Source organism: Pumilibacter intestinalis (assembly GCF_943193005.1).
In the GTDB taxonomy this organism is placed as follows: Bacteria; Bacillota; Clostridia; order Christensenellales; family Pumilibacteraceae; genus Pumilibacter; species Pumilibacter intestinalis.
Genome location: NZ_CALPCH010000004.1, coordinates 114,381 through 161,184 on the forward strand (window position 1 = coordinate 114,381; position 46,804 = coordinate 161,184).

Below are 46,804 nucleotides of genomic sequence, written 5' to 3' on the forward strand. Positions count from 1 at the left end.
CCGCGGTTTACCGGTCCGGGGTGCATGAGTATGGCGTCGCCGTCCGCTTTGTCGAGCCGCGCCGCGTTCAATCCGTAATAGGCGTTGTATTCCGCCGCGCTCGGGAAAAGCCCCGCCTGCTGGCGTTCGAGCTGAAGCCTTAATCCCATTACCACGTTTGCGCCCGCTATGCAGTCGTCCAAGTCGGTGCTCACGCTCACGTCGGTTTCTTCTATTCCCGCGGGAAGCAAGGTTTTGGGGGCGCACACCGTAACTTCCGCGCCCAACTTGCGCAGACCCCATATGTTGCTGCGAGCAACTCTCGAATGCTTTACGTCGCCCGCTATAACCACCTTAAGCCCCTTGATATCGCCGAACTTTTCCTTCATGGTGTAGATATCCAAAAGCGCCTGCGTGGGGTGCTCGTTCATGCCGTCGCCCGCGTTTATCACGCTCGCTTTCACGTTTTTGGCAAGCAGATGCGGCGCACCCGACATGGAATGCCGCATTATTATAACGTCGGTAAGAAGAGCGTCGAGGTTTTTGCCCGTGTCTATAAGCGTTTCGCCCTTTGTCACGCTCGAGGTCTGCGCCGATATAGAGGTTGTGTTCGCCCCCATTATCTTCGCCGCGGTTTCGAACGAGGTGCGCGTGCGAGTGCTGTTCTCGTAAAACAAAGTGGTAACGCTCTTGCCCTGAAGGTGCGGGGTCTTTTTCACGTTTTGGTCAAGTATCTTTCTCATCTGCACCGCGGTGGAAAGTATTTCTTCCATTTCCTCGGCGGTTATATCTTTAAGCCCGAGCAAATCTTTTCTTTTTAGCATTTCAGATTACGTTCCTTTTTAGTCCACGCTGTAAATATCTACGCCGTTTTTGCCGTCGGTTTCCGCAACGCTCACCGATACGAGCTCGCTTCGCGACGTGGGAAGAGTTTTGCCCACGTAGTTCGCGCCTATGGGCAGTTCTCTGCCGCCCCTGTCTACGAGCACCGCAAGCTGTATGCTCTTGGGTCTGCCCATTTCGGATATGGCGTCCATAGCCGCCCGTACCGTTCTGCCCGTATACAGCACGTCGTCTACGAGCACCACGTTAACTCCCGTTATGGAGAACGGCAAATCGGTGCCGTTAATTTGCGGGTGGTCGCTTATGAGCGAAAAATCGTCGCGGTAAAGCGTGATATCGAGGCTGCCGCAAGGCACTTCTACGTTTTCCACGTCTTTCACTATCTTGCATATTTCGCGCGAAAGCGGCACGCCACGCGTTTGTATGCCCACGAACACAAGGTTTTCCACTCCGCGGTTTCGCTCGATGATTTCGTGCGAAATGCGAATGAGCGCACGACGCATTTCTTCTTCGTTCATTACCGATGCCTTAAATCTCATATATCAACCCTCCCGGTTTGTTAACTTTTGAATAATTCTTTGGAAATAATCGGGTATCGGCGCGGAAAAGGTCAGTTCTTCGCCCGTTGCGGGGTGCTTGAACGTGATTTGCCGCGCGTGCAACAACTGCCCTTGCAAATCGTATTTTTGTTTGGCGTAACCGTAAGTTTTGTCGCCCACTACCGGATGCCCGAGATACTGCGCGTGCACGCGTATCTGATGAGTTCTGCCCGTTTTTATATCGAATTCCGCAAGGCAGTTTTCGCGGAAACGCTCCGTTACTCTGTAAAAAGTAACGGCCTCTTTGCCGTGCGGCAACACCGCCATTTTTTTGCGGTCGCGCGGACTGCGGCCTATGTAGGTGCGAACCTCTCCCGAGTCGAGTTTGAGATTGCCTTCGAGCAAAGCTACGTACAGCTTTTTCATCTCTCTGCGGCTCAGTTGGTTTGATAGCGACAAGTGCGCTTTGTCGTTTTTGGCAACGAGCAACACTCCCGAGGTGTCTTTGTCAAGCCTGTGCACAATGCCGGGGCGCACTTCGCCGCCCGCGCCCGAAAGCGTTCCGAACCTGTATAAGAGAGCGTTTACGAGCGTGCCCGATTTTATTCCCGCGCCGGGGTGCACGCTCATGCCCTGCGCTTTGTTTATTACCGCTATGTCGGAGTCTTCGTAAATCACGTCGAGCGGAAGCTCCTGCGGCTCGGCGAATATTTGCGCGTCCTCTTCGATAACGAGCAGTTCGTCGCCCGCCTTGAGAATTTTTCCGCTCTTTTCGCGCTTGCCGTTGCAAAGAATATTGCCGCCGTCGTTCAGTCGGTTTATGTGCGAACGGGTTTTATCCGTTGCCGCCGCGAGATAAACGTCCAAACGCTCGCCGCCCTCCGCAACCGTGTACGCCGACTTTGCGCTCATTTCCCGCCTTCCTCGTCGGGATTTTCCGCCGATACCGCCGCCACAGCGGTTTGTTCCGCGTTATCTATAGGCTCGGGCGTTTCCCGCTCGCCGCGTTCGTCACTCTCTTCTATGGCGGAGGTATCAAGCTCCGTTACCGTTTCGGTAGGCTTTGCGGTTTTGGGCTCTTTGTAAATGGCAATGAAATAAACGAGGAACAGCACTACTCCCACCGTAAGTCCCATATCCGCCACGTTGAACACGGGAAACGCCGTACCGAGCAACGGCAAGTCGCACCCCAAGAACTCGAACGCTATAAAATCGCGCACGTAATGATAAACCAATCGGTCGAAAAAGTTTCCGAGCGCACCCGCTATGATGAGAGCGATTGCAACACGCATGAGTATGTGTCTGCGGCGGCAACGGTACAATAGATAGGCGAACACGCTCACCGCAAGCACGGTGATTACCAAGAAGATTATGCGTATCGCGTCGAGGCTTAGCACCTTTTCAAGTCCGAACGCACTGCCGAACGCCGCTTTCGTGTTGCGCACGTATCTTATATACAGCAGGTTGGGAATTAACTGTATCGACTCGCCGAGATACATGTTATTTCCCACTATGGCTTTCGTTATGAGGTCCAAAGCAAAAAGAGCAACCAAAACTATCAGTTCTATTTTGGCGTGCTTTATATAAGCCCAAGCCGCTTTGAAAAACTTTATTATTGAGTTATCGGCGTTATCTTGCTTCATAAGGTACGGTAATTCCCACTCCTTCGGGCGACAACAGGAAAATGTTGCCCGCAATTCTGTGCACGCTTCCGCTCAGCGCGTAAGTCGCGCCGCTCACGAAATCGAGTATGCGCTGTGCGGCGATAGGCTCTACGTTGTCCAAATTAACCACCGCGGGTTCGTGCTGTTTTAGGTAGTCTATGAGCAGTTGCACGTCTTCGGGCGTGCGCGGCTCGTAAACGACCACGTTTTGAAAATACGGCGTAGACATGAACTTTTGAGTAAACGAAGCCGTTTGTTTCATTGTGGGCGTTTGAGAGTATTCGGGCATCGCGCTCCCGAAATTGCCGCCGCGGTGCGAGTCCTCGAAATATTCCATTTTATCGTCGCCGCCGTAATTTCGGGCGTTTCTCGCCCAATCTTCGTATTTCATATCTTTGCTCCTCCGCAGTGTTTCTCGTTTATACGCGCTCGCCGAACAGCACTCTGCCCGGTCGAACCATGGTTGCCCCGCATTTTACCGCAAGCTCGAAATCGCCCGACATACCCATGGAAAGCGTATCCATGCCTTTATATTTGTTTTTCAAATCGCAAAACAGTTTATACATATCTTCGTAAAGTTTTGCCGCCGCGCCCACGGGCGGAACGCTCATAAGCCCTCTTATTCTTATGCCGGGCAGGCTCGATATGTTTGCAAGCAGTTCTTCCGCTTGCTCCGGCGGCACTCCGCTCTTGTTTTGCTCCGCGCCGATATTCACCTCTTGCAATATATCGGTTACCACTCCCTTTTTCACCGACAGCCGCGATATCTCCCGAGCGAGCGACTCTCGGTCTACCGACTGTATCATACGCGCTTTGCCCACAACGTATTTAACCTTGTTGGTCTGAAGCGCACCTATAATATGCCAGTTAAGTCCCGAATTTTCGCGGTACTTTCGAGTAAACTCCTGCACTCGGTTTTCACCCGCCTCGGTAAAACCGAATTTCGGCAAATTCAGCACCGTTTCTGTCGAAACGCACTTTGTTGCGGGCACAACGGTAATATCCTCTTCGCACCGTCCGCACTCAAGGCACGCCTTTAATAAACGCTCGCGGAACTTTTTTACGTTATCGGCAATTTCCATATACCGCCTCCGCAATGTAATCGACAAACGCGGGCGCGAGTTTTATGCCCAAGCGTTCCGCGCTCTGCATGTACACCGAACCGTTGGCTTCTATGAATACGGGCTTGCCGTCTTCGCAAATAAAATCCGCCGAGCCGTATTCGAGGTTAAGCGCGTTAGCCGCGATTTCCGCAATTTGCTTAAGTTGCGGCGTAAGTTCGGCTATGCGCATTTCGCCGCCCATAAACACGTTGGAACGAAAGTCGGTGGTGTTCAAGCGTTCTACGGCGGCAACCGCCCGCCGCCCCACCACATACACTCTAATATCCGACCCGGCGCGTTCGCCACGCACAAATCTTTGTATCAAGTGCGGCTTGCGCATAAGTTCGGCGTGCAATTTTTCGAGCTCGGAGCGGTTGTTCGCAAGATACACCTGCCGCCCCTGACTGCCCGAGTTTTCTTTTACGACTGCGGGATACCCCACCGCGTTTTGAACGAAATCCAAAAACTGCCCGTCGTCGCCGCTCGACACGTCGTACACGAGCGGAGCGCAAACGGTTTGCACGAGTTCGATTTTGCCGCAAAGAGCCTCGAAAGTCTTGCGCTTGTCGTCGCACAGCTCAACAGTGCGCGCACTGTTGAAAAGCCGCAATCCGCCGTATTCGAGCCGCTCGGCAAGGGCAACGTCTTTGTCCCAATACACGCCGAAATCGTAACTTAAGGTTTTTTGAGGATAGCTCGCATAAATATTGCCTGAAAGCTCGAGCGTTATACCGCGACTGCGAAATTCTTCCGCAAGCCGCTTATAAACGTACTCCATGCCCGAGTCGGTGTAATATTTGTTTTTTACAAAAACGGCGCGTTTTCCCATAAACTATCCTTAAAGAATATTATACAACACGCCGAGGAATTTTGCAAGCTATTTTTTAAGCGCATTTGCAAATAAGTCAAGCGTTTTCAAACTAAAAAAAGAGGAAAAGCACAAACTGCCTTTCCTCTTAATTACGCGCTATAATTTACGCGTTGTACGGTATTATGAATTTTCCTTCGCCCGCCTCGAGCGAGAACTTGTATACGCCGCTCGGAATTTCCACGGTTTTGCATTCGCCGCCTTCGTAAACGAGCGCGTGACTCGCGTTGAAAGTCATGCTTAGCGTGCCCGTGAGTCCGTCCATAGGGTCGCTAACTCTCGTTACCATGTAGCCTTTGTAGCCGTTTTGGTCGTGGAACTGCCCCACAAGCGCGTCTAAGTTGGAGGTAACCTCGAAATCCTCGGACTCGGTCATGCAATCGGAAAGCAGGTCAAACCCCGTTGCCGATATATCGTTTATCACAGTGCCGTATACGGGCATTACGTTGTCCCAAGTAAATTGAAGATACGCATGCGCAAACGACTGGATTTGTTCGTTAGCCTCTTTTACGTAATAGTAGTTGGCGGTCTTGTTCAGTTCCCTGTCAAGCATGGCGGGTCCGAACTGCTCTTTGCCGTCGGGCGGCGTGGTAAGGCTGAAATACTGCAAGCCGCGCGCGCCGTAGCACATGTTCACATAGTTTTGAAAAGTGATATCCGCAACGCTCTGCGGCGCACGGTTGGTGTTGTTGAAATCCATGCACTGAATAAACACCCAAAAATCTTTGCCCGCGGATTTCGCCGCGCCCGACATCGCTTCGAGCGAAGCAAGCCAGTTTCCGTTCAGACCGTGCGACAACACCGTGCCGTTGTCGGTCTGCCCCGCAAGCGGATAAAAGTCGTAAGAAAGCATATCCACCGAGGAAACCGTTTGCGCGAAACCGTTCACGTAACCTTTGTAAGTACCGTCTTTTCCCACTCCGAGCTGTCCGTTTGTGGCGTAGTTGGGCAAAAGATTTACGTACCCCGTTTTATCGGGATAATCTTTTGCATACGCCGCCGCCGATACCTCGAGCGACTCGAACCTATCAACGCTCGGTTCGTCCCAAAAGTTGAAGCCCAAAAAGAAATCCTTTTCCATATACGGCAACAGCTCGCTATAGACGAGTTCGGTGTTTTTCACGTCCGTATAGCTAAGCCCCGAAAGATTAACGAACGTTTTCATGCCCGATTTTTCTATAGCGTCCATTGCCGCAACGAGAGCTTTTCGCCCCGAGCTTGTGTCGGTGTAACGCGATATGCGCACGTCGCACAAAAATTGTATGCCCGCCTCCGACGCCGCAGAAAGCTCTTTTTCCGTATACACGTAGTTAATGCTCGGCGAAGAATTCCATGCGCCTATTGGCATAAGCTCGCCATCGTGTTCCGAATAATCGGGCGCACCCTTAACCGAGGCGGTAAGATGCGCCCCCGCGTGCACGGGCGGATTAGTATCGGGGCCGGGCAGTTTGCCGCCGCCCGACTCCTTATCGCAACCCGCAAGAGCAAAAGCCATAACAATCGACATAAGGATTGCGAAAAATTTGTTTTTAGTCATTGTGTTTGCTCCGACTTACTTGTTTGCCGCGTTCTTCTTGCGAGCAAAGAGCACTACTGCCGCACCGAGCATAAGCACGCTTGCGGCGATAGCCGACGTTCCGAGCACATTAGAGCCGCAACCGCCCTCATCTTTCGTTTCGTCGCCTTTGTTGTCGGTGTTATCGTCGGGACCGGGCGTGGGCGTAGGGGGATTTTCTTCTTCAGCCTGCAATACGTTTACGGTAACCTCCGCGGTTTTTCCGTCGGCTGCCGTAGCCGTAACTTTGGTGCTGCCCTCCGCTACTGCGGTAACTTTGCCGTTCTCGTCAACCGTGGCAACGGCGGGATTAGCCGAAGTCCAAGTAACCGCCTGAGACGCCTGACTGCCGCCCTCTATGGTTGCCACAAGCGTGTAGGTGTTGTTCTCGTCGCCCGTGTAAAGCGTTATATTGCGCTTATCGAGAGTTATGCTCTTTATTTCGTCGTTGCGCACAACGGTTACTTCTGCGGTTGCATACGTGCCGTCGGCAAGCTCCGCTTTTATAGTGGCAGTGCCCGCCGCAACGCCCGTAACAACGCCGCCCGCAACGGTTGCAACGGCTTCGTCATCCGAACTCCACACGGGAGTGCTCGCCTCGCCCGAAACGAATTTGCCCTTTTCTACGTTTGCCGTAATGGTATCGTTTGCGCCAACCTCTATCATGGCTTCTTTTTTATCGAGCGATATAGCCGTACTGAACTGGTCTATAGACCACTTTTCGCCGTCGAACGTGAAGAACTGGTCGCGATTTATATAGTTATCCGCTCCTCCCTCGTAAGCGGTAGCCCAGTTTGAGTTACCGTCCTTACCAAGCAAGTAAAGTCCTTCTTTCAAATAGAACGTATCGCCTGCAACAAAATCGACGTATTTACCCTCTTCGTCTTCGGCACTCTCTCTAACTCCCTTAAAAATTTCGATATGGTCAGGTCTTACTTCCGTTTGGAACAAAAAACCATCCGTCTTTTTGTTTTCACCCGACATTAAATCATACAAACTTTTGCCGGCAAGTTCCGTAGCCGTAGGCGCAGCGGTTGCACTCTCAAGGTCAAAATTTTCCAAGAAGAAAATATCCTTAAAAAAGAAATTAGTATTGCCGCCGCTATCCTGATTGTCTATAAAGCGTTCGGCACGAGTCCACTCCGCATCCGCCGTAGCAACTCCGCAAACTTCATTTGCGTTAAATTTAAGCCACATTCCTTGTTTGGGATTGTTCTCGTCTTTCATTGCACCCGTGAAAGTAAATTTGTTATCGTCCACGTGAACAACTCTATACAAAACACTTAAACTTTTTCCTGTTAAAATTTCACCGTTTCCGGCTCCGTCCACATGGCAAGTACAAGGGTCTTTGGTATGCGTTTCACATTTAGAGCTCAAAGAACTGCTCGTTTTGAATTTTGCGGTAATAACAGTCTCGCCCGTCTTAAATCTTCCGGTAGAGTCTCCTTCCGCTTTGTCTCCCTGTTCTACATAAAGTCCGCTGTAGCCGCTTGTGTTATTGGTTTTGAATACGCCAATCGTTGTGTCTGTAGAAGTTAATGATAACCCTTTTGAATACTTAAAATTACCGCCGTTAACATTCTTGCCGGATTGAGTCGTAATATTCCAAACAATTTCATCGGTATTATTGAAAAACAAGTTACTGCTTTGACCTTTCTTTACCATCCACCAACCTTTGGTATTATCAACTACAGTCATAACATAATCATAAGGGGTTCCATCGAGCACGCCGCTTTGTTTTTCGATTTTGTAACCAAGTGTGTTGAATTCGTCCACCTCTTCCAAAATTAGCTTGTTGGGGTCGGTTTCCGTTTCCCCCTCTGCTTTTGCGCCCACGACTCCCGCCGCGGTAAACGCAACCGTTGCCATGCACAGGCACATTATTGCGCCGATAAGCATAGCAAGTAGTTTAGGCATATAGCCTTTCTTTGTCATTTTTCTACCCTCCAAAAGTTTTTTTATTTGCAATCGGCTTTGCGCCGTTATTGCCGGTTTTTATTTTTCCGTTGCTTTGCTGTACTTTCCTCATGTGTGGGATTGCTTCGTCGGGCTTCGCCCTCCTCGCAATGACAGTGGAAATGTACTTTCCTCATGTGTGGGATTGCTTCGTCGGGCTTCGCCCTCCTCGCAATGACAGTGGAAATGTATCATGTCATTGCGAGCGAACGCAGTGAGCGCGGCAATCTCCTGCATGGAGCACGTACAGTTGCTGTACTTTCCTCATGTTTGGGATTGCTTCGTCGGGCTTTGCCCTCCTCGCAATGACAGTGGAAATGTACTTTCCTCCTCGCAATGACAGTGGAAATGTACTTTCCTCATGTAATTACAATGTTGCGTACCCGTCAGAGTTCTTCGCGTATTTCCACTTTTACGTTTTCGAACGGAACTATCACTTTCAAAATTCCGTCTTTGCGCGAGTATGCCGACGTTTTCACTCCGTTTACGTACACGCCGTACTTGAATTCGGGCACGCGGAACGAAACGCTGAGTTGCGCTTCCTCGGCTGAGTTAGCACCGTATTGAGCTATTCCCGAAATTTGCACGAAATACTTGCTTGCCGTCACGTCGTAATAACAACCCGAATACACGAGATTTTCGAGCCGCCACCAATCGAGCGCGGAAGGCATATCGGGCTTAAAGCAAAGAGTGCCGTTCGCCTCGGTGCTCATTCCGAAAAACGCGTCGGGCACGCCTCTGAACAAAAGAGCCGCTTCCAAAAACTCGCAGTCAACGCCCACAAGTCCGTTTATATCTTTGCCGTTGTAGTTGCCCTGAAGCGGTATATCGGTGTTGTTGTAATACGCGCGGTAAAACTCTTTGCCCTTTCCGCCCGCCGCCTTTATCTTTTCAAACCAAGCCTGCAACGCCGTAATACGTTCGTATCCTTTTTGCACGTTTCCGATACTTTGCGAAAGCACGTCGTAATACGCAAGGTGGAGCGCAGTGCCGCCGTTTTGTACGTTGCCGTCCCAACCGCAACTGTATTTCCACACAAAGTCGGGGTCTATGTTTTGAGTGTTGAAACGCGGCGCAAGTTCGTAGTAGTATATATCTTCGCCCGTGCTGTCGTCGCCGCTTACCGTGCGCTCGCCGTTAATCCACTTGAGTATGGACTCGCTCTGCTCTTTCGTGGCTATACCGCTCGTAATCATTTGCTGATTAAACATAACGTAGCCGTGGTCTTGCACCTCGTCGCTCCCGTCGTATTTGCCAACGTGGAAACGCCCCGTTTCTTCGTTCCAAAACTCGGTTTGCATGCGGCGTTTACATTCTTGTATATAATAGCCGAGGTTGTCTTTAATCGCAGTGCCGTAAGTATCGAAACCGTTCATTTGCGCGTTCGCGGTTCGAACCTCTTCAAAGGCTATGCCGTAACAGTCCGCCATATCTTCGAGATATTTCATGGCTACGAGCGCGTTGTAAAACGATATGTTGCAATAAAGGTTAAGCGTGGGAAAGGCGTCAACGTCCCAATATCCGTTGCCTATGCCCGTGCCGAACTCGTGCAAGCCCTCGTTGAAATGCCCCACGAGATACTCGGTGCTTATAAGTCCGTCTTTTCCGCCCAAAGTATAGAGTAAAAAGTTCATTGCCTTGCGTGCGTTGGGGAGCACCGTTTTAAGCAGTTCTTCGTTACGCGAAAACTCGAGATTGTTTTTTGCCGCAAGTATGTAATTGCAATTGTTGAGCGGCTGTCGGTCGTCGAAATCGGAAGCAACAAAGTCCAAGCTCAAAGTGCCGCGAAACGCCTTTTTACCCTTGAGCGTGATGCGCAAACCCGTTATCTTGCGCGACGAGCCGAATTCCGCGCCCCACTTATCGCACAAATACATGGGAAACGCGTAATCTTTAAGTTCCACGCTTGCGCTCGGCTTAAATCCGCGCACGCAAAAGTCGGAGAATTTCACGCATTTGTCCGCGCTGTACTGCGGCGAATCGGAGGTGGTCCACTCCACATACAAATCGTCGAGTTCCACTCCCGCAACGGTGCTCGAAAAGGAAAATCCTATTCTGAGAAATGGCGCGTATGCGGGAGTTACGTTGAACTTATCGGTTTCCAAACTGATTTGATTTACGGCGTTTACCGTTGTTATCTGCAATTTGCTCGCCGCAATTTTCGCTTCAACGTCGTTGCCGCCCGCAACCGTCCAGTCCGCAAGCTCCTTCGAACCGGTAAAATCCCACGCCTTGCCGCCGTCTTTGTGGTCGGGGAACGCCCAACCCATGCCCCAGCTGTTGGCAAAGTTTGTGGACGCCTCGCCCCAAATATATCCTTGATTGTCTGCAATCGAACGCGCCGCGGGGAAATTAACGCCCACGGAGTCGTCAAGCTCCAACCACTTGTTCACGGCGTCGTTGGTTGCGAAATTCTCGGTCATAGTTCCGTTTTGCGAGGACGCGTCCCACCAGCCGCCTATCATGCTGTCCCACTCGCGCCAAGCGGCTCGCGTGGAATTACCCACCGACGCCGTACCCACGCGGGTGTCGGGATTGTCGCGCATGTGCCGCTCGGCGTACTCGTTCAAAAAGGAATCGAGTCCCGAAGACGGACTCGCAAAGTTCACAAAGCGAGTTTTCGAGCTGTGCTCTGGCGTGTAGTCCACGTACTTGTATTCTTCCGCAGGCGCGGGCGGCGGGTTTATTGTGCCGCCGTTGTTATCGTTATCGCCCTTTTTGAAATCGCACCCTATAAGCGCGGCGCAAGCCATAAACGCACTGAGCGCAATGCAAATAAATTTTCTCTTTTTCATCTCTTATCCTCCGATACGCTTGTTTCAGCCTTTAAGACCGGTTACGGCAACGCCCTCTATGAGATACTTTTGGAAAAACACGAACAACGCCACGCAAGGTATAGTCATTACCACGCCCGCCGCCATTGCGGAATTTGCGTACGACGTGTCGTTCACCGGTCCGTAGTCGTTATACATGCCGAGCGCGAGCGTGGAAAATTTCGAACCCGCGTCTATGTAGGTCATAGGTCCTATAAAGTTGTTCCACGCGCCCACGAACGACATATACCCCACGTAGAGCATAATGGGAACGCACAGCGGCAGTGCGATAGTGAAATACACTCTGAATATGTGAGCTCCGTCTATCTTTGCCGCGTCGAGCAGGTCGTTGGGTATGCCGCGCATGAACTGCCGCATCAAAAATATGTTGGTTGCGCCGCCGCCGAACAGGCTCGGAAGCCACAGCGGAGTGAGCGTGTTGAGCCAACCGAATTTGGCGTATATCGCATAAAGCGGTATAAGCGTGATAACGCCGGGTATCATGAGCGTTGCAAGCACTATGGCGTACACCGCGTCTCTGCCGTGAAATTTGAGTTTTGCAAACCCGAACGCGCAGAGCGACGAAACGAACGGCACGCCCACGGCGAGAATTACGGCGACTATAAGCGTGTTGCCCAAGTATCCGAGATATTTAGACCCGCTTGTGAATATAGACAGGTAATTGCCTATTTCTATAGTGCCGCTCGGCGAAAACACGACTTGCTGGAACACGTCGGCGTCGGTAAGCAGACTTAAGCACACCATGATGAAAAACGGAAACAGGAAGAAGCAAGCAAGCGCGAGAAGCACAACGTATACGCCCGTTTTCTTGGCGGCTCGCGCCGCGATTTCTTTGGGTTGCCGCTTCTTTTGCCCGCGACTCGGCATAGTAATCTGTGCCTGCATGCCTCAGCCCTCCTCTCCGTAGTAGGCGTTCTTCGAAAAGCGCATAACAACCAAACTGAGCGCGGCGGTTATGAAGAACAAAATGAAACTCAACGCGCAACTGTATCCGAACTGCCCCACGCGGTACTGATAAATATTAACCACGTAAAACAGCATCGAGTTTTGCACGCCGCCCATGTTCACGAGCGTTGCCACCAAGTCGTAAGTTTGCAGAGTGGCTATTATGCTCATTACAAGGTTGTAGATTATCATGGGGGCGCACATAGGCACTGTTATTTTCACAACCTGAACGAACTTGTTCGCGCCGTCTATACGCGCGCTTTCATACAGCGATTTGGGTATGTTTTTGAGCTGCGCGAGCCAAAGTATCATACTGCCGCCGAGGTTGAACAGTCCTATAAATATGAGCGACGGCATACTCGACGAGGCTTCGTTGAACCAGCCCCAGCCCTCTATTCCTATCGCCGTGAGTATGCTGTTCATTACGCCGTAGTTAACGTCGGTAAGTTGGTTCCACAGTATGCCGCTGCACACGGGCGGAATTAGCACGGGCAAATAAAACAAAGCGCGAATGAATTTCATTCCCCGCATTTCGCGGTTTAGGAGCAACGCGAGCAAGAACGACAGCGCGAGTTGCAAAGGCACGTTGATTACGGCGTACACCGCAGTTACTTTAAGCGACTGCCAAAAGCGCGACGAATACGCGTACGTGGTAAAGTTACGGTAATAGTTTTTGAGTCCTACGAACGTGCCCCACTCGGTAAAAGAAAACTCGCGGAGCGGCGTTTCGAAAAAGCTCTCTATAAAGGCGTAAACGAGGGGCGTGGCGGTGAATATCAGCACGCCCAACACTACGGGCAGAATGAACAACCACCCCACAACCTCGTCTTTCCATTTGATTTTCTTTACGGCTTTAACCATTTACTGTTTTTTGCAACCTATCTTATTCCCGTAGAGCTTTCGTAGTATTCTTTGAAATCCGCTATCGCCGAATTCCAACTCGCAGAGTTTGCGTTGTTCCAAAAACCGAGCGCACCCGTTACGAGATGTCCTTGATTTGTTGTAGACTTTAGTCTGCCCTGAAAGTTTACGTCAAGCCCTTGCGTGCTCTCGGAAACATAGGCGTTGTAGTTTATAACCGTGCCGCCCACGTCGTAATTGAGCCACTCGCCCATTGTGCGCATGCTTTTGAGAGCGGGACACAGCACGCCGAGTTCCGCAACCTCGTTGTAACCTTTAAGCGACATGCAATATTTCAAAAACTCCCATGCCCATTTGAGTTTGGTTTCATCGGTGCAAGTAGTGGTTATGGCGTAACCGCTACAACCTACTCCGGCAAATCCCTCGCTTCCGCCTTCTTGCACAAAGTTGGGGAACGCCGCTACGTCAAGTTCCCAATTGTTCATTTCCGCACGCGTCGCGTAGTCGCTCAAGTTTGCGTAAGTGTCTATCATCATTGCCGCGGCGGGAGTTGCCGCGCTTTTATTGCTGTACGAACCGAACGTACCGCCCTGACCGGTAAGCGCAACGCCATTCACCCAATTTTGGTACCACTCATAGCAGGCTTTGCCTTCCGCGCTGTCAAATATGAAGCGTCCGCTGTCGTTTATGTAATCCGCGCCGAAATTTTTAACCATGGTGTAGTGCACGGGCGCCCAATTTCGCCACTCTATAGCTTTTTTGCACTTAACTCCGTTTGCACCCGCAACGAGCTTGTCGCAAGTATCGGTGAATTTTTCCCACGTCCAATCGTCGGTAGGCATATCTATACCCATTTGCTTGAAAACGGTTTTGTTATAATAAATCACGAGCTTGTTATAGTCGCGCGGAACAAACCAAATGCCGTTATCTTCGCTGTTTATGTGCGTTGTGTCTATGAGTTCGTCGTAAAATCCCGAGAAGAATTTCGCGCTTCCCTCAAACACGGTTTCGTCGGAGAGGTCTCTGAAATATCCCATGTTTTTGGGGTCGGAATATTCTGCGTGCTGGTCGCCCGCAGTCCAGCAGATATCGGGCAAAGCGTTAGCAGTTTTGTACCCAATGAGTGCGTCCATCGAGCTGTATTGCTTGCTTATGGTTATGCTAACCTCGGGGTGCAACTTTTGAAACGCGTTTATCCACGTTTGCATAAGGTTTTTTTCGCTTGCCCGTTGCAATACGCCCACGTTGAGAAATACGCTCGCCTCTTTGTTGTCGTCGGGTTTTACGTCGCCGTCGGGCTTTTGCGTATTGCTCACCTTGCAACCCGCAAACGAAAACGCCGCCGTAATAACCATCAGCACCGTTATTATCGCACTTGCTATCTTCTTCATTTACCTCTCTCCTTTTCCATGCGGAATTATTGAAACGCCGTTGCGGTACACGTGTAACGATTACCCAAAGTACACGAGTACCGAAAACGAATTTATACATCTATTTGCTTAATAGATGTATAAATTCAAAATAAGAAAATTGCCGCGCTCGATTTAATCGAATGCGACAATGTGGTTTTAATGCGGTTTTATGCGGTTTTGAGTGGAATTTGCAAATTTTTTTGTGAAATTTTCAAAAACCCTCTTGACTTTATGCAACTTTAATGCTATAATCAACACAGTAAGAGTACATCTATTAAGCAAATAGGCGTACTTTTTTTATATGCTCAAACGCAATAAAAAGGCAGGCTACGCTCTAACCTGCCCATACTTTTTATTACAAACAAAAAAAACGGCTTTTATGCCGTTTTGGTAGGAATGAGTGGACTCGAACCACCGACCCCCACCTTATCAGGGTGGTGCTCTAACCTGCTGAGCTACATTCCTTTATGTGTTTGTATTGTTTCCTATCGCCCCACCTTATACTCGCTTCGCTCGTGCTACGTAGCAGTCGGTGGTGCTCTAACCTGCTGAGCTACATTCCTATAATGTTTTATTAAAAATAAATGCTTTCGTTTGCGGCGATGAGTTCGTGGTGGAGGTAAGCGGATTCGAACCGCTGACCCCCTGCTTGCAGGGCAGGTGCTCTACCAGCTGAGCTATACCCCCACGTTTGCCGCAAACGACAGCTTAAATATAATATCAAATATACGTAAAATTGTCAAACGATATTAAGCGATTTTGAGAAAAAAGCATAAAAAATTTCAAGAGCGGTCTTTGTGCGGCTTGTGCTTATGCTTGCGGGATTTGTTGGTGCCGTATTCTTCTGCTTTATCTTCGCTACGGTGCGGCTGTTCTTCCAAAATTTCCACGTCGGCTATTTCCACCGACTCCCTCTCGAACTCGTCGGGAATATAAATCTCGTTGCCGAAATCGTCGTAATATTTGGGGTCGTATTCGTATCCGTCGGGCTCGTCGTCGAAAAGTCCGAAACCGCCGAACAATCCTCCGAATATATTGCCGAGATTGCCGAAAATACTGCCGCCGAAGATATCTTCGAAAATACCGCCGCCCGAACGCGACATACGGACGTTTTTGGGGTCTATTTCGCGGCGTTCCTCTGCGGACTGCTCGTGTTCGATTTTATCGGGCTCTACGGGAATTACGGCTTTTACCGTATAGCCGCAACGCAAACATTTCGCGCTCTTTCCCATATCGTGTCCGCATTTGGGACATTTCATTGCTTCGGCTCACTTCCTTGTACTGAACTTACTGTACAAAATATAGTACCACTTCGGCGCGGTTTTGTCAAGGAAAACTAAACCGAGAAAAAACGGAAGCCGCTATTTTACGGCTTCCGTTCCTATTTTTTTACAAACTTGTTTATTATTCGAATTTGGTGCGCTTCGTGTATTTCGTGTGCAAAACCTCGTGCGCCTTATGGCTGTTGGGTTCGCCGAAATATTCTTTATACAAAGTCTTTACTATCGGGTTTTCGTGGCATTTGCGCAACGCGGCTTTTTTATCCGACTTGTAAATGGCTTTGGCTCTAAGCGTTTTAATATCGGTCGTGTTAAGCGTTTTAGCCGAATGTATGGGCTGACCGCCGCCGTTTACGCAACCGCCGGGACAAGTCATTATTTCAACAAACTGATAATCCGCCGTGCCCGCCTTTATCTGCTCCATTATAACTTTGGCGTTCTGCAGAGTGTGCGCAACCGCAACTTTCACTTTGGTGCCGTTCATATCTATAACAGCCGTTTTAATGCCCTTTGTGCCGCGCACAGCCTTAAACTCGAGCTTTTCGGGTTCTTTTCCCGTTACAACCTCGTAAACGGTACGAAGCGCGGCTTCCATAACGCCGCCGGTTGCGCCGAACAAAAGCCCTGCGCTGCTGCCCTCGCCTATGGGGTTATCGAACTCGCTCTCAGGCATTGCCGCAAGGTTTATGCCCTGAGCTTTGAGGAGCTTGGCAAGCTCGCGCGTGGTGAGCACTATATCTATATCGGGATAGCCGCTTGCCGACTGACTGTCGCGCGTGCGTTCGAATTTCTTCGCCGTGCAAGGCATAACAGCAACCACAACCATCTTTGCGGGGTCTATGTCGAATTTCTCGGCGTAGTACGTTTTCATTATCGCGCCGAACATTTGTTGGGGCGATTTGCAGGTGGAAAGGTGGTCTATGAGTTCGGGATAGTAGTATTCTATATAGCGTATCCAACCCGGACTGCAACTCGTAATCATGGGCAGTTTGGCGTTGGGATTTTTGAGCCTCGAGAGCAGTTCGTATCCCTCTTCCATTATGGTCATATCCGCCGCCATGTCTACGTCAAACACTTTGTCCGCACCGAGAGCCTTTATAGCCGACACCATTTTGCCCTCGACGTCCGTGCCTATGGGATAACCGAATTCTTCGCCCACCGCCACGCGCACCGACGGAGCAGTGCCGATTATTACGTATTTGTCGGGATTGGCTATGGCGTCGAGCACCTCGTGCGTGTTGTCGCGCTCGGTAAGCGCGCCCACGGGGCACACGTTTATACACTGACCGCAGGCAACGCAAGGAACTTTATCCAAAGAACGCTCGAACGCACTGCCTATATGGGTATTAAAGCCGCGCCCGTTAGGTCCTATAACGCCCACGCCCTGTATCTTGTTGCACACGGCTACGCATCTGCGGCACAGTATGCACTTGTTGTTGTCGCGCACCAAATACGGATTGTTGTCGTCAAGCTCGTACTTGTTGGTTACGCCCTCGTAAGCCACGGGGTCGCAGTTGTATTCCTGACTGAGTTTGCTCAGTTCGCAGTTGCCGTTGCGCACGCACGAAAGGCACTTTTTCTCGTGGTTGGAAAGGATTAGCTCTATCGTGGTTTTTCTCGAGTTTCTCACCTTGGGGGTGTTGGTAAACACCTCCATGCCGTCGCGAACCACGGTGGAACACGACGCGGCGAGATTGCGCATGCCTTTTATTTCCACCACGCAAACGCGGCAGCTTCCGTCGTTGCACACGTCTTTGAGATAACACAGCGTGGGTATATCGAAGCCCGCGGCGCGAGCCGCGTCGAGCACCTTTGTGCCCTCGTCTACCGTAACGGTTACGTTGTTTATTTTAAGTGTAACTTGCTTTTTCATGAGTTCCTCCCTACTTCTCTATCGCGCCTTTGGGGCAACGTGCGATACATGCGCCGCACTTAATGCACTTGGCAGGGTCTATAGAGTGCGTTTGTTTAAGCTCGCCCGAAATGGCGTTTACGGGACAATTGCGTTTGCAGAGCGTGCAACCTATGCACTTATCCGGATTGATTTTGTACGAAACGAGCGCTTTGCATACTCCCGCGGGGCATTTTTTATCGCGCACGTGCGCCACGTATTCGTCGCGGAAATATCTGAGAGTGCTCAAAACGGGATTGGGCGCGGTTTGACCGAGTCCGCACAAAGAGTTCTCTTTTATGTAGTAGCAAAGCTGCTCCATTTTTTCGAGGTCTTCCATTTCGGCGGTGCCTTTGGTAACCTTATCGAGCATTTCGTAAAGGCGTTTGTTGCCTATGCGGCAAGGCGTGCACTTTCCGCAAGACTCGTCTACGGTGAACTCGAGGAAGAATTTGGCGATGTCAACCATGCAGTTGTCTTCGTCCATTACTATGAGTCCGCCGCTGCCCATCATAGAGCCTATGGCTATGAGATTGTCGTAATCTATCTTTGTGTCTATGAGCGACGCGGGAATACAGCCGCCGCTCGGTCCGCCCGTTTGAGCCGCCTTGAACTTTTTGCCGCCGGGTACGCCTCCGCCTATCTCCTCTATTATGGTGCGCAGAGTCGTGCCCATGGGTATCTCCACGAGTCCGGTGTTTATAATCTTGCCGCCGAGCGCGAATACCTTTGTGCCCTTGCTCTTTTCCGTGCCCATAGAGGCGAACCATTCCGCGCCTTTGAGTATTATCTGCGTAATGTTGCCGTAGGTTTCCACGTTGTTTATAAGCGTGGGCTGACCGAACAATCCCTTAACCGCGGGGAACGGAGGTCGCTGACGAGGCTCGCCGCGCTTGCCTTCGGTAGACTGCAAAAGAGCGGTTTCTTCGCCGCAAACGAACGCGCCCGCGCCCAAACGAAGCTCTATATCGAAATTGTGACCCAGTCCCATGGCGTTCTTGCCGAGTATGCCGTATTCGCGAGCCTGACCTATCGCAACTTCCAGTCTATGCACCGCTATGGGATATTCTGCGCGCACGTATATGTAGCCCTGCTCCGCGCCTATGGCGTAGCCCGCTATCATCATGGCTTCTATAACCGTGTGCGGGTCGCCCTCGAGCACCGACCTGTCCATGAACGCGCCGGGGTCGCCCTCGTCGGCGTTGCAAACAACGTATTTAACCTTGGATACCGAGTTGTGCGCAAACTCCCACTTTGTGCCCGTGGGGAAACCGCCGCCGCCGCGCCCGCGCAATCCGCTCTTTTTGATAACCTCTATAACCTCTTCGGGCGACATCTCTTTGAGAACTTTCTCGTATGCGAGATAGCCGTCGCGAGCAAGGTATTCGTCTATGTTTTCGGGGTCTATGAGTCCGCAGTTGCGGAGCACCACTCTCTTTTGGCTCTTATAAAACGACGTTTCGTTTATGGCTTTGGCTACGCCGCTCGCGTCCTTCTCGCTGTGCAAAAGCCTTTCGACGGGCACGCCGCCCTTTATGTGGCTTTCCACTATTTCGCGGGCGTCCTCGGGTTTAACGTGAGTGTAGAACGAACCGTCGGGATACACAACCACGATAGGACCTTTGGCGCAAAGACCGAAACAGCCCGTCATGATGAGCTTTACCTCTTTTTCGAGTCCGTGCTCGCCGAGCGCGGCTTTAATCTCCTCAGCAATCTTCACGCTGTTGCCCGAAGTGCAACCCGTACCTCCGCAAACGAGTATGTGCTTTTTTATTTCGGGGTCCGCGCCCATATCGTATTCGCCCGCCATTGCTCTGTTGCAAAGACAAACTTTCATACGGTCGCGTATTTGCTGTAACTGTTCCAATGTTTTCATTATGAAATTTCTCCTCCGTCTATGCCCGCTCAGTCGTTGTATTTTGCAAGTATCTTGTCAACGTCGTCAACCGTAACTTTGCCGTACACCTCTTCGTTTACGGTAAGCACGGGCGCAAGACCGCAACAACCTATGCAACGCGTGGCGTCGAGCGTAAACTTGCGGTCGGGCGTGGTTTCGCCCGGCTCTATGCCGAGTTTCTCTTTGAATTTATTGAGCACGTCGCCGCTGCCCTTTACGTAGCATGCGGTGCCGAGACATATGCCTATCGTGTATTTTCCCTTGGGATTGAGATTGAATTGCGAATAGAACGTGGCTATTCCGTATATCTCTTCGAGCGGAACGTCGAACTTGTCCGCAATGCGCGTTTGCACCTCTATGGGCAGATAACCGTATATTTCCTGCGCCTTTTGAAGCGCTTTCATAAGCGGTCCGGGAACGGTTTCAAGCTCGCACAAAACTTCGTCGAACGCTTTGTCTTGCTCGGGCGTACCCACAAAATTGTTACTCATGTTACCCTGTATTCTCCTGAATTTTATTTGTGCCCTCTCGCATAAAAAAGGGCGCGACGCGCCACGCCTATCCCATCATTTTCGGATGCCGTACTTCGTCTATTTAATCATAACACAAATATCGTTTTTTTTCAAGTATTTACGACAAGTTTTTGGATTTATTCGCAAACTCTTCGCTTCTTACGCAGATTATATCCGCTATTTCGCACAAAGTATATTTTACCGACTGCGCCACGTTCTTTTCCGTTCTCGCGAGTTTGTCGAGCGACTCCGATATTTCGCCCAAAAGTTTGCTCAAATAAATGCAGGCTCTCTCCTCATGCTCCGAACATTTTTCGGCATAGCTCGCCGCCGTAACGCTCATTTTGAGCACGGCATACAAAGCAGCCGCTTCGGATATTTCTTTCGTGTCGGCTTTGACCGACACCGCATACAGCTCGTCGAACAGCTCGTCGGGCTTGGGAAGCATTTCTTTGAGAAGGGCGGCTATCGCTTTGCTTTTGGGCTTTTCCGCGCTTATCGCGGGGCGCGACGCAGTAAAAACCTCGGCGGTTTCGCCCGCGCTTACAAGCCTTGCGCACACCTCGTCGGCGTCCGACTTGTCGGCGTAGCAAGCCGCCATAACCTTGTATTCGCTCTTGCCGTACAGATAACCCGCGCCGCCCGATTTTATCACGTCGTCGGCACGCTTCGACGCGGCGGAGATATCGCCGTATTTTCCCATGGAAACATAGCGGTACTCGCGAGCCGCAACAAAAAGTTTTCCGTCCGAATACGAAAACCACAGCACGCCGCCGATTACGAGCAAACAAATTATCACAATCGCGGCTATAAGTCTGCCCGCGTAAATTCTGCGCACCGTTTTATATTTGGGGCTTTTTCTTTTTTTCTCGATTATATACGGCTCTTCTTGCATATCGGTTTCCTTTATGGTATAATATCCACACTAATACCGATATGCCGAGAGGAGCTTCGATATGCAATATCACATACAAACCGAGCCGATTTGGGAGGCATTCCAAAGCGATTGCGACTGCCCCATGTGCCGCATTTACGAAAAGAGCGAAACCAGACTCGTGGAACAGTATCTCAACGAAGCCGTAATGGAACCCGACTACCGCGTGGAGGTGAACAAATACGGATTTTGCAAAGAACATCTGCGCAAACTCTTCGCGGGCAAAAACAAGCTCGGACTCGCTTTGCAGTTGCACACCCGCACTTTGCAAGTGCGCTCGCAAATCAAGCCCTGCTCGAATTACAAACAGGCGTTGAAACAAGCCGTCGAGCTGGCCGAAACGCTCGACAGTTGCGTTATATGCCGAAGCGTGGACGAAATGATGAAACGCTACGCCTACACCGTAGCGCAAATGTACGCGCTCGAAGAAGATTTCAAGCACGCGTTCCAAAAGTGCAACGGCTTTTGCATGCCGCACTACACCCTCTTACTGCGCGAGAGCAACAAAGCGGGCGGCAAAACGGCGGCATACGTTACCGAACTCGTATACGTGCAAAACCGCTCGCTCGACAGAGTTTGCAACGACCTCGACCGCTTCGCCCAAATGTTCGACTACCGAAACGCGGGCAGCGCGGTGCGCCCCGACCCCGAAACCGTGCCTTCGGCAATACGCAAACTCAAAGGCAGAATTTTGTAATACGGAGGCATTAAATAATACAATCACTCCGTCATGATTTTTTTGAGCGAAGTTTTCTTTATCTTGAGAGAATACGCAAACATCATGAGTTCGTAAACGGCTACGAACAACGGCAAGAATATCGCAAGCGCGACAAAATCGAATCCGTAGCTTGCGATATTTTGTATATCCGCATAAACTAAGCTCATCATTATTTTGAGCAGTCCGTACTGATACAGAGTGCCTACGGCAAACCCGATATAAGAAACGGGTCGGTAAGCTCCGAGCACCGCTTTGGAACGCTCTTTGGGAGTATAGCCGAACGCCTCGAGCAAAGCGACCGTTTTGGCGTGCTCTTTCACCACGCTCGAGAGCGACAAAAACAGCGTAACGAAAGCGAGTACAAGACCTATGGTTATCATTATAAACGCCATTTGCGCCGAAGCGAGTTTTTTCATGGAAAACGACATTTGAGTCATGGCGGAAAAGCAAAACGCCGAAAATGCAATGAAGAACACCGCGCTCTTTTTGCCGCGCAAAGTGTTCGAGCGCAATTCGCTCAAAAACGAACGCTCTTTGTCGCTTTGCTTGTTGCGTTTATTTTTGATTTCATGCGCGTTTTTCAATAATTCGAGCGGCGGCTTTTTCAACTTATACCACGCATAGAATATCGCGAGGAGCGAAAACACCGCCGACGGCAAAATCACAAGGCACAGAAACAGCGAAAAATGAAACTTTACGGCTATATCGGGAAAGAGCTTTTCGGCGTTCTGCAATTTGTAAAAGGCGGGCAAATATAAGTATGCCGCGGCGAACCCCGCCGCGCAACCTGCGAGCACGCTCAATCCGAACACCCAAAATCGCAACGCCGTTTTCATATTCGAACACCCCAAAGCCTTGAGTATGCCCAAATCGCGCCCGTGAGAGTCGATATAATTTTTAACGTAAAACAACAGCAGTACCGCCGAGGTTATCACCAAGCAACCGCCCGCAACTGCGGCGGTCACCTTTCCCGTGGTTATCAAAGCGTTATAAAGCGTAACGGCGGCATCCGACGAAAGAGAGTCTTTTATGCCCGCGATATCCATGTTGTAGCTCAAAAAGAGGGTGCACACGAAAGCGGCGCAACACATAACTATCGAAACTCCGAACAACTTCAATAACGATTTTACGTTTATAAGCATAGGCTCACCACCCTATTTCGTATGCCGATTTGGGCGCGGGATTGCTCTTTATCTCGGCTATAACGCCGCTGTTCATTCTTATAATTCTGTCGGCGGTTGCGGCAATGTTTTCGTTGTGAGTCACGGCAACCATGGTAAAGCCGAGTTCGCGCTTAAGTTTTATTAAGTAGTCGAGCACCTGTCTGCCCGTGGCTTCGTCGAGTGCGCCCGTCGGCTCGTCGAGAAACAGTATGCGCGGCTTTTTGGCGAGAGCGCGGGCAATCGACACCCTTTGTTGTTCTCCGCCCGAAAGCTGTGCGGGATATTTCTTTTTCTTGTTTTCAAGCCCTACCGCCGCGATAATCTGCCCGTAATCTTTATTGTCGGCAAGGTCCGCGCCCATGCGCACGTTTTTCTCCGCGGTCATATCGGGCAACAAGTAATACTGCTGAAACACAAAGCCCACGTTGCGCCTGCGAAATGCGGTAAGTTCTTCGTCTTTGAACGCGGATATATCTTCCCCGTCGTAAAACACGCCGCCCGAGGTTGGCGTTTCCAAACCCGACGTCACGTTCAAAAGAGTGGATTTGCCGCTTCCCGACGCACCGAGAATAACAACGTACTCTCCGTCGTCCACCGTTACGTCAACGCCTTTGAGAGCTTCGGTTTTGCTCTCCCCGCTCCCGTACGATTTATATACGTTTTTAAGTTCTATCATGTTTTTTGCTTCTCGGTTCAAACGCAATACGTTTCGCCTTCGCGAGCAACGGTTACGAGCGGCGACGGGCTTACGTAGTTTAACGCGGGATTTAGATGCGTAGCAATGGTTTGCGCCTTGAGAGTTTTGGCTATAAACGCCGCCTCGGAAAGCGACAGGTGCGGCGCGGGCGTATTTTCCGCCCTGCCGCAGTCGAGCAAAAGCAAATCGCTTCCCGCCGCGATTTCGGTAATTTCGGGGCAAAACGCCGTGTCGCCGCTGTAAAACAGCGTTCTTCCGCCCGAGCTTATACGCATGGAATAGCTCTCGAGAGGGTGTCGCATTTTTTCAAACGAAAAATCGAACTCGCCTATCCGCATATTCGGCTTAATAAACTTTATGTCGAAGCCGTCGAGGTCGTCTATGATTTTGCGCTGAAAGCAGTCGGTATCGGGCATGATAAGTTCCACCCGCTTGTCCTTAGCTTTAAGACAGTAGCTGAAAGGAAGCAAGTCGCAAATGTGGTCGTAATGCAAATGACTCAAAACAACGGCTCGCAAATTCTCCGCCGCAACAAAGCGAGCAAGCCTTCCGAGCGCACCGCTTCCGAAATCGAGCGCAACCGCTGCGCTCTCGCCCTGCAAAAGATAACTCGACGTGCCGCCGCCGGCCGCGGGATACGGTCCGTATTTTCCGAGTACGGTCAATTTCATGTTAAAACGCCTCCTTGCAATATTCTTTCAATACCACAACTTTGCGAATTTGTCAATACCTTTTACAAAAATTTTCGCAAAAAAATTTCTCGATAATGTATTGCTTTTTGCCCGAACATGGGATATACTATGGGTGTAGGAAACGAAAGGTTGTTTCCTGCGGTGTTCGACGTGGCGTGTAATATTTAACCACAGAACTTAAAAGGGATTGCTTGTATATGCGTAACATGTCGGGCCGCAACCGCGGACTTGAGCCATGCGGTTTCCCTCCAAATATAAATCCGGAGCGAACAGCGGAAGACAGACGACGCAATCGGCTTGCCCACCTGCCAAACGGCGGGTTAAGATTGAGCGCACCGACGGCATTGTGGGGCAACTTTCGAGTAAGACGGCGTTTACTTATGTAACCGCCGTTTTCCTTTATATAAAAACTCATATGTAAAAAGACTCAATCGAGATTTTCGAAAAATGCCTTTACTTTTTCGGTAAGAGCTTGGTCGTCGCAACCGCACAAAAATTCGTTTACGTATTCTTTTTCGAGCTTTGCGGCAGGCTCGCCCCGCTTTTTGGCTATGCGGGCGCGTTTTACGAAAACCTCTTCCGCCTCGGCTATATCCGAATACATTTTGAGCGCGGCTTGCGCTTTGGCTATATCGCCGCTCTCTATATAGCAATCTATAAGCGACGACAGCACGTCGTCTTCCTCGCACAGCCTAAACGCCGAAGCGAGATACCTTTCCGCTTTGGCGTACTTTTTTTCGAACAGGTAAGCGAGTCCGAGATAGTAAATATATCGGGCTTCGTCGCTCTTTCTCAGCATTTTACCGTAACGCTTTGCAAGCCCCCTGTCGCCGCCCGCGAAAGCGGCTTTTATGAGAAGGGCGTAATATTTTGGCGAGTCGTTTATGTTGCGGATAATGTGCACGTACCCCGCCGCCGCTTCGTCGTATTCGCCCATTTCGGCATACGCCGCGGCGCGAACGCTGTAGCCGTATTCGGTTCGGGGAAGCGACTCCGTGTACCTCGTAGCCCATTTCACCACGTTTTTGTAGTTAAACAGCAGGCTGTCGAACTCTATCAGTTTTTCGAGTGTATTCAAATAGTCGGGATTAACGTCGAGAGCCTTCATTGCGTCCACATACGCCGCCGCAAAATCGTTGTCGGCTATGTGAATAGACGAGCGGATATCGTAATATATTTCGCTCGCTCTGCCCTCCAAAAGATAGGAATCGAGCACCTTGAGAGCTTCGCCGTATCTGCCGAGAAAGGTAAGGCATGTGGCTTTGTCGAGTATGGACTCGTTCAGTTTGAACTCGTCTATCAGCACGTCGAGGTCGAGTATCGCCTTTTCGTACTCCTCGCACGCTATATATATTTCGCTGCGCTTTATATACGCCGACGGGTCGCGCGGTCGGGCGGCAACCATCTCGTCCGCCGCCTCGAGAGCCTTTTTGTAATCTTTGTTATCGCGATACACGTCTATGAGTCCCGCATACGCTCCGCCGTAAAAGGTGTCCGACACCTTGCATGCGTCCGAATACAAATTTATCGCGTCGTCGACCTTGCCGGCGTTGCGGTAGATATTTGCGGCGTTATCGTACAAAGACCATGCGTGCATCAAAAAGTTTGCGGCGTTTTCCTTTTGTCTTCCCAGCTCTATGGCTTTGAGATAGTCGCCGAGAGCTTCGTCGTATCTGCCCGCGGTGTGATACGAGTATCCGCGCCGCGAGTAGGCGTTGAAAAGCGCGACGGCGTCGTCTTCTCCGCTCTCAATCACCATAGTGCAACGCGCTATGCCGTTTTCGGCGTCGCTCTTTTTTGGGTCGGGTATATACAAATCCTCCGCCGAAACGTCGAATTCGAATTCTTCGGTTTCGCGATTGTCTTTTTTCTTTGCGGGCTTTACCATGGCAAAGTCGCAAATCAGCCCCTTAATTTCGCCGTCTTCGCCTATGCCCAAATAACTGCTGTAGTTGCCTTCGCCCCAGCCCGTGTTGAACGTGGGCAACAAAACGTCTTTAAGTTTGCATATCTGCGCACAGCCGCCGTCCATATTCACCGCTCCGTCGAGCGGGTGGAAAGTTTGTTCGCCCGATTTTACAAGCTCTGCGAAATCGCCGAAAGTTTTGATATCGCACAGTGCGCCGAACCCGCTGCTCACCGTTACGCCCACCGTTTCGTCGGGCGAGAGCAGTTTAAGAGCGTCGCGCTCGTCTGTAAAGGCGAGCCGCCACACCGCGGCGTTTTTGAGTTCTCCTCCGTCAAGGCCGGCAAGCGCAACCCTGTCGCCGTTCGACGTGGATATCATCAACATAAACGGGCGGTATTTCCCCGTGGGAAAACGAGTTGCGAACGGTCTGCCGCGCCCGGGATTGTAGGGGTCGAAAAAGCAGACCGCTCCGGTGGAAATTTCTATTTCGCCCGGCTCAACGCGCGTTAGCTTGTAGCCGCCGAAATCTCCACCGCACAAAACCGCGGAATAATCCGCGTTTGCATACAGTCTGCTTTTGCTGATTTTATATACCTTTTTCAAGCGAATACTTTTTCAAACCTCCGCATTGCTTCCGCCGTATTCTCCTCGTCGTTGAAAGCGGTTAAACGGAAAAAACCCTCTCCGTTTCGCCCGAACCCCGCGCCGGGTGTGCCCACCACGTTAGCCTCGGCAAGCAGTTTGTCGAAAAAGTCCCAACTGTTGCCGCCGCACTTGAGCCAAATATACGGCGAGTTTACGCCGCCCGTATGGTATATTCCCATTTTTCCGAGCGTGGCGGATATGATTGCGGCGTTCTTTTTGTACACGCCTATATTCGCGCTTATCTGCTCGCGCCCCGTCGCGGTAAACACGGCTTCCGCCATGCGCTGAACCACGTAGGAAACGCCGTTGAATTTGGTTGACTGCCGCCTTAGCCACATTTTGTTCGGTTTTCCGAGCGCATGCGGCACAATCGCGTAACCGCAACGCGTGCCCGTAAAACCCGCCGTTTTGCTTAGCGAGCAAAATTCAATCGCGCACTCTTTCGCGCCCTCTATTTCGAAAATCGAACGGGGCAATTTCGGGTCGGACACGAAAAACTCGTAAGCCGCGTCGAAGAGAATTACCGCTTTGCACTCGAGCGCGTAATCCACCCACTGTTTGAGCTGAATGCGGTTGTACGCCGCGCCCGTGGGATTATTGGGCGAACAAATGTATATTATATCCGCTTTGCGTTTTTTATCCGGAAGCGGCAAAAATCCGTTTTCCTCGCACGCGTCGGCGTATATTATTTTCCTCCCCTGCATTACGTTTGTGTCCACGTAAACGGGATACACGGGGTCGGGCACCAAAACGGTGCAATCCTCCGAAAACAGGTCGAGAATATTCCCCACGTCCGACTTTGCGCCGTCGGATACGAACACCTCGTCTTCGGATATTTCTATTCCTCGCTCACGGTACGAATCGGCAATCTTTTGCGTTAAAAAGGTATAACCGCGGTAAGGTCCGTAGCCGCGGAAGGTCTGCTTAACGCCCATTTCTTCAACGGCGCGTTTGCCCGCTTCCACAACCGCGGAGCAAAGCGGCAACGTAACGTCGCCTATACCTAACTTGATTATGTTTTTGTCGGGGTTTAAGCGTTTGTAAGCGGATACTCGGTTTTCCACCTCGGCAAAAAGATAGCTGTCCACAAGATTGTCGAAATTCGCATTGAGCTTCAATATTTTAATTCTCCTGCTTTTTATTTTTCAGCGACGCCGCTATAAATTGCACGAACAACGGGTGCGGGCGGTGCGGACGGGACTTGAATTCGGGGTGATACTGCACGCCCAAATGGAATTTTTTGCCGCGCACCTCCACCGCCTCCACAAGCGTGTTGTCGGGGCTCGTGCCCACGATATCGAGTCCGAGCTCGTCGAATTTTTCGCGGTACGCGTTGTTAAACTCGTAACGGTGACGGTGGCGTTCCATTACGCTCGCCTGCTTGTATGCGCGGCTCAGTATGCTACCCTCTTTTATTTTGCACTCGTACGCGCCAAGCCGCATGCTGCCGCCGGTGTTTTCGTAGCCTATCTGCCCTTCCATTATGTCTATAACTTTGTTTTGCGACTCCATATCGAACTCGCGACTGTTGGCGTCGGCGAGTCCCGCCACGTGACGGGCAAAGTCTATAACCGCTATTTGCATGCCTAAGCATATCCCGAAATAGGGCACGTCGTTTTCGCGGCAGTAGCGGGCGGCGTTCACCATGCCTTCAATTCCCCTGTCGCCGAAGCCGCCGGGCAGAATTATGCCGTCGCACTCGCCGAGTATTTCTTTCGCGGTTTCGGGGGTTATGCGCTCGGCGTCCAGCCACTTTAAGTCTATCTTCGCGCCGTTCTCTATGCCCGCATGCGTGAGAGCCTCCACTATGGAAAGATACGCGTCGTACATCTTTACATATTTACCGACAAGCCCGATTGTTACCGTTTTATTGCGGGAATGCGCTTTTACGAGCATTTCTTTCCACACGGTAAGGTCGGGCGGGTTGTCCGGAAGCCCGAGTTCGCGCGATACTATTTCGGTAAACTTGCTGTCTTCGAGCATTATGGGCGCTTCGTACAAAATGGAAACGTCACGGTTCTCTATAACGCAATCGGGCGGCACGTTGCAAAACATGGATATCTTTTTGCGAGCCGCTTCGTCTATGGGTCTGCTGCACCTGAGCACTACGAGATTGGGCGTTATGCCGAGACTTTGCAGTTCCTTAACGCTGTGTTGCGTGGGCTTGGTCTTCATTTCGCCGCTCGAGCTTATCACGGGCGCGAGCGTAACGTGAATGAACAGGCAGTTTTCGCGCCCCGCTTCGTTGGATACCTGTCTGATAGCTTCCAAAAACGGAAGACTTTCGATATCGCCCGTAGTGCCGCCTATTTCGGTTATTACCACGTCGGCGTTAATCTTCTTGCCCACCGAATATATGAATTTCTTTATTTCGTTGGTTATATGCGGAATTACCTGCACCGTTTCGCCGTTGTAAACGCCCTTGCGCTCGTTGTCGAGAACGTTCCAATACACTTTGCCGGTGGTGAGGTTGCTGTATTTATTCAGGTTTTCGTCTATAAAACGCTCGTAATGCCCGAGGTCGAGGTCGGTTTCCGCGCCGTCTTCGGTAACGAAAACTTCTCCGTGCTGATACGGACTCATAGTGCCGGGGTCCATATTTATATACGGGTCGAGCTTTTGAGCTATTACTTTGAGTCCTTTGGCTTTGAGCATCATTCCTATGCTCGCCGCAGTTATGCCCTTGCCCAGTCCCGAGACCACGCCGCCGGTAACGAAAATATATTTCTTTATCATAAACGCACCACTCCTTTGAATATCTCGCACGCTTCGCCCGTCATGTATACGGTGTCTTGCGCGTATCTTATCGTAAGTTCGCCGCCCTGAAGTCTTACCGTTATATCCGCGTCGCGGTCGCAGTGTCCTGCGAGCACCGCCGCAACAACCGCCGCGCACGCGCCCGTGCCGCAGGCATACGTTTCGCCGCTTCCGCGCTCCCACACCCGCATTTTGAGGTGCGTGCGGTCTATAACCTGCACGAACTCCACGTTAACCCGCTCGGGGAACAGCGCGTCGCACTCTATGGCTTTGCCTACCTTTTCCACGTCCGACTGCCCCACGTTTTCCACGAACATAACGCAGTGCGGATTGCCCATGGATACGCAGGTTATTTCGCGTTCCTTGCCGCCAACCGTAACTTTGCGCCCCACAACCTCGTTTCCGTCGAGTTTAACGGGCACGGCGGAGGGCTTGAGCGCGGGCGCGCCCATATCCACCCTTGCCGAATTCACGTATCCGCCGCGAACGTAAAGCCACAGCTTTTTAATGCCGCTTTTGGTTTCTATCGAGAGTTCTTTTTTATCTCCAACTTTTCCGTAGTCGTAGAGGTACTTTGCCACGCAACGTATGGCGTTGCCGCACATCATGCCCTCCGTTCCGTCGGAATTGAACATGCGCATTTGCGCGTCGGCAACTGCGGACGGGCATATAAACACAACGCCGTCGCCGCCCACGCCGAAATGGCGTTCGCTCAAATTCACCGCCACCGACTCCATGTTGGTTATGTTGCGGTTAAGGCAATCGATATATATGTAGTCGTTGCCGCAACCCTGCATTTTAATGAAATTGAGTTTTTGCCGCTCCGACCGCATGTTGTTTATATCCACAAGCTCGGTGTTGTAAGCCGAATATCTCGACTTGAGCGAATACGCGAGAGCTTTCGCGGTGTCTATGCTGGTAAGGCAGGGCACCGATAACGCAACCGCTCTGCGCCTTAGTTTCACGTCGTCTTCGGTGGGTATTCTTCCCTTTGTGGAGGTGGAAATGAGCAAATCCACTTTGCCGCTCGAGAGAAGCGTCATGGTGTTTTCTTTGCCGTTTTCGTTTATCTTTTCCACCTCGGTTACGGCAAAACCGCTCTTGCGTATTATTTTTGCCGTACCGTGCGTGGCATATATCTCGTATCCGAGTTCGCTGTACGCCTTTGCTATATCGGCTATTTCGGGCTTGTCGGCGTCGCGCACCGATATGAGTATGCCGCCCGATTTCTGCATTTTGTAGCCCGCCGCAAGCAGTCCTTTATAGAGAGCTTCGTCGAGCGTTTTGCCTATGCCGAGCACCTCGCCCGTGGATTTCATTTCGGGTCCTAAGTGAGTATCGAGGTCGGCGAGCTTTTCGAAGCTGAAAATGGGCACTTTTACCGCAACGTACGGCGACGACTTATAAAGCCCCGTGCCGTAGCCGAGCTTATCGAGTTTTTTGCCGAGCATGCACAGCGTGGCAAGCTGTATCATGGGCACTCCCGTTACTTTGGAAATATACGGTATGGTACGCGACGAACGGGGGTTCACCTCGATTACGTATATCTTATTGTCGGCGATTATATACTGTATGTTTACAAGCCCTTTGGTGTCGAGCGCGCTCGCGAGCTTGCCGGTGTAGTCTACGAGCTTTTCGCGCATTTCGTCGGTTACGTTGTGGGCGGGATAAACGGCAATACTGTCGCCGCTGTGTATTCCCGCGCGTTCTATGTGTTCCATAATACCGGGTATGAGTATGTTTTCGCCGTCGCAAATGGCGTCTACCTCTATCTCCGTACCCATCATGTATTTGTCTATGAGTATGTTGTTGTCTTTGTTCTGCGAAAGTATTACTTTCATGTATTCGCGTATATCCGCTTCGGAAAACGCGATTATCATGTTTTGCCCGCCGAGCACGTAGCTGGGGCGCATGAGCACGGGATACCCGAGCGACTCGCCCGCTTTGAGCGCTTCCTCGAGGGTTTTAACCGTAACTCCCTTAGGCCGTGCTATGCCGAGCTCTTCGAGTAACTCGTCGAACCGCTCGCGGTCCTCCGCCCTGTCTATGCTGTCCGCGCTCGTGCCGAGTATGCGCACACCGTTGTCGGAAAGGTGCTTTGTGAGTTTGATTGCGGTTTGTCCGCCGAACGCAACCACCACTCCGTACGGCTTTTCGGTTGCTATAACGTTGTCTACGTCTTCGGGCGTGAGCGGCTCGAAATACAGCCTGTCCGCCGTGTCGAAATCGGTGGAAACCGTTTCGGGGTTGTTGTTTACTATGGCAACCTCGTAGCCCGCTTCTTTGAGAGCCCACACGCAGTGCACCGAAGCGTAATCGAATTCTATACCCTGACCTATGCGAATGGGACCCGAGCCGAACACTATTACTCTGCGCTTGCCGCTCTTGCGCTCCGCCATAAACGCGGCGGCCTCGTTTTCGTTGTCGTACGTGGAATAGAAATACGGCGTTTCGGCTTTGAACTCCGCTCCGCAGGTATCAACCATTTTGTATACCGCGCGGGCGTGCCGCGTGAGTTTGCGCCCCGTTATGTTTTCAAGCGCTTTATCGGGATATCCGAGCTTTTTGGCGCGAGCATAGGTTTCGGAGTCGAGTTCCTTGCCCTCTATGCTCTTTTCGAAGCGCAACAAATTGTCTATCTTGTTTAAGAACCACCTGTCTATAAGCGTTTTGTCGGCGATTTGGTCCACGGTGAAACCGCGCTCGAGCGCTTCGTACAAAAGGAACAGGCGGTAATCGGACGCGGGCATCAAGCCCTCGAACACCTGTTCGTCCGTCCACTCGGCAAACCTGTCCGATTTGAGAGTGAGTTGATTTTCCGCGCCGCGCACAGCTTTTAACAGCGCCGCTTCGAAATAGGGCGCAATCGCCATAACCTCGCCCGTGGCTTTCATCTGCGTGCCGAGCGTACGTTTTGCGTACACGAATTTATCGAACGGCCACTTGGGCAGTTTTACAACGATATAGTCTATGGTGGGCTCGAAGCAAGCGCACGTTTTCTTGGTAACGGCGTTGGGTATTTCGTCGAGCGTGTAACCGAGCGCCAAAAGCGTGGAAACCTTTGCAATGGGATATCCCGTAGCCTTGCTCGCAAGCGCGGAAGAACGGCTTACGCGCGGGTTAACCTCTATAACCGCGTATTCGAAACTGTTGGGATTGAGCGCGAATTGGCAGTTGCAACCGCCCACTACGTCGAGCGCGTTTATGATATCGAGAGCCGCGCTTCTGAGCATTTGAAATTCTTTGTCGGCAAGCGTAACGGTGGGCGCAACCACAACGCTGTCGCCCGTGTGAATACCCACGGGGTCGAGGTTCTCCATACTGCATATGGCTATGGCGTTGCCCGCGCTGTCGCGCATTACCTCGAATTCTATTTCTTTCCACCCGTATATGCTCTTTTCCACGAGCACCTGCCCTATGGGGCTGAGTTCGAGTCCGCCTTTGGTGATTTCACGCAATTCGGTTTCGTTATCGGCTATGCCGCCGCCCGCGCCGCCCAAAGTGAACGCGGGGCGTATTATTATGGGATACCCTATCTCGCCCGCAAACTTTACCGCCGACTCAACGTCGGTAACCACAAGCGACGGCACGCACGGCTGACCTATGGAAAGCATGGTGTCTTTGAACATCTGCCTGTCTTCGGCTTTGTCTATGGTGTCTACCTTCATGCCGAGCAGTTTCACGCCGCGGCTCTCCAAAAAACCCGACTTTGCGAGTTGCATGGAAAGCGTAAGACCGGTCTGACCGCCCAGTCCCGGCAAAATGCTGTCCGGCTTTTCAAGGTCTATTATGCGCTCGAGCGTGGTAAGATTGAGCGGCTCTATGTAAATCGAGTCCGCCATGGCTTTGTCGGTCATTATTGTGGCGGGATTGCTGTTAACGAGCACCACCTCTATCTTTTCGGACTTGAGCGTGCGGCACGCCTGAGTGCCCGCGTAGTCGAATTCGGCGGCTTGCCCTATGGTGATGGGACCAGAACCGATAACCAAAACTTTCTTGATATCTTTATTCTTCGGCATAATTTGCGTACTCCGTATTTATTATTTCATTAAGTCCATGAAGCGGTCGAACAGCAGATTTGTATCGCGCGGTCCTCCGCACGCTTCGGGGTGAAACTGCACCGAAAACGCGGGCATGTCCGTGTAATCGATTCCCTCGGCGGTCTTGTCGTTGGCGTTGGTATACCTAAGCACGGCTCCCTCGGGAAGCGTGGCGGGCACAACGGCGTAGCCGTGGTTCTGACTCGTTATGTAAGTTCTGCCGCTAACGCAGTCGCGCACCGGCTGATTTGCGCCGCGGTGTCCGAACTTTAACTTGTGCGTTTGCGCCCCGCGGCTGAGCGCGAGCAACTGGTGCCCCAAACATATGCCGAACGTGGGCAACTTGCGCTCGTTAAGTTTTTTGAGCTCCTCTATCACGGCTACGTTTTCCGCGGGGTCGCCGCCGCCGTTGCTGAGGATTAGTCCGTCGGGACCGAGCGAAAGTATTTCTTCCGCGGTTGCGTAAGAGGGCACGCGTATCACCGTGCAGTCGCGCCTGAGAAGCTCGCGCTCTATGTTGAGCTTAACTCCGAAATCCCACAGCACAACCTTTTTACTTCCCGTGCCGAGAGTGATAACTTTGTCGCACGTGGTTTCGCGAACGGCGTTTAGCACTTTATACGCCTTAATCTCTTTGAGTCTTTGGGGCGAAACGTTCTTTTTGTCGGTGATAAGACCGTTCATTACGCCTTTACTGCGTATCTTTTTGGTGAGCGCGCGGGTGTCTATATCGCACAGCCCCACAATGCCCTCTTTTTTCAAAAACTCGTCAAGCTCGCTTTCCATGCGGAAATTGCTCCCCTTCTCGCACAGCTCGCGCACTATGTAACCGCGCAACGCGGGCTTTTCGCTCTCGGAGTCGGGCAACATTGCGCCGTAATTGCCTATGAGCGGAAAAGTTTGCGTAACTATCTGCCCGTAATAACTCGGGTCGGTGAGAGTTTCCATGTAGCCCACCATGCCGGTGGTAAACACCACCTCTCCGAGCGTTTCGCCTTCCGCGCCCATCGCTCTGCCTTCGAACACGCTGCCGTCCGACAGTATCAAATACCTTTTCATTCCGTTCGCTCCTTAATTATCGTCGAATTTGTGTTTGTCGCCGCCCGATACCTCTATGGGATATTTTCCCGTAAAACAGCCGGTACAGAATTTAATTCCCTTTTTCGCCCCTATCTCGGTAAGATTATCCATATCGAGATATTCGAGGCTGTCCGCGCCTATCTTTTGGCAAATCTCGTCTACCGTCATGTGATTTGCAATCAGATTTTCCGCGCTGTCTATATCCGTTCCGAAATAGCACGGGTGCTTAAACGGCGGACTGGATATGCGCAGGTGCACCTCTTTTACGCCCATATCTCTCAGCGGCTTTATCATGCGCTCGCTCGTAGTTCCGCGCACTATGGAGTCGTCTACCAGGATTATGCTCTTACCCTCTATCTGCGCTCGCAAAGGATTGAGTTTCGCGTTTACCGTGCGCTCTCTTACCTGTTGCGACGGCTCTATGAAACTGCGCCCCATATATCGGTTTTTCACGAACGCGGGCGCAAACGGTATTCCCGACTCGAGGCTGTAACCGAGCGCGGCGTCCAGCCCGCTGTCTGGCACGCCGCACACGAAATCCGCCTTTGTGGGTTTCTGCCGCGCCAGCATACGCCCCATTTCAAGCCGCGCGTTATAAACGCTCAAGCCGTCTATGAAAGAGTCGGAACGGGCTATGTATATCATTTCGAAAACGCACAAACCTCGGCAAGAGGTGTCTTTCTGCTTGAGTATCTTTTCCTTGCCGCTCCTGTCTATGCTTATGAGTTCGCCCGGCTCTATATCGCGCACGAAATCCGCGCCTATGCAATCGAACGCGCAACTCTCGCTCGCAAACACGGTGGCTTTGCCGAGCTTGCCCATACATAGCGGACGAAAGCCGCACTTGTCACGCGCGGCTACTATTTTGTCGGGCGTGGCAATCACGAGCGAAAACGCGCCCTCGAGTATGTTCATTACGTTAAACGTCGCCTGTTCGAGATTACGGCACTTTATCATCTCGTCTATGAGCAACATGTTTATTATCTCGGTGTCGTTGGTGGTGTGAAACACCTTGCCGCCGCGGTTAACCATCTGACCGCGAAGCTCGGCGGCGTTGGTTATGTTGCCGTTGTGCGCGAGCGCGCACGTAAGGCGGGAATGAACCGTTTCTATGGGTTGCGTGTTTTCCACGGTGTTGTTGCCCGTGGTGGAATAGCGCACGTGCCCCACGGCTACGTTCGTGCAGGGAACGTGGCGCAAAAAGTCGCGAAACACGTCGTTCACAAGCCCTACGTTTTTATGGCATATGAGAGTGTCGTCGCTGTAAAACGTGGCTATGCCCGCTCCCTCCTGACCGCGGTGCTGAAGCGCGAGCATTGCCGACGCGGCATATCCCGCAGCCTGCAACGGCTCGGGACTAATTATACCGAATATTCCGCATTCTTCGTTAATCTTTCTCATAACTTTTTTTGTGCGTCAAACCTCGTACGTCTTGAGTATATCCATTGCCACCTCGGCGCGAGTGCGCCTTAAGTCCATGGCGCGTTTTTCTATGTGGCGGTGCGCCTGTTCTTCGGTAAATCCCATGTTTTGCATGAGTATCAGTTTTGCGCGGGTAACGAGTCGCATATCGTCTATCTTTTTTAAGAGGTCGCGCTTTTCCTCGAGTAGACGCGCTATGCGACAGTTGGTTGCCCGCACCATTTTAACGGCTCTGAAAAGCTCCGTATGGCTCAAAGGCTTTCCGAGCACTATTATGCCGTCGTCCTCCAATCTCCGCGCTATATCGTCGGCGTCTTTGCCGTCTACGATTATTATTACGCCGCCCGAGCCGCGAGCCGCGAATATCCTCGCAAGCTCCACGCCGCTGCCGGAAAAACTGTCGGAATACACAACGGTAAGCCCGAAACTCCGCTCGCTCGCCATGCGTTTCGCCGCAACGGCGTCGAATGCGAGAGCAATGTTCTCCGCGCCCGAACGACGTACCGCAGACGCCAAAGCCGAAGATATCTGCTTGTTTGACGCTACGATAAGTGCATTCATTCGGCAATCTCGCGCTTTGCGGCTACGTATTCGCCGAGTACTCCCTCGCCGAGCACCGACTTGAGCCATTCCGACTTTTCGGCGTTGTCGAGAGCGCGTCCCAAACTTATGGGCAGTTTGTTTCCTTTCACGTCGCCGCCGTGCTCTATTCCGTATATTCCCGCTTCGAGCAAAAGCGCGAGCATCAAAAACGGATTGCTGAGGCAGTCGGCGGAGTTGAGTTCTATGCGGCATTTGCCGCCCGCCGACGGCAATGCGCGAACGAACGAACCGCGCTCGTGATTTATTCCGCGTGCGGGCGCACGGCGTTCGTCGAGCAGTTTGTAACTGTCGGGCACGGAGTTGGAAAAGGCTATGAACTCGTCGGCTTTGCCTATAACTCCCGCAGTAAAGGCGTTCAACGCGTCTTGCGAAGCCTTTCCGCCTATTCCCTCGAGCGTGACGAGTATTCTCAGTCCGCTTCCCACGTGTTCGCGGAGCGGCTTTGGCTCGAACGAGGCGTGCATGCCGCTCAGTCTGCAAATATTCTTCACCGCCGACTTAAAATACAAAAGATTGCGTGCGGCGGCATACGGCTCGGTGGGCATAAAGTCTATTTCGTTCTGCCCCGGTCCCATTTCGTGATGACTCGCTGTAGGCACTATGCCCATATCTTCGAGACTGAGTATTATATCCCGCCTGATATTTTCGCCGCCGTCGTCGGGCGAACTGTCGCAGTAGCCGCCATTGTCTATGGGCGTATATGTGGGATTTCCCTCGCTGTCGAGCTTGAATACGTAAAACTCGCACTCCGTGCCTATTTCGCAGGCAAGACCTTTCTTTGCGAGCTTTGCCGCGGCAACCTCGAGTATGTGCATTGCGTCGCTTTCATAAAAAGAGCCGTTCGGGCGTTTGATGTTGGTGAGAACGCTTACCACTTCGCCCATTTGCGGTCGCCACGGCAGAACCGAAAGCGTTTTGGGGTCGGGAAAAAGCAGTAAATCGTCGGCGCAACTCATAAAGCCGGGAACGGCGGAAGAATTGAATAGGTATCCGTTTTCGAATATGCTCGGTAATTGTTGCGACACTATCGATACGTTTTTTTGCCGTCCGAACAGGTCGCAAAACGTCAGCTTGACGAATTTTACGTCGTTCTCTTCCACATATTGCAACACGTCTTTGGCCGTACTTTTCATACCGCTCCTCCTCCAAGGCATAAAATATGCGCCCGCCATTTTTTATCGGTCACGACGGACGCCCTTTACCTTCCTATCTCGGACCTTATCTATATTACTATAAGTCGGCGAAAAAGTCAATCGCTTTGGGCACGAACGAATAAAAAACCTTCCGAAACATTCGGAAGGTTTTTGTCAAGTCCGTTTTTTTACCCGTCCACCTCGGGGAGCGTAACGGTCACGTCATCGTATTTGAAATTGTGAGTCATTTCGGCTTCGGTCATTGTCTGCCCGTTCATTTTCATGGTAGCGGCAAAAACCGTCTTTACTATTTTGTCCGCCTTTACGGATATTTTTATGCTGCCCGTCATTGTCAATCCCGCGGGCGGCGCGTCCATATCGGGTGCCATAGCCATATAAATATCGAGCAAATCGCCGCTGAACGTATACACTTTCGCGCCGTTCGAGTTTATTCCGCCGTCGAAATCGTCGGCAACGGCAACGAGCTTAGCCATGTACCGCTCTATTATTCCCACAACCATGAAAGACTGGCTAAAGTTGCCCGAGTGAGCGCCCTCGCCGTACGTAAATTCGTAACTACCGTCTTCGTCCAACTCGGTTTTCATTTTCACGTCGTTCGGCGCGGTGTGGTATATGTACCATTTGTCGCCCTCGTGCTCGAAATACTCGGTTATAGTTTGTTTTTCGCCGCTACCGGACTCGGTAAACTGCGACTTGCACATGTACTTGTTGCCGTTGCGGCGGTATGCCGAAACCGACTCGTTGGTCACGCCCTGCATCGTGGCTTTATCCGTGATATCGATATGCACGTTTTTCATATCGTCGGACTGAAGCATTTCTTTCCAAGTCCGCGTTGAACCGGAATTATCCCCATCGCCGCTCGGCGTTTCGTCGCACGCAACGAACACGCACGCACACAAGCACGCGCACAAAACGAACGCAATACTTCTCAACAACTTTTTCATACACTTTTCTCCTTTATAATTAAGATAGCAAAAGTGTACCCCCCCCCGCCTTTTTGTCAAGCGAATTTGCGCATATTTTGTAATTTTTTGGTTTTACGCGAAGATTTTCTCCGTTTGAGCGAACATTTTCGCGAATATCTCTTCGTTTTCTTTAGGAGTGCTCGCCGCCGTAAAGTAAAGTTTTATGAGAGGTTCGGTGCCCGACGGGCGAACTATGAGTTTGCTTCCGTTTTCGGCTTCGAAAGAAAGCACGTTGGACTTTGGCAAATCAAGCTCGGTTTGGGTGAGGTAGTCCACCGTGCGCACTATTTTACTGCCGCCGAGCTCGGAAGGCAGATTTTTGCGCAAATCGGAAAGTAACGCGTTCATTTTCGCGCTTCCTTCCGCGCCGGGATATTCGTACGATTTGAGCTTGTGCTCGTAAGTACCGAAGCGAGCGTAAATTTCTTCTATGCGGTCAACGAGAGTTTTGCCCGACTTAAGATAATACGCCGTCATTTCGGCAACGAGCATGCTCGCAACAACCGCGTCTTTATCGCGCACGTAACTGCCCGAAAGATAGCCGTAGCTCTCCTCGTAGCCGAGCACGAAACGCTCGGTTTGCCCCTTACTCTCGAGTTTTGCTATTTCGCCGCCGATATACTTAAAGCCCGTAAGAACGCTCACGAATTCCGCGCCGTATTCCGCCGCCACTTTTTCGGCAAGCGACGTGGAAACAATGGTGCTCACAATCACGGGCTTAACCGGCAACGTGCCGTTTTCCTTGCGGCGCGAAAGCAAATAGTCGGTTAAAAGCACGCCTATTTCGTTGCCGCTCATAAGTCGGTATTCGCCTTTATGGCGCACCGCCGTGCCTATGCGGTCGGCGTCGGGGTCGGTTGCTATCAATATATCGCTGCCGCTCTTACGCGCAAGTTCGAGTCCGAGCTTGAGAGCTTCGGGTTTTTCGGGGTTGGGATAACTGCATGTGGGAAAGTTTCCGTCCGGCATAGACTGCTCGGGCACTACCACTATTTCGCTCACCCCCGCCCTTTTGAGTATTTCGGGCACGAGTTTGTATCCCGTGCCGTTGAGCGGCGAGTAGCAAACCTTGAGTCCGTCGGCGCGCCCTACCGAGCGCGAAGCCACGCACGCGAGATATTTTTCGGTTATTTCGTCGGGCGCGAATTCTATAAGCCCGCTCTTAACGTAAGAGTCGAACGAGTCCGCTTTAACCTCGAAAGCGTCTACCGCGTTGATGTAGCCTATCATTTCGGTTGCGGGTTCGTCGGTGAGCTGGCAACCGTCCGAGCCGTACACCTTGTATCCGTTGTACTTTGCGGGATTATGGCTCGCCGTTATCATCACGCCTATATCGGCTTTGGTTTCGCGCACCAAAAAGGACAAAAAGGGCGTGGGCATAAGCTCGCGCGTAACGTATGCCTTAATGCCGTTTGCCGCCATAACGCTCGCAACTTTCTCTTTGAACACGTCCGAATTTATTCTGCTGTCGCACGATACCGCAACCGTCTTTTGTCCGCACTTCAGCATGCGGTCGGCTATGCCCTGCGTAACTTTGGCAATGGTAAGCACGTTAAGACAGTTTGTGCCCGCGCCGAGTTCGCCGCGCAATCCGCCCGTGCCGAACTCGAGGTCTTTGTAAAAGGCGTTTTCTATGGCTTTCTTATCGCCTTTCATCGCCTTAAGCTGTGCGGAAATTTCCGCGTCGGTCACTTTCTCACACCACAATTCGTATTTTTCGGTAGCCGTCATTATATAAAAACTCCCTTTTGATATTGTTTTCAGTATATCACCGTTCGCATAAAAAGTCAATCGCGTTTTATGCCGTTTCCTCGTACATGGTGTAAAGCGACTTGTAAATTCCGCCCGCCGCCATAAGCTCGGAGTGCGTGCCCTGTTCGGCAACACCGTCTTCGGTAATCACGTAGATTTTGTCTGCGTTGCGAATCGTAGTGAGTCGGTGCGCTATAACTATGCTCGTTCTTCCCTTGCAGAGCTCGGAAAGCGATTTTTGCACAACCCGCTCGCTCTCATTGTCGAGTGCGCTCGTGGCTTCGTCCAAAATGAGCACGGGCGGATTTTTGAGAAACAGCCGCGCTATGCTTATGCGTTGTTTTTGACCGCCCGAGAGTCGCACGCCTCGTTCGCCGCACTCGGTATCGTACCCCTTTTCCAGCTTTTCTATAAACTCGTGAGCACCCGCCGCCTTCGCCGCCGCAATCATTTGCTCCTCGCTTGCGCCGGGCTTTCCGTACAATATGTTTTCCCGCACCGTTCCGTTAAACAAATACACGTTTTGCTGTACTATGCCCACGTTTTTCCTAAGTTCGCCGAGCGGAATATCGGCAACCGACGCGCCGCCTATGGTAACCGCGCCGCCTTTAACGTCGTAAAGCCTCGGAATTAAATTCGCTATGGTGGTTTTGCCCGCGCCCGACGGTCCCACGAGAGCGACGCTCGTACCGCTTTCCACAGTTACGTTCACGTTACTCAATACGTCTTTGCCGTCTTTGGAGTATGCAAAAGTTACGTTTTCGAGTTTTATATCGCCCGAGTAGTCCGTGTCCGTAACGGGACTTTGCGGCTCGGTAAGTTCGTTCGGCGTATCCATGATTTCGGCAAACCTGTTAAATCCCGACTTGCCCATTTGGAACTGCTCGCTGTACGTTATTATTACGTCTATGGACGAATAGAGCGTTTGCACAAACAAGACGTAAGTCATGAGGTCAACCCAATCCAGTCCGCCTATTCCCTTGGCTATAAAGATAGTGCCCGCCACAATGGTGAGAATATATAACAGTCCCGTGGAAAATGTAACTTCGCCGAAAAACAAGCCCATTATCTTGTAGGATTTGCTTTTAACCTCTATGAACTCGCGGTTGTCGCGCTCGAACTTTTGCATTTCCACGTCCTCGTTGCCGAACGAGCGCACAACGCTTATGCCCGAAAGCGCGTCCTCTATGTTGGCGTTTATTTCGCCCACCTTTTTGCGACGCGCCTTAAAGTTTTCGTCTAATTTTCCGTTGAGCAAAAACGCGAGCGCGATGAAAAGCGGCAACGATGCGAAAATAATGAGCGTGAGATACACGTTAATAAACATAAGGTACACGAATATGCCTATTATTCGCACGCCCGCTATAAAGAGTTCTTCGGGGCAATGGTGCGAAAATTCGGTGATATCGAATAAATCGTTGTTAACGCGGCTCATTAAATCGCCCACTTTGTTGCGGTCGTAAAACGACGCCGGCATTGTCATGAGTTTGCCGTAAAGCTCGCGCCGCAAATCCGCCTCGAACCTCGTTCCCATTATGTGCCCGAGCGTAATCATTACGTATCGGCATGCCGTTTCGAGCAGTTTAACCGCAACCATAACCGCACCGAGTATTAGCACGGCGGAAATCGCAACCGAGCCGTCGGACGCCAATCTGTTCAAAAGCTCGCGGACTATAACGGGAAAGGCAAGCCCCGAGAGCGAAAACAGCAGGGCGCAAAACAAGTCGAGCGCGAGCGTGCCCGCATACGGCTTGTAGTACGGCAAAAATCTTTTCAAAAATCCTTTTTTGTTCTTCAATTTATTCACCAATCCTGTTTGCGCAACGAAGGCGACTTCACGTCGTCGTAAAAATCAAAATACTTTTTCTTAAGTTCCGCAAGCTCCTCGGGTTTGCAGCCGAGCATTTCCTCGAGTTCGTCGGGCGCAAAGTCCGACATGGATATTTCGCCGTCGTATTCTTCGAACAGTCTCATCAAATCGCGTTCGGTCATACTCTTTCTCCTTTTGGTCTTCGCTAAAGATTATATCAAAAATATCGAAATATTTCAACCGAAAGCAAACATTTTTTCGCATCGCTTGCAAAAAATAGCAACGCGCTGTATAATATACGCATGGTAGTACTTATTACGGGCGCGACCCACACCGGAAAAACCGCTTTGGCGCAAAAACTGACAAACAAATACAAAATACCCTATCTCAGCATAGACCACTTGAAAATGGGACTCATACGAAGCGGTCAAACCTCGCTTACTCCCAACGACGACGACAAACTCACGCCATATCTTTGGTCTATCGTGAAAGAAATTATAAAAACGGCAATAGAAAACAGCCAAAATCTGATAATAGAAGGCTGTTATATCCCCTTTGACTGGCAGAAAGATTTTACCGAAAATTACCTGCGCCAAATCAAATACTACTGTTTGGCAATGACGGCTCGCTACATACAAAACAATTTCGACAAAATCGTTCGCTACGAAAACGCGATAGAAAGCAGACTTACGCACAATCTCGACAAAGCCGCTCTCATAGAAGAAAACGAACGAAACCTCGAGCTTTGCAAAAGCCGCAACTTAAATTATATACTCATAGACAACGAATATAACGCAGAAATCGAACTATGAATTTTTCAACTTAATCCCCGAATACTCTATTACATATTAAGCAATTCTTGCAACGCGATAACTTTGCAACCTTTGCTTTCGTAATACCGTAGCATTTCGGGGATTTTCTTTTTATCGTAGCTCGTTACGCAATCGGATAATACGGTAACGCCGTAATTTTCTTTACATAAATTGTAACAAGACGATTTAACGCATGCAACGGCGTCCGCGCCCGTTATATAAAACTCGCCTATTTCGTTTCTTTTTACGAAATCCGCAAACTCCTCGCACGTGAGCACATTGCCCTTATATTTGGTAAAAATATCGTTTGAAACGATTTTCAGTTCGGGAACAAATTCCGCCCCGCGGGTATCGTGTTTGAACGTACGCGTTCCCGCCGACAAATTCTCGTGCCTGATATAAACAACGCGCACGTTGTTTTCCGTCGCCCACTCTATAGCCTTATTTACATTGTTTATAATTTCTTTATAATTTTTGGTTATATCGTTTTGTAAATCTATCACAACCAAGGCTTTATTTTGCATTTTCTTACTCCCTAATTTTATTTGCGTTTCATCTTTGAAAATAAAAAACGGCCGCAAATTCTTTCACAGCCGTTTGGTGCGCCATCAGAGGCTCGAACTCTGGACACCCTGATTAAGAGTTTCCTCTTAAAAACGCCCGTTTTTATATTATAATTTTCTAAGGTGTCGCGCGCGCGATTATTATTACCGCCCTTTCGAGCGGCTTTTTTATTCGGATAATCCGGTAAAAAGTTTTATTAAATCCATTTTTGCATAACGAAAGTAAAGTATTCGCAGTAGTTTTTCCTCTTCTCGGATACGATATACGAGCGTATAGTTTTTTACCGGAATATGTCTGAATTCGGGATTATCAATTAAAAAGCACGTGCAGTTTGGTTGCGCATAGGGAAACTTGCATATTTGCTCTATGGTTTCGTCAATGCTATCCAATAAATCAAGCGCGGCTTTCGGATTATGTAAGTTTTCCGAAATATACTGCGCAGCTTCGTCCATATCCGTATTGGCTATTGGCGTTAGTTTGTAAATGTATTTATCCGGCATACTTTTTCCTCAGCGCTTGCAACGTTTCCGGACCGTCAAGTAATTCTCCTCTTTCGGCTTGCGCATCGCTTTCCATAATGCGATTGTAGGCTTCTAGCTGCGCAAAGCGGCTTTCGTAAGCAGCCATACTCATTACCACCATATCGCCGTAACCGTTTTTGGTTACGTAAATAGGTTCGTTGGTAGCGTTGCACATTTCCGAAACTTTTGTGGTATCGCGTAAATCTCTAATAGGAATAATTTGCGGCATAACGTTAAACTCCTTTTTATATTAGTGTAGCATTATTATATCATAATTATGCGGCGTTTGTCAAGAGGGTTACAAACAAAAACTGCTATCCTATTAAGACAGCAACTCTTTAATGGCTTTTTGGATTTTATTTGGTGCGGAGTGATATTTGCGTAGAAGCTCGGAGTCGGAAGCCGAAAGCGTTGGAGCGGTCCGGGCATTTATCGTGTTATGACTGTTTACCGTATTGCCGTTCCCGGATACGTTCGCGAATAAAATTCAAAACCGCCCTTTCGAGCGGCTTTTTTTATAAGTTTTCGTAATGAGTCCACATTGCAAGTATCTTTACCGTTTGTTCATCTTCGTAGACTTCATATACTAAACGGTGTTGAATATTTATACGGCGAGAATATGCACGTTCCTGGTCTACAAGTTTTTCGTAAGGCGGTTGCATCGGCGTTTCTTTTAGAACTTTTAGTAACCGTAATGCTTTTTGTTTGTAGGTACTTGCAATGATTTTTTCGTAATCCTTTTTTGCTTGCTTGGTAAAAGTAATTTTGTAGCTCATTGCAATTCTTTTTCCCAATCGATTTCAACACATTCCGAAAGCGGCGTATTTATACCTTCAATAAGTTTTTCTCGCATACCCGGAATACTGTATAAATAGCAAGTTTCTTCCAAACTACGTAAATATTCTTCACTAACGAGTGCCGCATTACCGTTCTTTGTAGTAACTATAATTTTTTCGTCATTGACTGCTACTGCATCCAAATAACCAAAAAGATTTTTGCGTAAAGCTGTTGCATTGGTAATAGACATTGTTTAATCCTCCCATAACTATTATATGTACATTATAATGTACGTTAAGCATTTTGTCAATAACTTTTTGAAAAAAAAGTTGCTTTCAAATTACGACAGCAACTCTTTAATAGCTTTTTGGATTTTGTCCGGGGCGGAGTGATATTTGCGGAGAAGTTCGGAGTCGGACTCGGAGAGCTGCGCAACCGTGCGCGCGTGGATCGTGTTATGGCTGTTTATTGTGTTGCCGTTCCCGGATACGTTTCCGGACGAAATAACGACGTTTCCGAAATCGTCTTCCCTACCGAGCAAATAATCGGCTGTTACCTCAAAAAAGTTAGCTAATATTACTATTGCCGTATAATCTGGTAATCGATTGTAATTCAACCACCCACTAATTGTTGCTGGGGGTATTCCCGTCCCTCTAGATAAATCTCTTTGGGACAAATTTCTTTCATTTAACATTTCTTTAAGATGTTGTTTGAACTCCATAAAAATATTTTATCATAAAATATCTAATTAGATATTGACAAATCTAATTAGATACTGTATAATGCTTTTATATCTAATTAGATACACGTAAAAATTTTGGAGGCAACAAAAAAATGGAAAAAGAACCACCTATAGTGGTACAAGTAAAAAACTGCGAAGAATGCAATAAGAAGCTATCTGGCAATTTTTTTGTGATGTTTTATCCGACAGCGGGTGTGGCAATGATTTATTGCGACGAATGCGCAAAGGAATTGGGCTATATTGATGATTCGAAATGTACCGAATATTTATCGAGTGAAGCTAAATAGGCTTCGTAAATATCTGCTTTTAGCATCATGAACATTGTAATTGGATGTACTTCTTCATAAAATTCGTAAATTACATTTGTTTTTATGGCTTCTGCAATAAATTCCTCTTCTGTCATTTTGAGTAAAACAAGTGCTATTCTATGTGGATTACTTTTGGCGGAAAGCCATTCGATAAAATCTTGCAAACCATTTTCGGTTTCAAACATTTTAACCATAACTTTGTTCATATGTCGAATTTTACGTTGTAATTTGATACGTTCACTGGCAGTCATATGGGTTAGCTCCTTTAGAGGTTTATTTATCAGTATAACACAGTAAAACAAAAAATTCAAGTATGGAGGCAACAATGAAAAATACAGTAGAGAGATTATTGCGTGAAGAAAAAGAAAAATATCCGCAATTCACCAAGTGGCAATTATTTGCTCGAGTACGCGCTCGAATAATGAGCGAATACAAGCAAACGGAAACTGCACAGCAATTGCATATAGCATTAAATCTAATAGAAAAAGAAATTCAATTTTAGGTAGGCAACACAATGATACCCATAGATATAGGCAAGTTTCAGTTTTTATCGCATGGTGTAGACATAAAACGGTGCGGGGACGAAAGTGTGCGGTTAGT

At 50.2% G+C, this 46,804-nt stretch carries 43 protein-coding genes and 2 tRNA genes (1 of these 45 running past the window's edge); 3 read left to right on the forward strand and 42 right to left on the reverse strand.

Annotated elements, in window-relative coordinates; translation table 11 throughout:
• From NFR55_RS03190 to NFR55_RS03285, 20 genes are all read right to left on the reverse strand, one after another.
• Positions 1-803: the 5' portion of an aspartate carbamoyltransferase catalytic subunit gene (locus NFR55_RS03190; protein ID WP_251546164.1), read on the reverse strand. The gene continues 121 nt to the left of window position 1, outside the view; only the first 803 of its 924 coding nucleotides appear in the window; it begins with the start codon at positions 801-803; its stop codon lies off the left edge, out of view.
• A gap of 18 nt (positions 804-821) precedes the next feature.
• Positions 822-1,361, reverse strand: a complete 540-nt coding sequence (pyrR, locus tag NFR55_RS03195) for a bifunctional pyr operon transcriptional regulator/uracil phosphoribosyltransferase PyrR (protein WP_251546165.1) — start codon at positions 1,359-1,361, stop codon at positions 822-824.
• Between the two features lie 3 nt (positions 1,362-1,364).
• Positions 1,365-2,273 carry an RluA family pseudouridine synthase gene (locus NFR55_RS03200; protein ID WP_251546166.1) on the reverse strand — a complete coding sequence of 303 codons (909 nt, stop codon included), beginning with the start codon at positions 2,271-2,273 and terminating at the stop codon, positions 1,365-1,367.
• Positions 2,270-3,004: a signal peptidase II gene (gene lspA, locus NFR55_RS03205; RefSeq protein WP_251546167.1), complete on the reverse strand. Its 735-nt coding sequence runs from the start codon at positions 3,002-3,004 to the stop codon at positions 2,270-2,272. Before lspA ends, NFR55_RS03200 begins: the two co-directional genes overlap by 4 nt.
• Complete coding sequence (locus tag NFR55_RS03210) at positions 2,991-3,416, reverse strand: cell division protein SepF (protein ID WP_251546169.1); 426 nt, start codon at positions 3,414-3,416, stop codon at positions 2,991-2,993. The genes lspA and NFR55_RS03210 overlap by 14 nt, the downstream gene beginning before the upstream one ends.
• A gap of 28 nt (positions 3,417-3,444) precedes the next feature.
• A complete protein-coding gene (locus NFR55_RS03215; RefSeq protein WP_251546171.1) occupies positions 3,445-4,107 on the reverse strand; it encodes a YggS family pyridoxal phosphate-dependent enzyme in 663 nt (220 codons plus the stop codon).
• Entirely contained in the window at positions 4,091-4,957 is an 867-nt protein-coding gene (locus NFR55_RS03220) for an ATP-grasp domain-containing protein (RefSeq protein WP_251546173.1), read from the reverse strand. The genes NFR55_RS03215 and NFR55_RS03220 overlap by 17 nt, the downstream gene beginning before the upstream one ends.
• Before the next feature lie 145 nt (positions 4,958-5,102).
• Positions 5,103-6,533, reverse strand: coding sequence for a hypothetical protein (locus tag NFR55_RS03225; protein ID WP_251546174.1), 1,431 nt, complete (start codon positions 6,531-6,533; stop codon positions 5,103-5,105).
• 15 nt (positions 6,534-6,548) lie between these two features.
• Positions 6,549-8,486, reverse strand: coding sequence for an Ig-like domain-containing protein (locus NFR55_RS03230; RefSeq protein WP_251546175.1), 1,938 nt, complete (start codon positions 8,484-8,486; stop codon positions 6,549-6,551).
• A gap of 407 nt (positions 8,487-8,893) precedes the next feature.
• Positions 8,894-11,302 carry a glucosidase family protein gene (locus NFR55_RS03235; RefSeq protein ID WP_251546176.1) on the reverse strand — a complete coding sequence of 803 codons (2,409 nt, stop codon included), beginning with the start codon at positions 11,300-11,302 and terminating at the stop codon, positions 8,894-8,896.
• A 24-nt stretch (positions 11,303-11,326) separates the two neighbouring features.
• A complete protein-coding gene (locus tag NFR55_RS03240; RefSeq protein WP_251546177.1) occupies positions 11,327-12,226 on the reverse strand; it encodes a carbohydrate ABC transporter permease in 900 nt (299 codons plus the stop codon).
• Positions 12,227-12,229: 3 nt separating this feature from the next.
• On the reverse strand, positions 12,230-13,147 hold the full coding sequence (locus NFR55_RS03245; protein ID WP_251546178.1) for a carbohydrate ABC transporter permease: 918 nt from the start codon (positions 13,145-13,147) through the stop codon (positions 12,230-12,232).
• A 17-nt stretch (positions 13,148-13,164) separates the two neighbouring features.
• Positions 13,165-14,538 (reverse strand): ABC transporter substrate-binding protein, encoded by a 1,374-nt coding sequence (locus NFR55_RS03250; protein WP_251546179.1) that lies wholly within the window; start codon positions 14,536-14,538, stop codon positions 13,165-13,167.
• 409 nt (positions 14,539-14,947) lie between these two features.
• Positions 14,948-15,024, reverse strand: a tRNA-Ile gene (locus tag NFR55_RS03255).
• Positions 15,025-15,170: 146 nt separating this feature from the next.
• Positions 15,171-15,246: transfer RNA gene (locus NFR55_RS03260), tRNA-Ala, on the reverse strand.
• Positions 15,247-15,341: 95 nt separating this feature from the next.
• Positions 15,342-15,818, reverse strand: a complete 477-nt coding sequence (locus NFR55_RS03265; protein ID WP_251546181.1) for a hypothetical protein — start codon at positions 15,816-15,818, stop codon at positions 15,342-15,344.
• A 145-nt stretch (positions 15,819-15,963) separates the two neighbouring features.
• Positions 15,964-17,712 carry an NADH-dependent [FeFe] hydrogenase, group A6 gene (locus tag NFR55_RS03270; protein ID WP_251546183.1) on the reverse strand — a complete coding sequence of 583 codons (1,749 nt, stop codon included), beginning with the start codon at positions 17,710-17,712 and terminating at the stop codon, positions 15,964-15,966.
• A gap of 10 nt (positions 17,713-17,722) precedes the next feature.
• A complete protein-coding gene (gene nuoF / locus NFR55_RS03275; RefSeq protein WP_251546185.1) occupies positions 17,723-19,606 on the reverse strand; it encodes an NADH-quinone oxidoreductase subunit NuoF in 1,884 nt (627 codons plus the stop codon).
• A 29-nt stretch (positions 19,607-19,635) separates the two neighbouring features.
• A complete protein-coding gene (locus tag NFR55_RS03280) occupies positions 19,636-20,118 on the reverse strand; it encodes an NADH-quinone oxidoreductase subunit NuoE family protein (protein ID WP_251546187.1) in 483 nt (160 codons plus the stop codon).
• 139 nt (positions 20,119-20,257) lie between these two features.
• Complete coding sequence (locus NFR55_RS03285; protein ID WP_251546189.1) at positions 20,258-21,034, reverse strand: SPOR domain-containing protein; 777 nt, start codon at positions 21,032-21,034, stop codon at positions 20,258-20,260.
• A gap of 61 nt (positions 21,035-21,095) precedes the next feature.
• Between NFR55_RS03285 and NFR55_RS03290 the strand changes: the two genes are divergently transcribed.
• On the forward strand, positions 21,096-21,770 hold the full coding sequence (locus tag NFR55_RS03290) for a DUF6062 family protein (protein ID WP_251546191.1): 675 nt from the start codon (positions 21,096-21,098) through the stop codon (positions 21,768-21,770).
• A gap of 23 nt (positions 21,771-21,793) precedes the next feature.
• Here the strand turns inward: NFR55_RS03290 and NFR55_RS03295 are convergent, their stop codons facing one another.
• From NFR55_RS03295 to NFR55_RS03365, 15 genes are all read right to left on the reverse strand, one after another.
• Positions 21,794-22,933, reverse strand: a complete 1,140-nt coding sequence (locus NFR55_RS03295) for an ABC transporter permease (RefSeq protein WP_251546192.1) — start codon at positions 22,931-22,933, stop codon at positions 21,794-21,796.
• A gap of 4 nt (positions 22,934-22,937) precedes the next feature.
• Positions 22,938-23,630 (reverse strand): ABC transporter ATP-binding protein, encoded by a 693-nt coding sequence (locus NFR55_RS03300; RefSeq protein ID WP_251546194.1) that lies wholly within the window; start codon positions 23,628-23,630, stop codon positions 22,938-22,940.
• A gap of 17 nt (positions 23,631-23,647) precedes the next feature.
• Positions 23,648-24,322 (reverse strand): MBL fold metallo-hydrolase, encoded by a 675-nt coding sequence (locus NFR55_RS03305; RefSeq protein WP_251546196.1) that lies wholly within the window; start codon positions 24,320-24,322, stop codon positions 23,648-23,650.
• Positions 24,323-24,770: 448 nt separating this feature from the next.
• Positions 24,771-26,855: a DUF4241 domain-containing protein gene (locus NFR55_RS03310; protein WP_251546198.1), complete on the reverse strand. Its 2,085-nt coding sequence runs from the start codon at positions 26,853-26,855 to the stop codon at positions 24,771-24,773.
• A complete protein-coding gene (locus NFR55_RS03315; RefSeq protein WP_251546200.1) occupies positions 26,852-28,015 on the reverse strand; it encodes an LL-diaminopimelate aminotransferase in 1,164 nt (387 codons plus the stop codon). Before NFR55_RS03315 ends, NFR55_RS03310 begins: the two co-directional genes overlap by 4 nt.
• A 4-nt stretch (positions 28,016-28,019) precedes the next feature.
• On the reverse strand, positions 28,020-29,630 hold the full coding sequence (locus NFR55_RS03320; protein WP_251546243.1) for a CTP synthase: 1,611 nt from the start codon (positions 29,628-29,630) through the stop codon (positions 28,020-28,022).
• Positions 29,630-33,673 (reverse strand): carbamoyl-phosphate synthase large subunit, encoded by a 4,044-nt coding sequence (carB, locus tag NFR55_RS03325; protein WP_251546202.1) that lies wholly within the window; start codon positions 33,671-33,673, stop codon positions 29,630-29,632. Before carB ends, NFR55_RS03320 begins: the two co-directional genes overlap by 1 nt.
• A 21-nt stretch (positions 33,674-33,694) precedes the next feature.
• A complete protein-coding gene (locus NFR55_RS03330; protein WP_251546204.1) occupies positions 33,695-34,753 on the reverse strand; it encodes a carbamoyl phosphate synthase small subunit in 1,059 nt (352 codons plus the stop codon).
• A gap of 12 nt (positions 34,754-34,765) precedes the next feature.
• Positions 34,766-36,175, reverse strand: a complete 1,410-nt coding sequence (purF, locus tag NFR55_RS03335) for an amidophosphoribosyltransferase (RefSeq protein ID WP_251546206.1) — start codon at positions 36,173-36,175, stop codon at positions 34,766-34,768.
• Positions 36,176-36,190: 15 nt separating this feature from the next.
• Entirely contained in the window at positions 36,191-36,757 is a 567-nt protein-coding gene (locus tag NFR55_RS03340; RefSeq protein ID WP_251546208.1) for an ANTAR domain-containing response regulator, read from the reverse strand.
• Positions 36,754-37,932, reverse strand: a complete 1,179-nt coding sequence (locus NFR55_RS03345) for a glutamine synthetase family protein (protein WP_251546210.1) — start codon at positions 37,930-37,932, stop codon at positions 36,754-36,756. Before NFR55_RS03345 ends, NFR55_RS03340 begins: the two co-directional genes overlap by 4 nt.
• Before the next feature lie 188 nt (positions 37,933-38,120).
• Positions 38,121-38,897, reverse strand: coding sequence for a hypothetical protein (locus NFR55_RS03350; protein ID WP_251546212.1), 777 nt, complete (start codon positions 38,895-38,897; stop codon positions 38,121-38,123).
• A 93-nt stretch (positions 38,898-38,990) separates the two neighbouring features.
• The gene (locus NFR55_RS03355; protein ID WP_251546214.1) at positions 38,991-40,649 is read right to left on the reverse strand and encodes a phospho-sugar mutase; all 1,659 of its coding nucleotides are present in this window, start codon (positions 40,647-40,649) and stop codon (positions 38,991-38,993) included.
• Between the two features lie 67 nt (positions 40,650-40,716).
• A complete protein-coding gene (locus tag NFR55_RS03360) occupies positions 40,717-42,468 on the reverse strand; it encodes an ABC transporter ATP-binding protein (RefSeq protein ID WP_251546215.1) in 1,752 nt (583 codons plus the stop codon).
• Between the two features lie 5 nt (positions 42,469-42,473).
• Positions 42,474-42,662 carry a hypothetical protein gene (locus tag NFR55_RS03365; RefSeq protein WP_251546217.1) on the reverse strand — a complete coding sequence of 63 codons (189 nt, stop codon included), beginning with the start codon at positions 42,660-42,662 and terminating at the stop codon, positions 42,474-42,476.
• Positions 42,663-42,782: 120 nt separating this feature from the next.
• Here NFR55_RS03365 and NFR55_RS03370 point away from each other — a divergent pair, with 120 nt between their 5' ends.
• A complete protein-coding gene (locus NFR55_RS03370) occupies positions 42,783-43,292 on the forward strand; it encodes an adenylate kinase (protein WP_251546220.1) in 510 nt (169 codons plus the stop codon).
• 29 nt (positions 43,293-43,321) lie between these two features.
• On the opposite strand, the gene NFR55_RS03375 is transcribed toward NFR55_RS03370, so the two are convergent.
• The 7 genes from NFR55_RS03375 to NFR55_RS03405 all read right to left on the reverse strand — a co-directional run bounded on the left by NFR55_RS03375 (position 43,322) and on the right by NFR55_RS03405 (position 46,455).
• Positions 43,322-43,816, reverse strand: coding sequence for a cysteine hydrolase family protein (locus tag NFR55_RS03375; protein ID WP_251546225.1), 495 nt, complete (start codon positions 43,814-43,816; stop codon positions 43,322-43,324).
• Between the two features lie 207 nt (positions 43,817-44,023).
• The gene (locus NFR55_RS03380) at positions 44,024-44,356 is read right to left on the reverse strand and encodes a type II toxin-antitoxin system RelE/ParE family toxin (RefSeq protein WP_251546226.1); all 333 of its coding nucleotides are present in this window, start codon (positions 44,354-44,356) and stop codon (positions 44,024-44,026) included.
• On the reverse strand, positions 44,346-44,606 hold the full coding sequence (locus NFR55_RS03385; protein WP_251546227.1) for a type II toxin-antitoxin system Phd/YefM family antitoxin: 261 nt from the start codon (positions 44,604-44,606) through the stop codon (positions 44,346-44,348). The genes NFR55_RS03380 and NFR55_RS03385 overlap by 11 nt, the downstream gene beginning before the upstream one ends.
• 286 nt (positions 44,607-44,892) lie before the next feature.
• Complete coding sequence (locus NFR55_RS03390) at positions 44,893-45,153, reverse strand: Txe/YoeB family addiction module toxin (protein WP_251546228.1); 261 nt, start codon at positions 45,151-45,153, stop codon at positions 44,893-44,895.
• A complete protein-coding gene (locus NFR55_RS03395) occupies positions 45,150-45,404 on the reverse strand; it encodes a type II toxin-antitoxin system Phd/YefM family antitoxin (protein ID WP_251546229.1) in 255 nt (84 codons plus the stop codon). Before NFR55_RS03395 ends, NFR55_RS03390 begins: the two co-directional genes overlap by 4 nt.
• Positions 45,405-45,494: 90 nt before the next feature.
• Positions 45,495-45,875 (reverse strand): helix-turn-helix domain-containing protein, encoded by a 381-nt coding sequence (locus tag NFR55_RS03400; protein WP_251546231.1) that lies wholly within the window; start codon positions 45,873-45,875, stop codon positions 45,495-45,497.
• A gap of 256 nt (positions 45,876-46,131) precedes the next feature.
• Positions 46,132-46,455 (reverse strand): hypothetical protein, encoded by a 324-nt coding sequence (locus NFR55_RS03405; protein WP_251546233.1) that lies wholly within the window; start codon positions 46,453-46,455, stop codon positions 46,132-46,134.
• Positions 46,456-46,529: 74 nt separating this feature from the next.
• Between NFR55_RS03405 and NFR55_RS03410 the strand changes: the two genes are divergently transcribed.
• Positions 46,530-46,706: a hypothetical protein gene (locus NFR55_RS03410; protein ID WP_251546235.1), complete on the forward strand. Its 177-nt coding sequence runs from the start codon at positions 46,530-46,532 to the stop codon at positions 46,704-46,706.
• Positions 46,707-46,804 lie beyond the last annotated feature (98 nt).

What these genes read in the sequence shown, in the direction of transcription:
- NFR55_RS03290 (WP_251546191.1), top strand. Translation starts at nt 21,096, where the DNA reads ATGCAATATCACATACAAACCGAGCCGATTTGGGAGGCATTCCAAAGC.
- NFR55_RS03270 (WP_251546183.1), bottom strand. Translation starts at nt 17,712, where the DNA reads ATGAAAAAGCAAGTTACACTTAAAATAAACAACGTAACCGTTACGGTA.
- purF (WP_251546206.1), bottom strand. Translation starts at nt 36,175, where the DNA reads ATGAGAAAGATTAACGAAGAATGCGGAATATTCGGTATAATTAGTCCC.
- NFR55_RS03305 (WP_251546196.1), bottom strand. Translation starts at nt 24,322, where the DNA reads ATGAAATTGACCGTACTCGGAAAATACGGACCGTATCCCGCGGCCGGC.
- NFR55_RS03225 (WP_251546174.1), bottom strand. Translation starts at nt 6,533, where the DNA reads ATGACTAAAAACAAATTTTTCGCAATCCTTATGTCGATTGTTATGGCT.
- NFR55_RS03370 (WP_251546220.1), top strand. Translation starts at nt 42,783, where the DNA reads ATGGTAGTACTTATTACGGGCGCGACCCACACCGGAAAAACCGCTTTG.
- pyrR (WP_251546165.1), bottom strand. Translation starts at nt 1,361, where the DNA reads ATGAGATTTAAGGCATCGGTAATGAACGAAGAAGAAATGCGTCGTGCG.
- NFR55_RS03250 (WP_251546179.1), bottom strand. Translation starts at nt 14,538, where the DNA reads ATGAAGAAGATAGCAAGTGCGATAATAACGGTGCTGATGGTTATTACG.
- NFR55_RS03330 (WP_251546204.1), bottom strand. Translation starts at nt 34,753, where the DNA reads ATGAAAAGGTATTTGATACTGTCGGACGGCAGCGTGTTCGAAGGCAGA.
- NFR55_RS03235 (WP_251546176.1), bottom strand. Translation starts at nt 11,302, where the DNA reads ATGAAAAAGAGAAAATTTATTTGCATTGCGCTCAGTGCGTTTATGGCT.
- lspA (WP_251546167.1), bottom strand. Translation starts at nt 3,004, where the DNA reads ATGAAGCAAGATAACGCCGATAACTCAATAATAAAGTTTTTCAAAGCG.
- NFR55_RS03375 (WP_251546225.1), bottom strand. Translation starts at nt 43,816, where the DNA reads ATGCAAAATAAAGCCTTGGTTGTGATAGATTTACAAAACGATATAACC.
- NFR55_RS03405 (WP_251546233.1), bottom strand. Translation starts at nt 46,455, where the DNA reads ATGACTGCCAGTGAACGTATCAAATTACAACGTAAAATTCGACATATG.
- NFR55_RS03410 (WP_251546235.1), top strand. Translation starts at nt 46,530, where the DNA reads ATGAAAAATACAGTAGAGAGATTATTGCGTGAAGAAAAAGAAAAATAT.
- nuoF (WP_251546185.1), bottom strand. Translation starts at nt 19,606, where the DNA reads ATGAAAACATTGGAACAGTTACAGCAAATACGCGACCGTATGAAAGTT.
- NFR55_RS03295 (WP_251546192.1), bottom strand. Translation starts at nt 22,933, where the DNA reads ATGCTTATAAACGTAAAATCGTTATTGAAGTTGTTCGGAGTTTCGATA.
- NFR55_RS03265 (WP_251546181.1), bottom strand. Translation starts at nt 15,818, where the DNA reads ATGAAATGTCCCAAATGCGGACACGATATGGGAAAGAGCGCGAAATGT.
- NFR55_RS03345 (WP_251546210.1), bottom strand. Translation starts at nt 37,932, where the DNA reads ATGAAAAGTACGGCCAAAGACGTGTTGCAATATGTGGAAGAGAACGAC.
- NFR55_RS03240 (WP_251546177.1), bottom strand. Translation starts at nt 12,226, where the DNA reads ATGCAGGCACAGATTACTATGCCGAGTCGCGGGCAAAAGAAGCGGCAA.
- NFR55_RS03355 (WP_251546214.1), bottom strand. Translation starts at nt 40,649, where the DNA reads ATGACGGCTACCGAAAAATACGAATTGTGGTGTGAGAAAGTGACCGAC.
- NFR55_RS03215 (WP_251546171.1), bottom strand. Translation starts at nt 4,107, where the DNA reads ATGGAAATTGCCGATAACGTAAAAAAGTTCCGCGAGCGTTTATTAAAG.
- NFR55_RS03300 (WP_251546194.1), bottom strand. Translation starts at nt 23,630, where the DNA reads ATGATAGAACTTAAAAACGTATATAAATCGTACGGGAGCGGGGAGAGC.
- NFR55_RS03230 (WP_251546175.1), bottom strand. Translation starts at nt 8,486, where the DNA reads ATGACAAAGAAAGGCTATATGCCTAAACTACTTGCTATGCTTATCGGC.
- NFR55_RS03385 (WP_251546227.1), bottom strand. Translation starts at nt 44,606, where the DNA reads ATGCCGCAAATTATTCCTATTAGAGATTTACGCGATACCACAAAAGTT.
- NFR55_RS03400 (WP_251546231.1), bottom strand. Translation starts at nt 45,875, where the DNA reads ATGGAGTTCAAACAACATCTTAAAGAAATGTTAAATGAAAGAAATTTG.
- NFR55_RS03210 (WP_251546169.1), bottom strand. Translation starts at nt 3,416, where the DNA reads ATGAAATACGAAGATTGGGCGAGAAACGCCCGAAATTACGGCGGCGAC.
- NFR55_RS03200 (WP_251546166.1), bottom strand. Translation starts at nt 2,273, where the DNA reads ATGAGCGCAAAGTCGGCGTACACGGTTGCGGAGGGCGGCGAGCGTTTG.
- NFR55_RS03350 (WP_251546212.1), bottom strand. Translation starts at nt 38,897, where the DNA reads ATGAAAAAGTTGTTGAGAAGTATTGCGTTCGTTTTGTGCGCGTGCTTG.
- NFR55_RS03395 (WP_251546229.1), bottom strand. Translation starts at nt 45,404, where the DNA reads ATGTCTATTACCAATGCAACAGCTTTACGCAAAAATCTTTTTGGTTAT.
- NFR55_RS03220 (WP_251546173.1), bottom strand. Translation starts at nt 4,957, where the DNA reads ATGGGAAAACGCGCCGTTTTTGTAAAAAACAAATATTACACCGACTCG.
- carB (WP_251546202.1), bottom strand. Translation starts at nt 33,673, where the DNA reads ATGCCGAAGAATAAAGATATCAAGAAAGTTTTGGTTATCGGTTCTGGT.
- NFR55_RS03380 (WP_251546226.1), bottom strand. Translation starts at nt 44,356, where the DNA reads ATGCCGGATAAATACATTTACAAACTAACGCCAATAGCCAATACGGAT.
- NFR55_RS03390 (WP_251546228.1), bottom strand. Translation starts at nt 45,153, where the DNA reads ATGAGCTACAAAATTACTTTTACCAAGCAAGCAAAAAAGGATTACGAA.
- NFR55_RS03285 (WP_251546189.1), bottom strand. Translation starts at nt 21,034, where the DNA reads ATGCAAGAAGAGCCGTATATAATCGAGAAAAAAAGAAAAAGCCCCAAA.
- NFR55_RS03245 (WP_251546178.1), bottom strand. Translation starts at nt 13,147, where the DNA reads ATGGTTAAAGCCGTAAAGAAAATCAAATGGAAAGACGAGGTTGTGGGG.
- NFR55_RS03365 (WP_251546217.1), bottom strand. Translation starts at nt 42,662, where the DNA reads ATGACCGAACGCGATTTGATGAGACTGTTCGAAGAATACGACGGCGAA.
- NFR55_RS03280 (WP_251546187.1), bottom strand. Translation starts at nt 20,118, where the DNA reads ATGAGTAACAATTTTGTGGGTACGCCCGAGCAAGACAAAGCGTTCGAC.
- NFR55_RS03340 (WP_251546208.1), bottom strand. Translation starts at nt 36,757, where the DNA reads ATGAATGCACTTATCGTAGCGTCAAACAAGCAGATATCTTCGGCTTTG.